The sequence below is a fragment of the Bifidobacterium sp. W8112 genome (assembly GCF_016101425.1).
Lineage (GTDB): Bacteria > Actinomycetota > Actinomycetes > Actinomycetales > Bifidobacteriaceae > Bombiscardovia > Bombiscardovia apousia.
The window spans coordinates 1-46,193 of sequence record NZ_JACFQN010000005.1 but is presented as its reverse complement, the minus strand read 5'-3'; the positions used below and the strand labels follow the sequence as shown (position 1 = coordinate 46,193).

At 58.3% G+C, this 46,193-nt stretch carries 30 protein-coding genes and 2 tRNA genes; 15 read left to right on the top strand and 17 right to left on the bottom strand.

Annotation, left to right across the window (positions count from 1 at the left end; translation table 11 throughout):
- Positions 1–1,139, top strand: a 1,139-nt coding sequence (locus tag H3T92_RS08120) for an RCC1 domain-containing protein (protein WP_415873711.1), incomplete at its 5' end; no start/stop codon positions are given.
- Between the two features lie 486 nt (positions 1,140–1,625).
- Here H3T92_RS08120 and H3T92_RS08115 read toward each other — a convergent pair.
- From H3T92_RS08115 to H3T92_RS08095, 5 genes are all read right to left on the bottom strand, one after another.
- On the bottom strand, positions 1,626–3,263 hold the full coding sequence (locus H3T92_RS08115) for a glycoside hydrolase family 36 protein (protein WP_198189884.1): 1,638 nt from the start codon (positions 3,261–3,263) through the stop codon (positions 1,626–1,628).
- 45 nt (positions 3,264–3,308) lie between these two features.
- Positions 3,309–5,429 (bottom strand): alpha-galactosidase, encoded by a 2,121-nt coding sequence (locus tag H3T92_RS08110; protein WP_198189882.1) that lies wholly within the window; start codon positions 5,427–5,429, stop codon positions 3,309–3,311.
- Positions 5,430–5,534: 105 nt separating this feature from the next.
- Positions 5,535–6,395 carry a carbohydrate ABC transporter permease gene (locus H3T92_RS08105; protein WP_198189880.1) on the bottom strand — a complete coding sequence of 287 codons (861 nt, stop codon included), beginning with the start codon at positions 6,393–6,395 and terminating at the stop codon, positions 5,535–5,537.
- A 1-nt stretch (position 6,396) separates the two neighbouring features.
- Positions 6,397–7,383 (bottom strand): carbohydrate ABC transporter permease, encoded by a 987-nt coding sequence (locus H3T92_RS08100; RefSeq protein WP_198189879.1) that lies wholly within the window; start codon positions 7,381–7,383, stop codon positions 6,397–6,399.
- Between the two features lie 25 nt (positions 7,384–7,408).
- Positions 7,409–8,671, bottom strand: coding sequence for an ABC transporter substrate-binding protein (locus H3T92_RS08095; protein ID WP_198189877.1), 1,263 nt, complete (start codon positions 8,669–8,671; stop codon positions 7,409–7,411).
- Between the two features lie 325 nt (positions 8,672–8,996).
- Here H3T92_RS08095 and H3T92_RS08090 point away from each other — a divergent pair, with 325 nt between their 5' ends.
- Complete coding sequence (locus H3T92_RS08090; RefSeq protein ID WP_024627525.1) at positions 8,997–10,010, top strand: LacI family DNA-binding transcriptional regulator; 1,014 nt, start codon at positions 8,997–8,999, stop codon at positions 10,008–10,010.
- A gap of 148 nt (positions 10,011–10,158) precedes the next feature.
- Here H3T92_RS08090 and H3T92_RS08085 read toward each other — a convergent pair whose 3' ends face one another.
- Both H3T92_RS08085 and H3T92_RS08080 read right to left on the bottom strand, forming a co-directional pair.
- Complete coding sequence (locus tag H3T92_RS08085) at positions 10,159–11,910, bottom strand: FAD-dependent oxidoreductase (RefSeq protein WP_198189875.1); 1,752 nt, start codon at positions 11,908–11,910, stop codon at positions 10,159–10,161.
- Between the two features lie 121 nt (positions 11,911–12,031).
- Positions 12,032–12,595 carry a redoxin domain-containing protein gene (locus H3T92_RS08080; protein ID WP_024627523.1) on the bottom strand — a complete coding sequence of 188 codons (564 nt, stop codon included), beginning with the start codon at positions 12,593–12,595 and terminating at the stop codon, positions 12,032–12,034.
- Between the two features lie 156 nt (positions 12,596–12,751).
- Here H3T92_RS08080 and H3T92_RS08075 point away from each other — a divergent pair, with 156 nt between their 5' ends.
- From H3T92_RS08075 to H3T92_RS08065, 3 genes are all read left to right on the top strand, one after another.
- Complete coding sequence (locus tag H3T92_RS08075) at positions 12,752–14,128, top strand: hemolysin family protein (RefSeq protein ID WP_198189873.1); 1,377 nt, start codon at positions 12,752–12,754, stop codon at positions 14,126–14,128.
- A gap of 214 nt (positions 14,129–14,342) precedes the next feature.
- On the top strand, positions 14,343–14,822 hold the full coding sequence (locus tag H3T92_RS08070) for a Dps family protein (RefSeq protein ID WP_015021094.1): 480 nt from the start codon (positions 14,343–14,345) through the stop codon (positions 14,820–14,822).
- 219 nt (positions 14,823–15,041) lie between these two features.
- Positions 15,042–16,463, top strand: a complete 1,422-nt coding sequence (locus H3T92_RS08065; protein WP_198189871.1) for a Na+/H+ antiporter NhaA — start codon at positions 15,042–15,044, stop codon at positions 16,461–16,463.
- 111 nt (positions 16,464–16,574) lie between these two features.
- On the opposite strand, the gene H3T92_RS08060 is transcribed toward H3T92_RS08065, so the two are convergent.
- A complete protein-coding gene (locus tag H3T92_RS08060) occupies positions 16,575–17,342 on the bottom strand; it encodes an SDR family oxidoreductase (RefSeq protein WP_101431757.1) in 768 nt (255 codons plus the stop codon).
- Positions 17,343–17,840: 498 nt separating this feature from the next.
- Positions 17,841–18,449: a M48 family metallopeptidase gene (locus tag H3T92_RS08055; protein ID WP_198189869.1), complete on the bottom strand. Its 609-nt coding sequence runs from the start codon at positions 18,447–18,449 to the stop codon at positions 17,841–17,843.
- A gap of 104 nt (positions 18,450–18,553) precedes the next feature.
- Here H3T92_RS08055 and H3T92_RS08050 point away from each other — a divergent pair.
- From H3T92_RS08050 to H3T92_RS08040, 3 genes are all read left to right on the top strand, one after another.
- Positions 18,554–18,627: transfer RNA gene (locus H3T92_RS08050), tRNA-Ile, on the top strand.
- 37 nt (positions 18,628–18,664) lie between these two features.
- A tRNA-Ala gene (locus tag H3T92_RS08045) sits at positions 18,665–18,737 on the top strand.
- 721 nt (positions 18,738–19,458) lie between these two features.
- The gene (locus tag H3T92_RS08040; protein ID WP_198189867.1) at positions 19,459–20,022 is read left to right on the top strand and encodes a hypothetical protein; all 564 of its coding nucleotides are present in this window, start codon (positions 19,459–19,461) and stop codon (positions 20,020–20,022) included.
- A 220-nt stretch (positions 20,023–20,242) separates the two neighbouring features.
- Here the strand turns inward: H3T92_RS08040 and H3T92_RS08035 are convergent, their stop codons facing one another.
- The 6 genes from H3T92_RS08035 to H3T92_RS08010 form a co-directional block, all read right to left on the bottom strand.
- On the bottom strand, positions 20,243–21,205 hold the full coding sequence (locus tag H3T92_RS08035) for a hypothetical protein (protein WP_198189865.1): 963 nt from the start codon (positions 21,203–21,205) through the stop codon (positions 20,243–20,245).
- Positions 21,206–22,606: 1,401 nt separating this feature from the next.
- The gene (locus H3T92_RS08030) at positions 22,607–23,722 is read right to left on the bottom strand and encodes a reverse transcriptase family protein (protein ID WP_198189863.1); all 1,116 of its coding nucleotides are present in this window, start codon (positions 23,720–23,722) and stop codon (positions 22,607–22,609) included.
- A gap of 227 nt (positions 23,723–23,949) precedes the next feature.
- The gene (locus H3T92_RS08025; protein ID WP_198189861.1) at positions 23,950–25,242 is read right to left on the bottom strand and encodes a phosphoribosyltransferase-like protein; all 1,293 of its coding nucleotides are present in this window, start codon (positions 25,240–25,242) and stop codon (positions 23,950–23,952) included.
- Between the two features lie 689 nt (positions 25,243–25,931).
- A complete protein-coding gene (locus tag H3T92_RS08020) occupies positions 25,932–26,147 on the bottom strand; it encodes a hypothetical protein (protein WP_198189859.1) in 216 nt (71 codons plus the stop codon).
- A 1,811-nt stretch (positions 26,148–27,958) separates the two neighbouring features.
- Complete coding sequence (locus tag H3T92_RS08015) at positions 27,959–29,710, bottom strand: amino acid ABC transporter ATP-binding/permease protein (RefSeq protein WP_198189857.1); 1,752 nt, start codon at positions 29,708–29,710, stop codon at positions 27,959–27,961.
- On the bottom strand, positions 29,694–31,574 hold the full coding sequence (locus H3T92_RS08010; protein ID WP_198189855.1) for an ABC transporter ATP-binding protein/permease: 1,881 nt from the start codon (positions 31,572–31,574) through the stop codon (positions 29,694–29,696). Before H3T92_RS08010 ends, H3T92_RS08015 begins: the two co-directional genes overlap by 17 nt.
- A gap of 219 nt (positions 31,575–31,793) precedes the next feature.
- Here H3T92_RS08010 and H3T92_RS08005 point away from each other — a divergent pair, with 219 nt between their 5' ends.
- The 7 genes from H3T92_RS08005 (at position 31,794) to H3T92_RS07975 (ending at position 42,750) form a co-directional block, all read left to right on the top strand.
- A complete protein-coding gene (locus H3T92_RS08005) occupies positions 31,794–32,402 on the top strand; it encodes an MptD family putative ECF transporter S component (protein WP_015021078.1) in 609 nt (202 codons plus the stop codon).
- Positions 32,399–33,097: an energy-coupling factor transporter transmembrane component T gene (locus H3T92_RS08000; RefSeq protein ID WP_045923762.1), complete on the top strand. Its 699-nt coding sequence runs from the start codon at positions 32,399–32,401 to the stop codon at positions 33,095–33,097. Before H3T92_RS08005 ends, H3T92_RS08000 begins: the two co-directional genes overlap by 4 nt.
- Positions 33,075–34,526: an ABC transporter ATP-binding protein gene (locus H3T92_RS07995; protein ID WP_198189853.1), complete on the top strand. Its 1,452-nt coding sequence runs from the start codon at positions 33,075–33,077 to the stop codon at positions 34,524–34,526. The genes H3T92_RS08000 and H3T92_RS07995 overlap by 23 nt, the downstream gene beginning before the upstream one ends.
- 164 nt (positions 34,527–34,690) lie before the next feature.
- On the top strand, positions 34,691–35,392 hold the full coding sequence (locus H3T92_RS07990; protein ID WP_198189886.1) for an ABC transporter ATP-binding protein: 702 nt from the start codon (positions 34,691–34,693) through the stop codon (positions 35,390–35,392).
- A gap of 2 nt (positions 35,393–35,394) precedes the next feature.
- Positions 35,395–38,853 carry an FtsX-like permease family protein gene (locus tag H3T92_RS07985; RefSeq protein ID WP_198189851.1) on the top strand — a complete coding sequence of 1,153 codons (3,459 nt, stop codon included), beginning with the start codon at positions 35,395–35,397 and terminating at the stop codon, positions 38,851–38,853.
- 95 nt (positions 38,854–38,948) lie between these two features.
- Positions 38,949–41,786 carry an ABC transporter ATP-binding protein/permease gene (locus H3T92_RS07980; RefSeq protein WP_198189849.1) on the top strand — a complete coding sequence of 946 codons (2,838 nt, stop codon included), beginning with the start codon at positions 38,949–38,951 and terminating at the stop codon, positions 41,784–41,786.
- A gap of 121 nt (positions 41,787–41,907) precedes the next feature.
- Positions 41,908–42,750 carry a formate/nitrite transporter family protein gene (locus H3T92_RS07975; protein WP_232342036.1) on the top strand — a complete coding sequence of 281 codons (843 nt, stop codon included), beginning with the start codon at positions 41,908–41,910 and terminating at the stop codon, positions 42,748–42,750.
- A gap of 706 nt (positions 42,751–43,456) precedes the next feature.
- On the opposite strand, the gene H3T92_RS07970 is transcribed toward H3T92_RS07975, so the two are convergent.
- Entirely contained in the window at positions 43,457–44,209 is a 753-nt protein-coding gene (locus H3T92_RS07970; RefSeq protein WP_144085829.1) for a tyrosine-protein phosphatase, read from the bottom strand.
- Positions 44,206–45,600, bottom strand: a complete 1,395-nt coding sequence (uhpT, locus tag H3T92_RS07965) for a hexose-6-phosphate:phosphate antiporter (protein ID WP_101431743.1) — start codon at positions 45,598–45,600, stop codon at positions 44,206–44,208. Before uhpT ends, H3T92_RS07970 begins: the two co-directional genes overlap by 4 nt.
- Positions 45,601–46,193: the final 593 nt, after the last annotated feature.

Here is a 46,193-nt window from a genome sequence, read left to right as displayed (position 1 = left end):
GGGGATTAAACGGCAATGGCCGGCTCGGCGACGGGACAACCACCACACGGTATGCGCCGGTCAGGGTGAAGACGCCCGACCGCAAGACCTACCCGGACCTGCCAGCGGACTTCACCTACCTGCGAGTCAGCGGCGGAGGATGGCATTCGCTGGCCCTGGGCAGCGACGGCAACGCGTACGCCTGGGGAAACAACGAGTATGGCCAGCTCGGCAACGGGACAGGCAGCAGCCGGAATGCGCCGGTCAGGGTGAAGACGCCCGACCGCAAGACCTACCCGGACCTGCCAGCGGACTTCACCTACCTGCAAGTCAGCGCAGGATACTGGCATTCGCTGGCCCTGGGCAGCGACGGCAACGCCTACGCCTGGGGATACAACAACTCTGGCCGGCTCGGCGACGGGACAACCACCACACGGTACACGCCGGTCAGGGTGAAGACGCCCGACCGCAAGACCTACCCGGACCTGCCAGCGGACTTCACCTACCTGCAGGTCAGCGCCGGAGACTCTCATTCCCTGGCCCTAGGCAGCGACGGCAACGCCTGGGCATGGGGATCAAACAGCAATGGCCGGCTCGGCAACAACAGCAGCGGCAACTATGCGAATTCGTCTGTTCCTGTGCGCGTGCGCGACCCCGCCAGCCCCGGGGACAAGAGCAAAGGACTGCAAGCCGAACAGGCCAGCGCCAGAGGCGATCATTCGCTGGCCGTGGGCAGCGACGGCAACGCCTACGCCTGGGGATGGAACGGCAATGGCCAGCTCGGCGACAACAGCACAGACACCAAGTCGGCTCCTGTGCCGGTGTCGTTCAGCCTGGCTCTGGTGATCACCGGCGTCAGGTTCGACCAGACCGCTGTATCAGGGCTGGCGCGCGGCGATGGCAATAGCGTCAGCGTGCTCACGCCCGCACACCAGCCGGGCACGGTCACCGTCAGCGTGGACTACACGCTGGGCGGCGCACCCCAAACGCCCGACACTTCTCTCCGATACACGTACCTGCCAGCTGGCGTGCTCCCCAAGGCCGGCGGGGAAGGCATCCTGCTCGCCCTGGCCACCGGCATGACCGGCATGGGCGGGGTCCTCGCCTCACGCCGCCACCGGCAGGAGACACGCCGACTGGTTCACGCTTCGCACGAGTAAGAGCGGCCGGGCGGCGTATCAATCCCCCCGCCCCCGGCCCATCAAGGGGGAGCAGGCAGGACAAGTGCCAGTCAAGGCTCAAACCCCAAGAGAGCCGACACGTTCCTCCCGCGCCCCCACCACACTTCCGCAGGCAGCAGCCGAGGACAGGCATCACGCCCCCTCCTCTGCCTGGCAGAGGAGGAAACACAGCCAGCCTGGCCGCTGTTTACTCATCCCGTCAATCATGAGTTCCGCCGACACTGGATCAGGCTGTCATAGTCATTGCGCGATGATAGGGTTGTATCAACTGTACAAAGACGCAGAAACGGATGACATGCACCGTCTGTTGGGGAGACAGTCGGCAGAGTTCTTGGGAGGCTCTGTAAATGGCATTATCGAATATTCCCCACTGTACTTCGCACGAGTAAGGCCGGGTTCCCATCACTGCAATCCGGCGAACTGGCGGCTGTGCCCATCCCAACCGAGCACGGCCGTCATCTACTTCTAAACGGCGGAAAGGTACCCGTCGTAGCGCTCGGGCCTGTCCGAAAACTCCAGGCCAGCCGGCTGATACCAGGAGTATCGGCGGGTGCCGCCGTCGTCAGTCCAGATCTCAGGGCAGTCGTTGACCAGCCAGTCCGAGGGAATGGCATGGGCGCCACCGGTCGAGGCCAGGGCCAGAGCCTGCCTGAGCTGATCCTCCTGGTCGGCGGTCAGGCTGCCAGGGCGGGCCGAGAAGAAGAGCGGGGTGCCGGTCCGCGCCAAGAGATCCATCCACTGGCGGTTGAGCTCCCAGTCGATTGAGTCTGATATGCCCACGCAGTCGGCGTCGGTGGCGTAGAAGCTTCCGTGCTGGGGCAGGCGGAAGGCCAGGGTGTTGACCCCGATCTGCCTGGTCCGCTCCCACTGCAGGCCGCTGGTGTCGTCGCCGGTCCGGTTGATCTGCATGAAGCCGACGCCCAGGTGACCGACCACATTGCACCCTTGGACCAGCATCCCGGTCTTGGTGGCCTGCTCGAAGATGGCCCGGTAGAGCTGCTTGACCACCTGGGCGCTGGTCAGGCTCCGGTCGTAGAAGTGCCAGCCGTCCGGGCTGGGCCAGGGGTTCATCTGGAATCCCCACCTGCCCAGCAGGTCGAAGGTGCTGAAATCATGCTTGACCAGCTGGTAGCCCCACTCCCCCAGCTGGGCGATGTCCTGGCGGATGTAGTCCAGGGCCTGCGGGTTCGAGGGGTCCAGGCATCCGTTGTGCGGGAGCCTGAACTGGTCGGCAATGGCCTCGTCCTCGTTGAGGAGCGGGCGATACCAGATGCCGGGTTTGATGCCCATGGCCTTGATCTGGTCGGCCAGGGCGCCCATGTCGCCGAACTTCTCGTTGCCACGCCGCCAGGGACCGCCGTTGTAGTCCTCAAGCCGGTGGTGGTCCTGCCAGCCGTCGTCCACGACCATGGTGGGGCGGTTGGCGTTGCCCTGGGTCAGGTCGGCCAGGTACTCGGCATCGGCAAGAATCCGGGAACGGCTGGAGTCCCCGTAGGCGTAGTACCAGTTGTTGCTCCCGTAGACCGGTTCAGGGGGCATGAGACCCTTGCGGCTGATCCGGGAGCAGAAGTCACTGGCCACAGCAAAGACCGGACCGCCAGCCCGCTCCTGGAGCGGATATTGCAGGCAGATGATGGTGGCTGCTTCAAGCTGTCGCCCGTCCAGCACCAGGCCACTGCCGCCGTTGCGCAGATCCAGGAAGAGGGTGATGCCGGCCGTATCGACCTGCCAGAAGCAGAAGGCGTTGGCACCGGTGGCCACCCCGTACCCCTGGGCCTGCTCCTGACCTGCCGCCAGGAAGTACCAGGGCATGAACCGGTTGGCACGCATGGTCTGGAAACCCATTCGCCCGTAGCCACGCTCCCAGGCATCGCCCAGATAGAGGTCGTCGGCGGGCATGGGCCTGGTCCAGCGCAGGGCCAGGGACCGGATGGGGGTGGAGCCGGCGGTCAGGCTGACCGTCAGAGCGGATTCGCCCTTGAGGCTGACCCTCGCATCGGGGGCCGCGTGGAAAGGCCTGCCTGCGGGCTCAGTCTCCCTGTCGGCATCGGTGGTCAGCGTGATCCAGTCCGGCTCTCCCAGGCTAAGGCTGGTTGGGTTCATGATGCAGTGCTCCTTCATCCCTGTGGTGTGACTGATGGCGGCGGGTCAGACCCGGACCAGGTCGATCAGACGGATGGTCTCGGGCTGGCAGCGGGGCATGCGGATGCCCACGTGCTCCAGATAGGTGCCGGTGACCTCGGCGGCGCCCAGCGGACCTATCGGATCCAAGTGCTCCAGCGAGGCCCTGGGTTTGGCGGGGCCGGTCCAGGCCAGCCGATACCGGGCCTTGGGGTCCAGTCCGGGAATACGTAGATAAACACCACGATTATGCAGGGATTCATCCAACTGGACGTGGGCCAGGATGGCACGGCTGCGGTCGGGGGCCACCACGCCATGGGCCAGGACCGAGGGGTCGGCCAGGTCCAGGCGAACCACACGGCCGGAGTGGAGGAAGCCCCGGTTGGCCTTGTACCAGGCGATCCATTCCTTGAGCCGCTCCAGGTCCTCCTCGCTGGCCTGACGGATGTCCCACTCGATGCCCATGGAACCAAAGACGGCCGTGGCGGCCCGGAAATCCAGGCTGTAGGTTCTGCCGGTCTGCTGGGAGGAAGGCTGGGAGATGTGGGCGCCGATGTACTCGGGGGCCACGGTCTGCTCGGTCCAGCGCTGAATCAGCTGCCTGCTCAGGGCATCGGTCATGTCAGAGTTCCAGAAGCGGCGGACCTTCTCGATCACGCCCAGGTCGATGCGGCCGCCGCCCGAGGCGCAGGACTCCCACTCCACCTTGGGGAAGCGAGCGCGGAGAGTGTCCAGCAGGCGATAGTAGGCCAGGGTCTGCTCGTGGATGGCCGGCGCTCCGCCGTGGGCCTGGGAACCGGCCTCAAGCAGATCGCGGTTGTGGTCCCACTTGACGTAGTCGATGTGGCAGGACTCCAGGACTCGGGTCATCGCCTCGAGCACGTGGTTGAAGGCCTGGGGGTTGGTCAGGTCCAGGACCAGCTGATTGCGCTGCAGCTCCGGGTTTCTGGAGGATGCCCTCATGACCCACTCAGGGTGGTCGCGGAAGGCATCCGAATCAGGGTTGATCATCTCCGGCTCGAACCAGAGGCCGAACTGCATCCCCAGTTTGTGGACATAATCGACTAAAGGCTCCAGGCCCTGGGGCCATACCGCAGGGTCCACCCACCAGTCGCCCAGACCAGCCGTGTCGTCCCGGCGCAGATGGAACCAGCCGTCATCCAGAACAAGGCGCTCCACCCCGATGCGTGCGGCCCGGTCGGCCAGGTCGCGCAGGGTGTCGAAGTCGTGGTTGAAGGTGATGGCCTCCCAGACGTTCAGGATGACCGGCTGCTCGCGCGGATGCTCGGGCAGGGTGCGCTCCCAGGCGTGCAGGCTGTTCATGATCGGATCCATGCCATGGTCGGAGGCCGTGACCACGATCCAGGGGGTGCTGTACTCCTGGCCCTGGTCCAGAACCACCTCGCCGGGCAGGAGGAGCTCGCCAGCGCTGACACCGGCCGGGGTGGCGCTGTTCCGGTCCACCCGGAGCACGGTGTTCCCGCTCCAGGCCGGCTGGACGCAGAGCACCCTGCCGTGATGGAAGTCGAAGCCGGGGGTGCCCACCATGACCACGGGCCCCTCGAAGCCGGTGCGACCCCAGCGGAACTCGCGCACCCAGGCCCCGTCGGCCAGGTCATGGCGCTGGGGGCTGCGCTCACGCTCGTGCCGGCCGGCGAAGTCCAGAATCTGGGTCTGCTGGTCGTCCAGGGGCAGGCGGACCTCCAGACCCTCCAGCAGGAAGGGATCGGCGCCCAGGTTGCGCAGGGTGTGGCGAATCCGCAGGGAACCGCCGGCCATGGCCTCCACCCTGGTCTCCAAGCCAAGCTGGGCATCCTCGTCACGGGCCTTGATGGTCAGCGAGTCGGCGGTCTGCTCGGGCTGGCCTTCCACCAGGAAACGGGGCGACCAGGAGCGCCCGGCCTGGATGCCCTCGGGGCCTTGGGCGATCCGATGCCCGGTCAGGCCCGGATGCAGGTAGGTGTTCTGTGCATGCTCCAGCAGCAGGGGCGAATGGGTCGAGGTCCAGGCGGGGGTCTGTTCCAAGCCATTCAGGTCGGGACCCGCATAGAGCCCCCTGATGTCAGGAATATCGGCACCCGGCGTAATGGACCCCAGGGCCATATAGGTGAATGGCTGATCAGAATGGACCGGCTGTGGAAAGAGCATGAAAAATCCTTTAGTAACTACGGCACAAATGTGCAAAAACAACAATGCTTGATGAACCAGTGAGCCGCCCAGCCCACTGCAGTCGGGCGGCTCCTGATTGATAGACTACTTGACTGCTCCGGCCACCATCCCTGCAATGAAGTACTTTTGCAGGAACATGTAGGCGACCACCATGGGGGCTGCCGCAATCAGGGATGCCGCTGCGGCGACGCCCAGATTGTTGGTATTGGCCGAGAAGAAGGAGGCCACACGAGGGGCGATGGTCTGGGCCGAAGGGTCGGTCAGGATGTAGCTGGACAGGGCGTAGTCGTTCCATACTGTCGAGCCGGTCATGATGATCACGGTCGCCGTCACCGGCTTGAGCATGGGCAGGACCAGGCGCATGAAGACCTGGAGCTTGTTGGCTCCGTCCAGCTCGCCGGCTTCGTCAATCGCCGGAGGTATGGCCTTGATGAAGGCCGTGTAGAGGAAGACCGACAGAGGCAGGTTGGTGGCCGTCAGCACCGCGATGATGCCCCAGTAGTTGTTCACCCCGCCGATCTTCACCAGGAAGGAATAGAGGGGGACCAGAATGCTCAGGGGCGGAATCATCATCATGGAGAGGATGAAGGCCGAGACCAGCTTGTTGAACCGGGTCAGACGACGAGCCAGGGGGTAGGCCGCTGCCGCTCCCAGGATGCAGACCAGGGCCGTCGTCCCGACGGTCACCACCACGCTGTTGAGCACGGATTTGAGGATGCCGCCCTCATTGACGGCTTCGGACCAGTTGGACCATGCCATGTCATGGGTGCGCATGCTCAGAGCCGAGCTCAGATCATCCGAGGGTTTGAGCGAGGTGGTGATCGCCAGGTAGAAGGGCAGGAGCTGGCAGAGGCAGACGATGACCAGGAAGAGGTAGATGGCCCAGCGCCCACGCTGGTATGACCGCTCAGCAGGGGTCATCGCATTCTTGTTCTTGCTAGCCATGTCAGGCCTCCCAATCCAGCTTGGCCAGCCCCTTGTTGACCAGCCAGGTCACGATGGCAATCAGGACGAAGAGGAAGACCCCGATGGCCGAGGCATACCCGGCCGCCTGGTTGTCGAAGTAGATCGTGCCGATATAGGTCGAGATGGAGTTGGTCGAATACCCGGGACCACCGCCTGTCAGCACCTTGACCATGTCGTAGAGCTTCAGTCCTCCGATCAGGTTCAGGACCACGCTGGTCGTGAAGGCGGGTGCCAGGAGCGGCAGGGTGATGTTCCAGAACTTCTTCCAGCCGGATGCCCCATCGACCTCGGCGGCCTCGACCACCTCCTGGTCCATGGTCTGCAGACCGGCCAGGTAGATGATCATGGAGACGCCGACGAACTGGATGGAATTCACCAGCACGATGATGCAGACCGAGAACCCCGCATTGTTGAACCAGGCCACCTTGTGCAGACCCAGCGCCGTCATGACGGCGTTCAGCGCGCCCTGCTGGTACTGGAAGACGAAGTAGTACATGATGCCCATGATGACCGGGGCCACCAGAGCGGGCAGGTAGATGATGGCCCTGATCAGGGTGCGCCCCTTGATCTTGGCGTTCAGCAACAGCGCCAGAGCCAAGCCCAGGATCTGCTGGAGCACTGTGCTGCCGATGCCGTAGATGAAGGTATTGATGACCACCTGCTTGAAGTTGGTGTCAGTCAGCATCTGCTTGTAGTTGGCCAGCCCCACGAAGGATTTGGCGTCGTTGTACCCGTCCCAGTTGGTCAGAGAAAGCCCGATCCCCGACAGGAGCGGATAGATGATGAAGATCACCAGGAGGATGACGGCAGGAAGATAGAAGAGATTGATCGAGGCACCCCTGAAGCGGCGACGACGCGGGGAGGGACCCCTGCCGTGGCCAACGGATGCTTCCCTGCCATCCCCATGTAACGGTGATCCGGATTGGGTGTCCTGCGAAGGAATCGCCCCTGAGCGACTATCTGTCATGACTCGACTCCTCTTGGTCTACTAATCAGGAAGACTTCTGGCCATACAGGCTGTTGAAAGAGGTCTTGACCTGATCCGCAGCGGCCTGTGCAGTCAGCTGACCGGTCAGCAGACCGTCGGTCGACTTGGCCAAGGTGTTGTACATGCCGTTGGGCAGGTACTTGCGGTCGAAGAAGGGGACCAGCTTGGTCTTCTTCTCGTTCACCCAGTAGTTGTAGGTCGGCTCGAACTGCCCCAGAGCGGACTTGACGCCGGTCAGGGCCGAATCGTTCATGCTCACGTCGACCAGCTTCTGCAGGTTTTCAGGCTCGGCCATGAAGTCGATGAACTTCAGCGCCGCGTCCTTGTTCTTGCTGGTCTTGGAGACGCCGAAGGTCAGGGTGTCCTCGCCGGTGGAGAAGTAGGGCTTGCCGACCTCGGCGGGAACCGGCATCATGCCCAGCTTGACATTGGGGTTGTAGGACTGGATCAGCTGGGAGCTGCCGTTGGCGCGGAAGGAGAAGCCGACCTTGTCCTGGGCCATCAGCCTGGAGATGTCATCCTGGGAGGCGGAGGTGTAATCCACATTGAACCAGCCGTCCTTGGCCCACTTGGCCACCCTGGTGGTGTACTTCTCGTAGACTGCGGTATCGAACTTGCCCTTGGAGAGATCCTTGAGCTGGCTTTCGTCATACATGCCCGGAAGCATATAGTCGGCAAGATCCCCGTTGGGGCCTGCGTCCTTGTTGGAGGAGATGAGCGGAGTGTATCCGGCGGCCTTCAGCTTCGTGCAGGCCTGCTCAAAGGCGTCCCAGGTGTCGATGGACTTGGGATCGATGCCGACCGCATCCAGGACCGTCTGGTTGTACATGATGCCCGACACCTGGATGTCGGCGGGCAGGGCGTAGAACTTGCCGTCCTTGGTCTTGAAGACATCGTTGCCTATCGGCTTGAGCCGCTTGGCCCAGGGTCTGTTCTGCAGCGGCTCCAGGAAGTTGCCGTACCGGTCGCGCGACCAGCCGTGGGTGTTCCAGATGTCCGGAGGGTTGTGGCCCGCCAGACGAACCTTGATGTCGTTCTCGTTGTTGTTGGTGCCCGGAACCATCTTGATGGTGATGTCCGGATTCTTGGCCTCGAACTTCTTGCCCAGGCCCTGAAGAGCCTTGAGCTGGGGGGTTCCCGTAGACTGCATGGTCATGAATTCCACGGTCTTCTTGCCCCCGGAGGAGGAAGAGCCGCAGGCAGCCAATGAGGTTATTGCCATAGCGCAGCAGATGCCGACCGCCGCCACCGTCTTGATCCTATTCATCAACCACTCCTTCGTAGGTTGCTTCGTTGCCGAACACGTTCCATGAGAACAGGAACTCATTCGTGTTTCTTAATATACACGAGTAGATTTATCTGTCAAATATCTGACGCCGATTGCCTGAACAGCTGCTTTTGAAGACAAGGGCTTTCGTAACGGTTGAAAATTTGGTGCCATTTCCCTTGATTTTCCGGCTATAGCCAGGCATGTGCGGACAGGTCAAAGGCGGAGTAGAACAGAGTTTGAAAACAATATCAATTCGAGTAGATTCTATATTCCGGGTAGCATGAATTGAGACTGGTGAATAGGCAGATGGGATCGAGCTCTGATGGCTGCAAACAATAAGAAACTCCGACAACGCAGAAGGGCCACACGCACGGATGTGGCCAAGCTGGCCAACGTCTCCACGGCGGTGGTCAGCTACGTCTTCAACAACGGGCCCAGGGCAGTGGCCCCGGACACATCCAAGCGGGTGCGCGAGGCGGCGAAGCTGCTGAACTACCACCCCAACCCCACGGCGCGTGCCCTGCGCACCGGGTATTCCAAGATGCTGGGCGTCATCGTGCCGGATTCGTCCAACCCCTTCAGCGCCGGTATCTACGACGAGCTGCAGACGGTGGCCATGCGGCGGGGGTACTCAGTCCTCTTCATGAACGTGCGCAGCGACCCCGAATTGGAGGAGCAGTCCATCAGGCAGCTGCTGGAGCGCAACGTCGATGCCATTTTCCTCTCATCCTCGCGCAGCTACACACAGCTGAGCATGGCTCATCTTGAGGAGAGCCGCTTCGTCTTCATGGACCAGCCCCACCGGGTGACCAATGCCAAGAGCGTGTCGACCGATTTCTTCCACTCTGGCCTGACCGCCACCCAACACCTGATCGAGCACCGGCACTGCAGCGTCGACATGCTCTTTGGCGGATCCCCTGACGACCGGGGCGACGCCCGCATCCAGGGCTGGTACGCGGCCCACCAGAACGCCAACCTGCCCGCCGGCAGGATTCGCCAGGCCTTCTTCACACGCGAGGGCGGCTATCGCGCCACCTTGGACCTGATTGACAGCGGCAGACCGCCCCAGGCCATTTTCGCTGGTTCCGACATGGAGGCCATGGGCGCTTTGCGAGCCCTGCATGAGCGCGGGCTGCGCATCCCCGAAGACGTGGCCATCGTCTCCTTCGACGGCACCGTCGACTCCCTCTACACCTGGCCTCAGCTGACCACCATGCAGCAGGACACCGAGAAGATCGCCGCCTGCGCCATGAATGCGGCCTTGGAGCCGGACCAGGTCCCCGACGTGCAGATCATCAAGGCGGATCTGGTCATCCGTCACTCCTGCGGCTGCTGATACGACAAACTATCTAAGCCATGGATAATATCCATGGCTTCTCATCAATGCAGACCAGCGGCATGTATCAAAAAAGGCGCTGGCATCATCGCCACAAAGGCAGTGACACCAGCGCCTTTTCAGACTCTATTCAGGGTCGGATCCAGGGTCAGGCTCCGATCAGATCCAGCATTTCAGGAACGGACTTCTTGCCGAACTCCACGGTCTCCTGGCCATCCTTGCGGATGACGATGCAGGGGACGCTCATGACCTGGTACTGGTCCTTCAGCTCGGGGAAGTGGGCCAGATCGTAGGCCTCGGCCCGCACCTTGCCGTTTTGGGCCGCCACCCGCTGGGCGGACAGCACCGTGGTCGGACACATGGTGCAGGTCAGGGAGACCAGCATCATCACATCCACCTGGTCCTTGATGGCGTCGATCCGGTCCGAGGTGGGCTGATCCACCTGCTGCCCGGGGCCCGCCGCATTGTAGAGGGCCAGGACGAAGGAGTTGAACTCGTGGCCGCTGGGCACGCCATGGAAGGCCAGCCCGGTCGGCTGGGAGACGCCCTGGTCGTCCACGCGGCAGATGCGCACGCTGGGCCGGGCATCGGGCAGGTCGCCGGCGGGATCATAGTCCTTGCCGTCATCGTCCGTGCGGGAGTCGACCCTGGAGGTCAGCTTGCCGTCGGAGAGCCCGACCAGCTCGTCCACGAAGGCCTCCAGCTCCTTAGAGACCTGGCTGCCGTCCAGATCCAGGGCCAGCTCCAGCTTTCCGGTCATCTTGCCGAAGACCATGTCCAGCTGCTTGCGGATGTCCGGCCCGAAGAAGCCGGAGGTCTTGGCCGGGGCCTGGTCGTGCTCCTGGGCCACAGGCGCGGGCGAGGTCCCCGAGGCCAGTGCGGAGTTCTCGGCCTGCCTCTCGGAGCGGGCATAGGGGGAATCGTCGGGTCGCGGCGGCACCAGGCCGGTCTTGTCCGACATGTTTGAGGCGTAGCGCTCCAGCTCCACGGCAGCCACAGCCCCATCGGAGGTGGCGGTGATGACCTGGCGCAGGTTCTTGACCCGCAGATCCCCGGCGGCGTAGATGCCGGGCACCGAGGTCTCCAGGTAGCCGTGGGTCAGCACATAGCCGTGGTCGTCCAGATCCACCACGCCCTTGAGCATGCCGGTCTGGGGCACGTAGCCGGCGAAGACGAAGACGCCGAAGGTGCCGCCGTCCTGGGGCTTCCAGGTGGTGGTCTGTCCGCTCTTGCGGTCCAAAATGGTGGCCTCGACCAGCCCGCCGGGGCCTGCGGAGACACCCTTGAGCTCGGTGGAGTAGTGAATTTCGATCTTGTCGTTGTTCCGGGCCTCGTCAGCCACGGCAGCGTCGCAGGTGAAGTCCTCCTCGCGCACCAGCAGGGTCACCTTGGTGGCGTACTTGGTCAGGAAGACCGACTCCTCGGCTGCCGCGAACCCGCCGCCGACCACCAGGACCTCGCGCCCGGTGAAGAACTCGCCATCGCAGGTGGCGCAGTAGGCCACACCGCGGCCCGCGTACTCCTGCTCGCCCTGGAAGCCGATCTTGCGGGGGCTGGCGCCGGTGGCGATCAGAATGCCGAAGGTGCGCAGGTCGCCCCGGGAGGTGTGAACCACCTTGATGTCGCCCTGGGCCTCGATGCCGGTGGCCTCGGCGCTCATGAACTCGGCTCCGAAGTTCTGGGCCTGCTGGCGCATGGTCTCGGTCAGCTTGCGGCCGTCGGTGCTGGCCACGCCCGGGTAGTTGACCACGTCGGCCGTGATGGTGATCTGGCCGCCGAAGTCGTCCTTCTCCAGGATCAGGGTGCGGTACCGCGCCCGTGCCAGGTAGAGTCCTGCGCTCAGGCCTGCAGGGCCGCCGCCGATGACGACCACGTCATAAAGATTCTTGTCTTCCGTCATGAATGCCTCTTCCGAAGGAATGCACGGATGTGCTGGTGTTGAATGCCGGTCGTGAATACAGAAAAGGGAACCCGCCCTGGTCGCTTCCGATCGGCGAGTTCCCGATGTTGGCAGCTGCGGATCAGAGCTGGCCGACCAGATCCAGGCTGGGCTCGATGGTGTCCTCGCCGGGCTCCCACTTGGCAGGGCAGACCTGATCGCCGTGCTCGTAGACGAACTGGGAGGCCTGGACGCGGCGCAGCAGCTCGTCGGCGTTGCGGCCCACGTTGGAGGAGATGACCTCGTAAGCCACGACCTTGCCCTCAGGGGTCAGAATGAAGTCGCCGCGCTCGGCCTTGCCCTCGGCCTCGTTGTAGGTCTGCAGGTCCTTGGCCAGGGTTGCGGTCGGATCGGCCAGCATGGGGTACTGAACCTTGGCGATCTTCTCGTTGGCCTCGTGCCAGGCCTTGTGGACAAACTCGGTATCGCAGGAGACGGAGTAGATCTCGCAGCCGATCTTCTTGAAGTCCTCGTACTTGCTGGCCAGATCCTCCAGCTCGGTGGGGCAGACGAAGCTGAAGTCCGCAGGGTAGAAGAAGAGCAGGGACCAGTGGCCCAGCAGATCCTTCTTGGAGACCGAGAAGGTCTTGTTGTCCTGGTAGGCCTGCGTGGTGAACTCAGTCAATTCGTGCTGAAGCTGTGACATGAAAAATCCTTTCGGGAGCGTTGGGAATGCCGGCTTGAAGCCGAACCTGCTTCCGTGTTTCATGCTAGTCAGGAAGCGCTGCATGGGGAAGACGGAGGTTCACCGCTGGGGTGTGACATAGGGCACATGGGGCGTCCATACCCTAGCATTGAAGGCATGGCATTATGGCTGAACATCCTGCTCATTCTCTTCTTCCTCCTGCTCGGTTCCGTCTTCTCGGGGACTGAGCTGGCGCTGGTCTCCCTGCGAGGCTCGCAGCTGGAGCAGATGGAGCAGCAGGACGCGCGCGGCGCCCGGGTGGCCCGCATCGCCCGCGACCCCAACACCTTTCTTTCCGCCGTACAGATCGGTGTGACGCTGACGGGCTTCCTCTCAGCCTCCTTCGGCGCATCATCCATCGCCCCCTACGTGGTGCCCGTCCTGACCGGGTGGGGCGTGCACGAGGGTCTGGCCGGCACCCTGACCACGGTGATTCTGACTCTGATCATCTCCTACTGCTCCATCGTCATCTCCGAGCTGGTGCCCAAGCGGATCGCCATGCAGCGCACCGAGGCCATCGCCCGGGCCGTCGTTCCGGCCATCGACGTCTTCACCACCCTGTGCAGGCCGCTGATCTGGCTGATCGGCAAGAACACCAACCTCATCGTGCGCATCCTGGGCTTCGACCCCCAGCAGACCGACACCGAGGTCAGCGACGACGAGCTGCGGATGCTGGTATCCTCCAACACCAACCTGAGCAAGGACGAGCGGATGATTCTGGGCGACGTCTTCGATGCCTCCGAGACCAGCGTGGCCGAGGTCATGCGCCCCCGGGCCGACGTGGTCTTCATCGCCGGGGACATGCCGCTGCAGGAGGCGGTCGAATTCGTGCACGACGAGCCCTACTCGCGCTACCCGGTGACCGGCCGCGACTTCGACGACGTGCTGGGCTTCGTCCACGTGCGCGACCTGATGGACGTGCGCAACCCCCATGCCAAGACCGTGGCCGACGTGACCAGGCCCGGCATCGCCCTGCCCGGCACCTCCAAGCTCCTGCCCAGCCTGGAGAAGCTGCGCAAGAAGGGCATCCACCTGGCCGTGGTCATCGACGAGTACGGGGGCACCGACGGCATCGTCACCCTGGAGGACATGACCGAGGAGCTGGTGGGCGACATCCGCGACGAGTACGACCTGCCCGAGGAGCAGAATCCGGCCCATCCCCAGGCGACCGCCTTCGTCAACGGGGTTGCCACGGTTGACGGCGGCATGACCATCGAGGACTTCGCGGACCTGACCGGGATCGAGCTGGAGGACGGCCCCTACGAGACCCTGGCCGGCTACTTCCTGGCCCAGACCGGGCGCATGGGGCAGGTGGGCGACGTGATCCACTCCGACGATGGGTATGACATGGTGGTGACCAAGGTGGACGGTCGGCGCATCGAGACCATCGAGGTCAGGCGCCGGCAGGAGGCCGAGGACCAGGCTAGCGATGATGACGACCGCGGAGACGGCCAATCCGACGCGGGCCGAGGCGATGCCGTGACCGCAGCCTAGCTATCCTCTGGCCTGTGCTCGGTTGGCAGTCAGCCGGTGACCAGCCACACGTCAGTCAAGGAAAAGTGACTGTCAGCGTAGCCGATGGTACGTGAATGATTTCACTGGTTGATTCCCGCAAAATCCAAGCGTTTCCTTGCGTTTTCCTCTAGTCTGGAGGTACATGGTCGGGCCGACCCGACCGCAGGCATAATTTCACATTTAAGGAGCGATTATGGCATTGAACTTTACCGTACCGGGACTCGACGAAGCGACCAGCGAAAAGGTCATCGCCATCCTGCAGAGCCGTCTGAGCCAGGAACAGGAGACTGCCCTGATCCTCAAGCACGCCCATTGGAACATGAAGGGCAAGGAATTCATCGGCATTCATGAGATGATGGACCCCGAGGTTGATTCGGTGCTGAACATGGCCGACGAGACCGCTGAGCGCATCGCCACCCTGGGCGGCTCCCCCGCCGGGCGCCCTGACGACATCATGAAGAACCGCGACTGGGATGGCATCACCATGACCGGCCGCCAGGATGCCCTGGACTACCTGAAGGCCCTGGACACCTACTACACCACCTTCATCAAGCGCGACCGCGAGGCCATCAAGGAGCTGGACGACCTGGACATCGTCAGCTCCAACATTCTGCAGGACCACGTGCAGGAGCTGGAGCACTTCCAGTGGTTCATGCGCAGCCATCTGTTCTGAGTTACTGAGTTCTGAGAACTCATCGCCGCCTCCGACAGGCGGTATGCCAGCGGCTCTGCATCGCGAAAGGTGCGGGGCCGCTGGCATTTTCTCTGATTGAGATAGACTGCTGGACTTCAGGATAGAATTGACATTTGGGAGACGGCCGGGCGCTGCCTCATGCCGGGAAGACTGGTCGGCCACGGAAGACCGAACCCTACCCGCCCGACCAGGAGCATCATGCCGCCCACGCCTACATTCCCAGCATTCTCTGTCAATCCACGTCGTCAGGATTACGACGATTCGAATTCGCAGCAGAATTCCAAGTCATCGAATGCTCAACCATCAAATCCACAGCGCGAGCAAGGCGGATCTGACAGGGACCGGCACAACCGACTCCACCCTTCAAACTTCTTCGCCGCCCTGTCGTCGCTGGCTGAAAACGATCGGATCACCGGGCTATTCATGATGGCCTGCGCCCTGGCCGGGCTGATCCTGGCCAATCTGCCAGAGACCGGGCCGGGGCTGAACGCTCTTGCCACTTGGATTCCTCTGGATCTGCCCGGTGGATTGAACCTGTCCCTGAAAGACTGGATACAGGACGGGATGCTGACCATATTCTTCCTGACCATGGGTCTTGATCTGCGTCAGGAGGCTGCCACGGGCACTCTACGCGACCACAGGCAGGTCTTGCTGCCCATGCTGGCCGCCCTGGGCGGTGTGGCCGTTCCGATCCTGATCTACTGCCTGTTCAACCTGGGCTCCCCCGCCGGTTTGCGTGGCTGGGCTGTCCCAACAGCCACCGATGTGGCCTTCTCCCTGGCAGCTCTGCAACTGCTTCTGCCCAAGGCCGGGCCCGCCCTGCAGGCCTTTTTGATGACCCTGGCCATCTTCGACGATCTGATCGGCGTCCTGCTGATCGCTCTGGGTTATTCCAGTTTGGGACAACCGAGCTGGCTGCTTGTCTGCCTGGCCGGCCTTGTGGTCTGGGCACTGCTGGTTCGAGCAGCGAGCCGTTCCTCCCGGCTCTGGCGACCCTTGGTGCCCCTCTGCTTGTTGGGTGCCCTTGCGGGCGGCCTACTGGCCTGGTACAGCCTATTCAAGGCCGGAATCCACCCTGTGCTGGCAGGAGTGGCAATGGGCCTCTTGACCCCTGTTGCCAGGTCGAACGAAGCAGGACCATCCGGGACCGAGACAGCAGGGATTGAGCCGAGCCACGTCCAGACATCATCGCCTGCCGAACAGTTGGATCGCTTGCTGACGCCCTTGAGCGCCCTGGTGGTCCTGCCCGTGTTCGCCTTCTTCTCGCTGTCCATCTCCCTGGATCAGCTGGGACCCGGACTGCTGACGGACCGGGTCTTTTGGGGCGCCGCGCTGGGACTGGCCCTGGGCAAGCCCTTGGGAATCATGACCATGGTGATCCTGGCAAGTCATCTGGGGCTGCGGCGGCCTGCCGGCTCTACGACCGGGAACATGATCGGCCTCTGCCAGCTCTGTGGAATCGGCTTCACCATGTCTTTCTTGATCGCCAACCTGGCCTTCGCCGGATCCCCGCACCTGGAGTCAGCTCTTTTGGGCGTGCTGGCAGGGTCGATCCTGTCTGTGCTCATCGTGGCCGTGGGCACAATCGCCGGTCGACTACGTTCCGCCAGGCGCACATAGGCTCAGCTGCCAAGATCCAACCTCCGCCAGACCCGGTTCCTGCCGGAATCAACCTGCCAAACTCTGTTCCTGCCAGAATCGGTTTTTGACAGAATCGGTCCCTTACCAGGCTCAGCTGCGACGGTAAAGCTTGGTGTATGAGCCCTCGGCACGAGGACGGACCACAATCTGGTCAATGTCCACAGTGTCAGGCTGCTCCAGGGCCCAAGTGACGCATCCAGCGATGTCATCGGCGGTCAGCGGGTCGGGTACCCCGGCGTAGACCGCATCAGCCCGGTCGCTATCCCCGCCGAACCGCTTCAGGGAGAACTCGTCGGTGTGGACCAGGCCCGGGGCGATGTCGACCACGCGCACTGGCTCGCCGATCAGTTCCAGCCGCAGAATGCGGGCCATGACCCGTTCTGCCGCCTTGGAGGCGCAGTATCCGCCGCCGCCCTCGTAGGGCTCGATGCCTGCCGTGGAGGAGATGACCAGAACCGTGCCCTCCGACTCTTTCAGGGCCGGGAGCAGCTTCTGGATGACCCGCAGGGTGCCGATGACGTTCAGCTCGTACATGCCGCGCCAATCGTCCAGGCTGGAGGTAGCCACCGGATCCTTGCCGAAGGCCGCACCGGCGCAATTGACCAGAGCCTTGACCGGCCCGCCCTTGAGCACGGCATCGACGGCCGCCTGCGTGGAGTCCTCGTCGGTCACATCACAGACCTCATAGGTGAAGTTCTCACCCAGCTGGTCAGCCAGAGCCTTGAGCTTGTCCTCGCGCCGGGCCAGGCCGACCACCTTCCAGCCCTTGTCCACCAAGGCCCGCACACTGGCCTGACCGATGCCGCTGGAGGCACCGGTCACCACGGCACGCTTGATCGTCTTCTTGGATTCCGTCATTTCATCCGCTCCTTCATGATCAATTGCCCCGGATCAGCTCCACACGCGCCTCCGGGCCTCAGGGAGCCTGCCCTAGCTGCTGCAGTGTCACCCCTCTTTCTCAACGCTAGCGCACCAGCAGGGGCGGCGGCAGTCTTCCATCGGTCTTCGATGACAAATGTGGTGGAGTAAACCAACCTTGAGCAGGGTCGGAACGAATCAAAGCAAGATCGGGTTGAGTTAGAACAGATCCGAGTTAGAACAGATCAAAGTCAGATCGGTCTGAATCAGGCCGCATAGTCAGGTTAGATCAGGATAGGCAGGACACATCAAAAACCATTCCAGCTTCGTATCAGAGGGTCTAGCGAGGGTTCGAATTCGGAAATTACCAGCACGGATGATGCCCCAGGTTCATACTTCACAAGCGCGCATTGCACAAGTTCAGAAATCACGCGGAGTTGATGGCTCCGGAAATCATGGCTCTGGGAGTCATAGCTTCAGATGTCTAAGCTTCTGGAGTCACAAAGCCAGATAGCGGTTGAGTCGATGACGGCGCTCGGTCCAGTCGGGCATATAGCGATCCATTCGCGCGCGGAAGCCGGGGCCGTGACCATGCTCATAGAGGTGGGTCAGCTCGTGAACCAGCACATACTCCAGCAGGTCAGGATCCAGCCAGGCCAAGTCGGTGTTGAGCCGGATGCTGGCAGTGGCGGGGGTGCAGGACCCCCAGCGGGTTTTCATCTTCCGCAGAGTGATGCGCTCAGGCCGGCGACCTACCACAGGGACCCACCGATCCAGCAGAGTCGGCAGCCTCTCCTGGAGAATTCTCTTGGCTTCGGCCTCGGACCGGTCCGGCGACAGCTGACCATCGGCTCCGGGTTGGGCGTAGACATCGCGCGAGCGGGCCAGACGTTCTCTAGTGGTTGCGATCCAGCGGCGCTTGCCGTCAACAAAGGCACGAATCTGGTCATCGCTCAGAGCCAGAGGCGCTGTGACTTCCAGATGGCCGTCAGGCGGCTTGACCCGCAGATAGACGTTGGCGATCCGCTTCCTGATGACCAGAACCATCTCACCGCCGACCTCCAGCTGCTCCGACCGGACTGGTTCCGCACGCCGTTTCCGCCTCATGACCCCCATTCTTCCGCCAAGACGCGACGCGACGCCGCCGAGATTGACTTGAGGGGACACTATGGTAAGCTATCCATTTGTGTGATTCTTCGGTCACACGGCATGGGCCTGTAGCTCAGCTGGTTAGAGCGCATCCCTGATAAGGATGAGGTCGGAGGTTCAAGTCCTCCCAGGCCCACGCATTCTTGCGCGGTTGAAGTTCTTTTCACATTCACGGGGCTATGGCGCAGCTGGTAGCGCATCTGCTTTGCAAGCAGAGGGTCGCCGGTTCGAATCCGGCTAGCTCCACAGGTAGGGTTTTCCAGGTTTTCGCTAGGAGACCTTTTTTCATATGGTTTTCCTTGATAAAAAGGGAACTATCCGACGGCTGCCAGGTAGTGAACGATGATGCCACTGCGCGAGAGCTGCACTGGCGGATGAAGTCCCTGCAGTTGGGCGCCTCCTCACTGCCATCCATCCGTTGTTGTTCTCGTAGTCCCCGGGCCGCATCTACAGGTGGTGAAGCCCAGTTGTCGGTGATGCAGATCGGTAAGGGTACCGGGGCTAGGCGGCATATCAGCGGCCTGCGCTACTGCGGTTCTAGGCGGTGTACCAGGTGTTCGCAGTCGATAGCGGCCGAGAGGGTGGACCAGCTGTCGAGGGGGCTGGACTGGTTCATGCATATGGACTCGGGAACGGCATCGGCCATCAGGTTCTGTTCGCCACATTCACAATCGGGCATTCCTTTGCTGACAAGCCGGATAAGGTGATGAACGCGTTGGGTCATGCCCGGAGCGCTCTGACAGCCGGTGGGTCCTGGAGCGGGATCCCGGAACCAGGGCGACCGGAGGAGATTCGGAGCCTGCGGCATGATCAGCACCGTCGAGGTCACCTGGAATTGCGACAGTGGCTACCATTTCCACCTGCACTGCCTGCTGCTTCAGCACCCCCTAGGGTATTCCGTCTGTATGGGCGATGGAAGAAGAGTCTGAAAGCCGACGATTTCGACTGCTCGCTTCAGGGGTTCTCGATGCTGCCGTTGACCAGTACCATCGCGATGTCCGACAGAATATCCAGGTATGTCAACAAGGCGGATGCCAGGCATGCGGCAGCAGAGATGCTCAACGACCAGGGCAAGCTTGGACGCGGTGAGTCGGTAGGGTTCTTCGAACTGCTGGCGTACCTGTGCCTTGATGAGAGGCTGGCCAGGTGCTGGTTCCCGCTCAGGAAGGGGGAAGATACCTCATGGGATGCTTCGGGGCTTCATGTGGTCAACAAGGCAACCAGCGAAACTACTTGGAGTAGTGCCATGGGGGGCGACCAGCAGTATTGGCGTGTGTTGCATTCCATCGAGAAGGTCATGAAAGGCCGTCGGGTGCTGAACTACAGTCATCGTTGCAGGAGGGAAGACTCGGTTCTGGATAGCCTGTGGAACAGGTTCCTCGACCATGCGCATGCCGCTGGGTCCAGCGATGAAGACATCACCCGGGATGATATGGGGAAAGGCAAGCTCGTCCAAGTTATCAGTGCCAAGACATGGCAATCGGAATTCGTCAATGATCCATCCAGGATAATCAGCCTCTTGAAACCATGATTTACACAGACCAGGCGTCAGATTAGTAGCATCATTATTCAATTGTAGAGACTAGAACCCAACCAGCAGCTATAGCCGCTTGGCAACCAATCATTTAATATGGGGAGGGAGGAACAGAAGTAGCTCATATCAAAACCTATCACCAAACTCTAATTCAGTTATAGAGTGGGTTCTAATCCCGATAAACAGGAGAAGAACCCGGATATTCTTCTAAAGAATATCAGAACTCTTGCTCACCAATGAATTGGTTGCCTTCCCAATGACCTGTAGCATTAGAACCATCTGTAGTTCCAACCCAAGTAGGGTGGCCGCCACCGCCAGTAGAAGGTGCAGGGGCAGAGCCACCACCGGAAGGAGCGCGGTAACCACTTCCACCAGAGGGAGAACTATAACCACCCCCGGAAGGTGCTCGATAGCCAGAACCGCCACTGTATGAAGAACCACCGCTTGTAGCAGCGCTCGCAGCTTGGGCTTGTGCAGCAGCAGCGGCATCAGCAGCATCCTGAGCGGCTTTAGCATTAACAGCATTGTTTACAGCCTGAGTTTTAGTATCAAGGGCGGTCTTGGCATCAGCGAAGGTCTTAAGAACCGATTTCCTGTCCTCAAGGGTCTTCTTGGCCGAGTCAAGGGTCTTGGTTAGTTCATCACGGGAGTGGTTCCCATCGGGCACCTTGCCGTTGGAATCAGCGAGGGTTTTGTCTGCATTACCGATAGCGTCGGAGAGCAGCTTGTGGGCCTTAGAAGTGTTCACGGCAAGCACCTTGGCCTTGATGGTCCTGACTTCTGCCTTCATTCTCGAGATCTGTGAGGTCAGGTTTTCGGTCGCCTTCTTCAGCTCCCCGGTGGATACATCCCCCGTTAGAGCGGTTTTAACACTGGTCTTCCTGCTCGATGCGGGTTTGGCGGTTTTCACGTCCCTGGACATGGCCAGGACCGTCTTAGCGTCGCTGACCTCTTCCTCTTTGATGGCAGAAGCGGACTTCACTTCGTCGGAGTCCAGGTATGAGCGGTATCGGCCCTCCTGGCTTGCATAGTCCCTCACCACCGCCCTGTATGACGTGAGGGCTTGATCGTGTTCCCGAACCGCGTGGTTATGCCACCACAATCCCCCGCCGCAGATGACGGCTACCACCAGCACCAGGACCACCACTATGACCGCAGGCCTGCGTCTCGAGGTGTCCACGCTCCCGTTTTCCTTCACAGTCGCCCTTCTCTCTCCACCGACGGCCATCCCCTGTTAACGGCCCGTCCTTGCCGTTGCAAACTTAGTGTGCCATGTACTGGATGCCGCGGCATTTTTATTATGTCATGCACACGTGCCCATGCGGACATGACATTCCTTTTGCTTGCTTTTTACTGTATCTGAAACTGAAATATATCAATGGCAGAAACTTCGAGTAGAAGTCGCTCATGTTGAGTCTTTAAGTCCCAGGTTTGTTCACTAATAGGTTACGACTTGATCTTCATTGACGAGAACCGTTGCAATTACAAGTAAAATTGTGAATGTACGGAGCCCGGCTAGCTCCACAGATTAATATTTACTGGCGCCTAAAACTGGGTTTTGTCCGTAACTACTTGATAAGGAAATTCAAATAAGAACATTCGCTTTGTTGCATTACGAGTGCAAGCAAGTCACGTATAAAGGTTATGAGAAAACAACACAAGCAGATGAAGCACTTGCCAGGAAAGAGCATCTGTGCTGGTGACATTCGCTGTTGTTCATTTCCTCCTCACTAACAAACTCATTATGTTAGTTACCTTAGATGAAAATCATCAAGAACATAAGGGCCAAATTTTACATCATTGGTCTATACCATTACATTCGCTGACACCTTATCAAGTGTTCATAATTAGATAGCGATCAATAACCATTGTTGATCGGCACAACCTAGAAAGAGCTATATAATGAATAATACAAAAGTTTAATATTTCTCAACTGAGACATTTATTCAAAATAGCGCAGCACTATATTGAAGTCAATTTTCACATAGAAAATATCTGTTTATTTCCCTTATTATTATTGTCATTGCAACAAACCATTATTGATTTTAACACCATAGTCTTGAAATCGGCTTCAAGTGAGTTCGTTTTCATAAGGCCGGTTTGAAACTGCACGGACGTTAGAAAACGTGCAATTCCAATTCCAATTCCAATTCCAAGCATATTACAAAGAATCGGTGCATTGTTGGAAGTAAATGTGAAAACTATTCCGTATGTCTCGATAGAAATCCAAAGGATTTACTCTTCTTAACATATAAATGTTACAGGAGGTGCAACCGACCTCACATATGTTAAACTTGTCGCTTTTTATATTGAACTTTGCTTTTTATGACGATATACAATAAAAGCTAAGCGAGTAACAATGCATCTAATTACAACTGCAAATCATGATATGCGGAATCTTTGTTATCAGACTGCCTGTAAAAACTAATATAGTTTCCAATTATTTTACTACCTGCCGACATCGATATTTCTTCATTTATACTCTTTGATTCCCAGAACAATACGGACACACATATTCGACACGCTGTATCATTTTGAAGGCCCAGATCCTATATTAATTCTCTGATGTATGACGAATCGTTTACAGATTATACCTACTCAAAGCTTCTCCCCACTGCTTTTTATATCTATCGCCCAGCTGAGAATCGATACCGTAAACAAATGCTATGCAACCATCAACATGATTTATAAAACTGAATATAGAATGATAATGCCGGTGTTGTACATGCTGCACCAAACCGAATTTTTTTACCCCGTGGATATCTGATTCAATTTGTTTGCGGAATCCACGCATCGGTTTGACACCTTGATCGGTAACCGTTAAGCCAAGTACTATTTTACGCGCACCTGGTGTTATTATATGCGTTTTCTTCTTTTGAAGAGAAAAACCTTCTTTATGAATGAAATTGTTAACACAAGAAATTATTTGCTGTGCTTTTTTCCGATTAAATGAATCACAAGTAGACAAGAAAATATCATCTGAATATCTTGAATAAGTGAACCTGTTTCTTATTGCCAAACGATTAATTTCTTCGTCAAGACCGTAACATACGATATTAGCCAATTTGCCACTTGTCGGGGCACCCTGCGGCAAGCAGCCACTTGCTCCATAAAGATAAGTGTGAATCACTGGATATTTATTTGCAACTTTCTTTATTGAATTAAAGCCTTGACTGCGTGTACATATCCGTGTCATCTCAAAGCTGACAAGCGAGGGATAACCGAGTTCTCTAAATACTTTATAAATGCGATTTTCCTTAATTGAATCAAAGAAATTTCTCAAATCCAGCTTAATCATCCATCTCATCCCAACATGAATCTTCGCGCATTTCAAAATACTTTTTCCATTTTCATAAGCGAAACTAAGTGGGTGTGTTTTCGCATCGCTTAGAACATAATCAAGAATCCAACGCTGAGTATCTTGCAGATGTTTTTCAGGGGCAGAGATAAGGCGAGTCCCCCCACTTCGCTTTTGTTGTTCTATCGTTTTATAAGGGTCAATTTTCCTACCTACAATTCTTCGGAGATAAGAATAATCGACATTAACTAACTTTGCGAAATGCTTTAATGACAGAATCGGTAATATGCCACAATCAAGCATACTCTGATACTGCCTAATGGAGGCTTCAATGGTGTCCTTATCTAGCCCTCTATGCTGGGCCTCCATTTGATACAGATGAGGAGAGAAAGAGATCACTTACTGTTTGACCTATGGTAGAGCGTAGCGAATGTGGAGGGTTCTCGAGAGCAGCCAGTCGCACTTCGTAGGCTGCTTGAACCCTCCACCTTCAGGCGTTCGTGAGATCGTACGCAGAAACTAATAAATGCGTTTCTGGGCTTTTGAACTTCTTTCCCGAGCAGTTTTAAATCGCCGCTCCCGGGCCAGCATATGCTAACCATCGCTAAGATCACTCTTACCTCCCCTCACCTCAGTTTCTGAGGATAATAGGATTCAATTGTTTTTTCAAATGCCTCTTGGGGATAACCATTGAATCTTTTATCCCTGTTTTTTGTTCGCAGACATTCTCTGTACTCCAATTGTCCCAGATTTGTTAGTTTATCTTTGTCGTCTATCAACCCCATGCATCTTAAAGTCTTAAATGACGATTCTATATCGGCTATAGGTAGACTCATCCTTGCTGATAACTCTTTTATGCCCAATCCTGCCCGAATAAATGCCAAAAGGAGGATCAACCGATTTACTTTCGGCCGTGTAGCTCTCGTGCTTGAATTGAGAATGCGGGAATAGTCTTTGAATCCTTCACCCAGCACCTCTCTTGGACTGGGTATTGCGGAACTTGCGGAACCACTCTGCATTTCTTTCCAGAGTGATTCGGGAAAGGTGCGGTGGTCAAAAAAGGGAATCCATTTTTTACCATTTTTTTTATTTCCGCATGGCCGTAAAATCCATGGCAAATTGTTTGGTACGTTCGGTTCAATAACAAATAAACTTTCGCTTCCCCGATAGCCTAGTGCTTCTGACATATGTTTTTTGGGCGTTGTATTCTTACAGAACTGCCTAATGACATCTTGTTCGAGTGAATCCCAGCCGCAAGTATCAAAAGTTCGTATGACTTCTACTCCATATAAAGAGTCAATAGGCGAATTTCGTGACATTGCTTTTTCGTATGCATTTATTGAATAAGCAAAAGCCACTCCAACGATACGAATATTATGCAAGGAACGCCAACTGCGAATCGTCGGATTACGGGTCCAGCATTTTGCATATTCGAGTAGCTGTTGGCCCGATGAAGAAATGTCAGTAAGAAGTGCTATAGTTTTACATTTTTTTTGCCGTAAATCATTAATTGACGAAATCGAAGATTGAGCTATCCAACGGTTACGCTGCGATCTATCGCTTTCTCTTGTAATGTCACGAATTAAGTTTGCAATCTCAGCCTCACTCCCAGGAGCTGAGCTCAGAGAATCATTAGGATAGCAATTTCTGAACATTTCAAAAGGCTCGTTTTTGCTCTGAATTGAAGGATGCGCAGCTTTTATATCCTCGAGAGATAATGCACCCACTAACAATACGGGTGACTCTATCTGTTGTTCTTTTAGGAGCCTTTTTAGACAACCCTCAAGCCCGAATCTAAACGTTCCAGTATCTATGATTCTTAGTTTATTAAGTAATTTCTTTGCTAATATTTGTTCAGACTTGTCAAAATTCGATATCCATTTTCTACCTGTCTCAGTTTCACTTAACAATTTCCCCATAGTCAAATCCTAAAACTTGCTACTTCAGATATCCAACCTACTTGTTTACCAGCTTACCACCCAGACAGCCCGCGGATCTCTCTACCCAATAGCGTTTGAAATATCAAAATAGTTCATTAGATCTCACGATGACAGCTAAAAAATAATGGATGAACACGAGTGCGACTTCAAACCCAAAAATTAAGGGCATTGCCGTCCTAAGCAAAACTCAAGACATGGGAGGCAAAGATTACTTCAAAAATACAATTTATATGATTTTCTTTTCCTCTTTCTGTTTTCCGGTCAATTATCACTGGCTTTAGAAAAGCCGCAGCTCTACAGTATTTCCTGTACTTTGTAGGCGCAAAATTAGAACTGACTCACACAACTCGTAACACGAAATTAAAGCTACCGATTTCATTCCTAAATAAGTCAGTAGCGATATTTGCGAATGAAGAACTATTGAATATTTCAATTCAACGGAAACTAATTGGATCGGCTTCCATCATCCCCTGTTTGCTCCATTCTTGCAACAGCAGTTTCGCAATTAAGGAGATTACTTTTATGGCAAAAGCCGTTTGAGAGTCTACACCAGCCGGAAAGGCGCAACTAGTTTAAGTGCAAATTCCAAGCTGCCCCAGTTCCTAACACATATTTAACTCCTGCTGAGTATATATCGTTTACTAATTTTCCTCCTTCATAGTCTGTATTTATGTTTTTTGCGCCAAATTCGTGTGCCAGCCAATGTGAATTAGCAGATTTAATTTCATTCTTTTATCTGCAGGTATTCCCATTATTATAAGAACAAATTCAGTCATAACTTCCAATAATTCCTTAGCAGCACCAATCACTAATGACCAAGAAGGAAAACTCAGGCGATACTTATAATTATACTGATGAGACTCCAGAAATTTTGAGTTCAACATAGACTGTTTTCCATGATGTCGGGTGTTCCAATAAAGCCACGCCAGATGGCATACGGAACCTATTGATCAGCAAGTACTCTCCTCGGCTCAATTCAACTTGAAACAAAAAATATTCTAAACAGTCTTGATGAGAACCCAGGCAACAACTACATATTCTCGGCGGCGCCGGAACAAGGAAGACCTTCTGCTCTTTAAAAATGCGACCGAGCTTGACATATGAGCGGACTGTGACCAATATAGACGATCCCGCTAACCGAAGAATCGTTCTTATCCTTCAAGGAATTTTGGGGATAAAGGAAAGGATATCGAAAATCGATATCACATGGCCGAAGTTGGAATATACAGCATAGGCTCCTCTATGGCAGAAGCTGTCAGAGCGTTGTCAGATCCCACTGAGGATATTTGCTACAGCACGAACCTTGCAGATGAAGGACACGGACTTCCTAGCTTCAAAGAAGGCGAGTTTGGGGAAAACTGATAATGGTTTCTGTACCCTATGATGCAAAAAATATAAGATTAAAGATCGCACTAGCAATACCATTGATTTCTCCTTTTCCGAATGCTTCAAAGGTGAGTTACCAGGTGGGTTGAAATATAGCGGTGAACCAGCTAACGACGATATTGATTTCTTCCATTACCTCAAAGGACAGGGCAAATCACAAATGTCGTAATCTGCTACAACCCTGACCAATGTGTCTATAGCGGTGCTATAGGGTAGGAATCAGATTTCCAATTTACTGGCAAAGAATGCAGATATCATGACATACAATTCAATTCTCACCGCCTGAAGCACCCATACAGAATTAGCCCCGAGAATCAGGATTCGAATTCCGGCACGTATTCCTTCAAGGGAATTCAATACTTTTTACAGCTCGATACCAACAGCGACTTCAACCATGTGAAGTGTTCAGACAAGAAACAAAAAGCGCAAAAGGTGAAAGCACTGATGCTTATTTCGGCATTGTCGACTCGATACTGGAACTATTTGAGTATGTTGACGAGAAAAGAGGCGGCATCCCGGATTGCATAATCGAGTAGTAGCAGACTACGCAGTTGATTGAGGCAGAAAAATCTTGACCAAAAGGTCTGGTTCGATACCGAGGAATCTGGCCGTGCGATAAACAGGTGGACAACGACACACAGAATGATTTTGTATACGACGAATCCTCTGAAGAGGAACATAAACACCAGGTGGGATCCATATTTGCCGCGCAGGGATAGGATCGCGACTATACAGGGGTAATAGTTGCACAAGATATTGGCTCTGACGAACAGCATGTACATGGCGTACCCGAAAACTAACTATGAGCATTCATCAGGTAGCATCTCTAAATCCGAAAAGGATCAGTACGGCGTTGAACATTACAATCAAGCTTTCGATCAACAAATACGCGGAATCTACTACGTCTTACTGACTCGGGGCATTCATGGCGTTAGGGTCTTTTTCCAAAACAAGGCTCTTGAGAAACATTTCAAGGATGTTATTGGTATTCATTAAACTGTTAACAATATCTACGAGCTTTGGTGTCGCGTCCCAGAGCAGCAGAGCTCGTAGATATCGCTGATACGCCTATAGCCAGAGCAGAGGACAGTACGACCTGGGTTTCAATGAATCAATATTGTCCTTATTACAAAATCAGTCACTGTATCGAATGACTTACCTTCCCAAACCTTGACCCACGAGGAAGCCCGCGGCCAGAATCATCTGCCCTTTGATTAACTGCTATGGTCGCCAATCTGCAGCGGCAACCATAAAGCATGTCTAAAAATCTGCACCAGCATTTATTGATTCTTTCACTCATACCGGGGGATCATGCAGAGATTAGTCTGCCGTCTTGCAGCGTCAGCAGACGATCAACCCTAGCTAGGATCGAAGGACGATGGGAGACGATCAGGCATGTACGGTCGCCCTTCCGCTCGATCAGCCTGGTCAGAACCCGGCCCTCTAAGAGGGCATCCATATTGCTAGTGGGCTCATCCAGGAGCATGAAGGGCACCGAGCTCAAAAAAACGCGAGCCAGGGCCACTCGCTGCCGCTGCCCCTCGGACAGGTCGGAGCCGTTGTCAGCAAGCAGATGATCCAAGCCGTCGGGCAGCTGGTCAATCAGATCATCCAAGCAGGCATCATGAGCTGCCTGTTCAATATCCTCCCTACTGGCATCGGGCCGGGCCAAGGCGATATTGTCTGCCAGCGTGAGACTGAATATATAGGTGTCCTGGCTCACCAGAGTCTGCTGGGCACGCAGGTCTGCAGTGCGAATCGTCTCGATAGGCAGGCCGGAAACCGTCAGATCCCCACCACTGCGCTCCTGGAACCTCATCAGCAGGTCGATCAAGGTGGACTTGCCAGCTCCGTTGGCACCCTGAATGCCGATCAGCTCGCCAGGCTTGATGGAAAGATCCAGACCGTCCAAAACCGAGATTCGACCATCATGTTCACCCGAGTCAGTCCTGCCCGTGTCAGTCTTGCCTGCGTAGGAGAAGGAAACTGCCTTGGCCTCTTCTCCGGTGAATTCCGTCAGGGGATTCCCATGACCAGATTCCACCTCGCGCACAGGTGGCTCCTTGTCCAAAAGCGAGAAGACCCGCCGAGCAGCAGCCAGTGTAGGCTGCAGGCCAGCACCTAGCCGGGCCACAGGTATCAAGGGAGCGAAGGAAGAGAGGAAACCGACCAGTCCGATTATTCCCCGTGCAGGATCCACCAACCCTGTCGAACCTAGATAGCAGGCCATCAGAGTGAAGACTCCAGCGCAGATCAGAGTGACTACGTTGGTGACCATATCGTTGGCAATGGTCCGCCCAGAGGTACGTCCCCTGGCATTCAGCATCTGGTCCGTGGCGGCTCCCACCCGACGGCGAGTGTTCTCTAGAGCGCCCAACCCCGTCAGCTCTGTGCGGCCCTGCAGGGTCTCCAGAAGCAGGGAATGCAGGCTGGCCTGGGCCGTCCGCTCCTGCATGGCCACCTTGAAGGTGGGCCTGGCGCTCAGGATGGGGATGAGCAGGCCGACGATCAGGTAGGAGACCAGGGCGGCAAGTCCCATCCAGGGTGAGAGCCAGGTGAGCAGGGCCAAATTGGCCAGAGAGGTCACCAGGGCGATGGCGATGGGCGAAAGCGTATGGGCGTAGAAAATCTCCAGCAGCTCGATGTCGTTGGTGATCACTGTCACCATGTCTCCGCGCGCCTGGTCCCGCAGGCCGGCCGGGGCCAGGGACCGCATCTTGTCGAAGACCGTCGTGCGGATGTCGCGGAGCATGCTGAAAGCCATCTCGTGGTTGTAGTACTGCTCCCCATAGGCCATAACACCTCGGCTGAGAGCAGTCAGAACCGCCACCAGAGCCCAGACGACCCACTGGCCATTCAGCGGCGGCCAGTCCGTGACCAGACCGATCAGGGCCGCAGCGGCTGCCATCATGCTCCAGACAGCAAAAAGGTGACCTAGGCTACCGCAGAGGATGGCCTTGCCCTCCGTACCAGCCAGAGGCTTCATCAGCCGGGCCATGCGGCGCATCATCGTCAGGTTGCTCGTCGTCTGCTGCTGCATGTCTTCACTCCCCGTCCTCATACTGAGCCTGCTCCTTCCACTGGGCCGCGAATCCGCCCCCGGCATCCATCAGATCTCGGAAACCGCCGCTCTCCGCCAGACGGCCCCCCTGCAAGAAGAGAATGGAATCGGCATTGCGGACCCCGGCCAGGCGGTGGGTGATGGTCAGGACCAGGGACTCCTTGCCCAGCGCGTCCATCAGGGCTGCCAGTGTAGCGTCATGCTCGCGGTCCACGGCGCTGGTGGCCTCATCGAAGATATAGACGGGGGAACGCCGCAGGAGCCCCCGGGCAATGGACAGGCGCTGCCGCTGCCCTCCGGATAGGTTGCCTCCCTCGGGGTCGATAGGAGCGTCCAGCCCGCCCTTGCTTTGGACAAGACCGGTCAGACCGACCTGGTCCAGCGCATCCTGCAGCTCCCAATCCGAGTAATCCAGTCCGGCCGGGTCCAGATTCGACCTGATGGTCCCGGTGAAGAGGTGATCGGTTCCCCGAACCACAGTCTGCAGGCCGACCAGATCCTCGCGCGACAGGTCGCTGATTTGGTGCCCGCCAATGGTCAGCTCTCCGGCATACCCCTGAAGGCGCCCGGATAGCAGGCCCGCCAAGGTGCTCTTGCCGGAGCCCGAAGCACCGACCAAGCCCACATGTCCCTTGGCAGGCAGATCGAAGTTCAGATCGGTCAGGGCCTGGAAGCCGTCAGGATAGGTGTAGGTCAAATCGCGAGCGCTGATGCCTAGCGAATCATCGCCAGACATATCCGCCTGATCCGCCTGCTTCGAAGCGGATTCCAAGTCAGACTCCCGAATTGCTTCCTCAGATGTTTCGAGACTCGCTTCCGGAGCCGTCTCCGAACCCGTACTCTTGCGTGACTCAGGAGTCGTCCCTGGAGCCGCCGACTTCTCGTCGCCCCCCTGCCGCGCTTGGAGAATATCGTCGATGGCCTTGCCCTGCTTGATGGCGACCATGCCGGAATGCATCATGTAGACCAGCTGGCGCTCAGGTGCAAAGAGCCGGACCCCAGCCAGGGCGACAACCAGACAGGACAGCACTCGAGAGGGCCCGCCCTGCCCGATCAGGACCGTGGCTGCCACCGCCAGAATGAGGCTGGTGTAGATGACCACGTCGGCCTTGATCAGCGAGCGCAGCTGCCCGCCAAGAACCCCCATGGTTATCCTGCGGAATCCCTCGGACTCCTCGGCCAGGTCATCAGCATGCCGCTGGTCTGCCCCGAAGATCTTCAAGGTGTTGAGCCCCCTCAGGGCATGCTCGAAGTGGACGCCGACCTTGTCATACTTGCGCAACTGGCCCAGCTGCACCTTGATGTTCTCGCCCATGGTGGGCTTGGATGCCAGGGGCAGAGCCACCATGCCGATCACGACGATTGCCGCAGCCGGGGGACTGACGGGCAGAAGGACGATCAGAGTCACGACCAGCATCAAGGCGGTCTGGACCAAGGCCGGAATGTAGGCCGTAAAATATGAGACGACCGACTTGACCCCCTCGGTCGAAAGCCTGGCCAGGGTCTGCGCCGGAACGCCCAGGTCGTCCTTCTGCGCATTGGGGTCGAACACAGACAGGTACAGGGCCTGGGAGAGCGCCTTGCCCATCCCATCGGCCAGCCGGGCACTGACGGACTTGGCGACCGCCTGGGTCAGGAGCCGAACCAGAATAAGCCCATCTATCAAGGCCGCCAGAGGTCCGGGCCGACCGGGCACCCAGGCAAGGGCATGGGGAACAGGCAGGCCAAGGGAACGGCCCACGGCCGCGATGGCCACCGGCAGGAGGAGCACCTCCGCCAACGCGCCGATCGTCTGCAGGAGGGCCAGCAGGAGGCTGGCGCCCATCCTGGCTCCCGGTAGATGAAGTAGTCGCTTGCTGATCATGCCTGTCCTCCGTGCCGCCTTTCTGATACGCCTCTCTCAGTGGACACTAACAAAATCCTCGCGCGCCAGGCAATACCCTGATTGTGAAGCACCGGCAAGAGACATAAAAAAATATCATTTACTTTCCCTCCCGGCCCTCCTAAACTTGACGGCACAACCTGAAATCGGCGGATATGGCCTAGGGCCGAGCGACCGCCACCCAGATGGGAGCGATCCTTTATGAAAGCACTGAAGACAAAAGACCTGGTCAACGTCGGCATTTTCACGGCCCTCTACTTCGTCAGCATGGCGGTGGGCAACTTCATCACCGTCTTCCTGGCGGGCCTGGTCATGCCCGGCCTGTCCTCCCTCTTCATCCCCGCTGTGGTGGGGCTGGTCTCCGGCCCGGTCTACATGCTGATGATCCGCCGGGTGCCCAGGTTCGGGGCCATCACCATCGTCGGCGTCATCATGGGCCTCTTCCTGCTGGTCTTCGGCCACTTCGCCCTCTCCTTCATCCCCTACGCCTTCTGCGGCCTGCTGGCTGATCTGGTTCAGTCCTCGCTCAGGGAGAGCCGTCCCAACCTGGCCCGCTACCTGAGCTACGTCATCCTCACCTTCGGCTGCACCGGCCCCGTCCTGCCTCTTTGGTTCATGAAGGATGCCTATGTGGCCAGCCTGGTGCGCCGCGGCAAGAGCCAGGAGTACATCGACGGCGTCTTCGCACCCATCACCGGAGCCACCTTCCTGGTCTGCATTCTGGCCACTCTGGTCGGCGCCCTGCTTGGGGCATGGATAGGCGCCCGGATCGTCGACCGGCATTTCAACCGGATACCCGCCAAGCAATGAGGCCCATCTCCATCTACACCAGATTCCTGCTGGTCATTTTCGCCAACGCCCTGATCTTCGTCACCCTCCCCACTCCGCTGGTCCTGGCCATCAACATCTACTTCTGCAGCTTCCAGGTCATCGTGGGCAGAGTGAGGAAGGGCCAGGCCTGGCTTCTGGTCTGTCTGGTCTTCGCCCTGGGCGCCTCCCTGGCCATGGTCTTTCCCGAGAATCTGCCGGGGCATTACCTGCTCTTCCTCTTCGTCGGCGTGGGCAGGATCCTCCCCTTGGTGCTGGTGGCGGCTTTCATGATGGGCACCACCAAGGTTTCGGAGCTGGTCTACCTGCTGCGCAAGATCCACGCCCCCCAGTGGCTGGTCATCCCCGTCAGCGTCCTCTTCCGCTTCTTCCCGACCGTCAGACACGATTATGCCCAGATCAGGCGGGCCATGAAATTCAGGGGGATCGCGGTCACCACCGGCGACATGGTCCGGCATCCGATGCGGACCATGGAGTACATCTACGTTCCCCTGCTCAACAACGCCACCAACGTGGCCTCTGACCTGACCTCGGCCGCGCTGACCAGGGGGATCGGCGACCCCGGGCCCAAGACCTCCATCCAACGGATCGCCTTCACCGGACTGGATGCGCTCATGTGCGCCCTGGGCCTGGTTCTTATGGGATGTGGAGCCTATGTTGCAATGTTCCAGGCTTAGCTTCACCTACGAGGGCGCCAGCCAGCCATCCCTCAAAGAGGTCTCCTGCCAAATGGATCAGGGCCGGCTGACTGTGGTCACCGGGCCGAGCGGTTGCGGCAAGACCACCCTGTCCAGGGTCATCAACGGCCTGATTCCCGAACTCTACGAGGGCAAGCTGGAGGGAGAGTGCCTGATCGGGGGCGAGCCCACCACGGCCCGGCCCATCTACCGGCTTTCGGAGCAGGTAGGGTCGGTCTTCCAGAATCCCAAGACCCAGTTCTTCACCACCGACGTCCGCAGCGAGCTGGCCTTCCCCCTGGAGAACACCGGGGTCCAGCCGGAGGCCATCCGGGAGCGCATAGACCAGGTGGCCGATCTCTTCGGCATCGCCCCGCTTATGGACCGGGACATTTTCTCACTGTCCGGTGGCGAGAAGCAGATGATCGCCATCGCCTCCTCCTGCATAATGGACCCGCAAATCCTGGTCCTGGACGAGCCTTCAGGCAACTTGGACGTGGAAGCGGTGGCCAGTCTGGCGCAGATTTTGGGCCGCTTGAAGGACCGGGGCCTGACCATGGTCCTGATCGAGCACCGCCTCTACTACCTGGACGGCCTGGCCGACGACTTCCTGGTCATGAATGACGGCAGGCTGACAGAGCACCTGACCCCGGCCGCCATGAGGGGACTGGATGGTCCGAGTCGCCAGGCCATGGGGCTGCGGGCCCTGGACCTGGATGCGACCGAGAATGCGAGCACACCTGCCAGGGTCATCGATGACAGGACCCCCGACTTGCTCCGGGTCAGAAATCTGACCTATGCCTACCATCACGACCAGCCTCCTGCCTTGGATGTGGACGACCTGACCCTGTCCAGCGATGACATCACCGGCATCATCGGCCGCAACGGTGCCGGCAAGAGCACCTTCGCCTCGGTCCTGACCGGACTGCTCAAGCCTGGCGACAGGTCGGAGATCAGCCTGAATGGGACGAAACAGACCGCCAGGGAGCGCGTCGAGGACTCCTACATGGTCTTTCAGGATGTCAACTACCAGCTCTTCAGCGAGACCGTGGAGGGCGAGATGCTCCTTGGAGCCAGGCGGACCGACCTCTTTGAGGAGGTGGCACGAAAGCTGGACCTGGAGCGGCTCCTGGGCCGACACCCCAACACCCTCTCCGGCGGGGAAAAGCAACGGGTGGCCATCGCGGCAGCCATACTGTCGGGCAAGCGCCTGGTGGTGCTGGACGAACCCACCAGCGGCCTGGACCTGCTCCACATGAACCAGGTGACCGGGATGATCCGCTACATGCGCTCCCTGGGGGTCATGGTGATCGTCATCTCGCACGATCAGGAGTTCCTGGCCCAGACCTGCCAGCGGTTCATCACCTTCCGCCAGGGCAGACCGGTCAGGGACAGCCGCAAACTGGGCAACCTCCTGCAAGCCCTCTGAACCTCCGAACCCTTGCAAGGTCGGCGAACATGACGCCTCCCGGCAGGCGGTTCTCCTGTGCTCCGGACCCCGCGAACGTATACAGTAGTGGGGAAAAGAGCATCAGGAGGGCGTCCCCTACGTCGGACGACCCCGCCGCACAGCCAGGGTTACGAGAGGGCATGATGGGCTATATCGACGTCATCGGAGAGACGAAACGGTATGTGACCGGCGAGACGACCATCGTGGCCAACAATGAGGTCACCTTCTCCATCGAGGAGGGCGAGCTGGTGGTCATCCTCGGCGCCTCGGGGGCGGGCAAGTCGACCGTGCTGAACATTCTGGGCGGCATGGACACCTGCAACGAGGGCCAGGTGATCGTGGACGGGAAGGACATCGCCGGCTATGACGCCCGGCAGCTGACCACCTACCGCCGCTACGACGTGGGCTTCGTCTTCCAGTTCTACAATCTGGTGGCCAACCTGACCGCCAGGGAGAACGTGGAGCTGGCCTCGGAGATCGTGGACGATGCCGCCGATCCGGTCCAGACCCTGGTCGACGTGGGCCTGGGTGACCGGATCGACAACTTCCCCGCCCAGCTTTCCGGCGGCGAGCAGCAGCGGGTGGCCATCGCCCGGGCCGTGGCCAAGAATCCCAAGATCCTGCTCTGCGACGAACCCACCGGAGCCCTGGACTACCGGACCGGCAAGCAGGTACTGCGCATCCTCCAGGATCAGTGCCGCAAGAAGGGCGCCACCGTGGTCATCGTCACCCACAACGCGGCCATCGCCCCCATCGCCGACAGGGTCATCCGCATGCACGACGCGCGGGTTCAGGCCGTGCAGACCAATGACAGCCCCGAAGACATCGAAAACGTGGAGTGGTGAGGATGCAGCCCGTCAGGAAGGTGCTCTGGCACGACATCCGGGTCTCCCTGCGCAAGTCCCTGGGGCGGTTCATCTCCATCGTCTGCCTGGTGGCGCTGGGTTCCTTCGCCCTGGTCGGGCTGAGCGTGACCGGGCCGGACATGCGGCAGGCCGGCAACGCCTACCTGTCCGACCACCATCTGGCCGACCTGATGGTCATCAGCAGCTACGGGCTGGACCAGGAGGATCGGGATGCCATCGACACCGCCCCCGGCAGCTCCGGCATCGAATACGGGTATCTGAAAGACGTGGTGCTCAAGGGCACCGACAAGAGCCTGCGTATCTACTCCGCCCCCGACAGGATCTCCACCTATGAGCTGGTCGATGGATCCATGCCCACCAGACCTGACCAGATAGCGGTCGACACGGCCCTGGCCGGGAGCCACCCCATCGGCAGCAGCATCCAGGTGGATGAGAAGGCCGACCAGCTGGGCAGGAAGGTCTTGAGGCACCACAAGCTGCGCGTGGTGGGCACGGTCAGGTCGACCGAGATCCTGAGCAAGGTCAACATGGGCCCCTCCACAGCCGGATCCGGATCCCTGGACTCCTACGCAGTGACCACGCCCAAGGCCTTCGACTCGGACGAGTACATGATCGCCCGCCTGACCTTCAAGGACCTGGACCGGATCAGGGACCACTATTCCGACCGGTACATCCAGGCCCTGCAGACCCACAAGGACGATCTGAACAGGATCCTGTCCGGACGCCCCACAGCGAGACTGAACGCCATCAAGGCCCCCCTGAAGCAGAAGCTGGACCAGGGACAGGACCAGGTGGACCGGTCCAGAGCGGAACTCGAAGGGAACCGGCAGCAGCTGGAACAGGCCAGGAAGGATCTGGACCAGGGTGCCCAGAGCATCCAGTCCGCCAAGAACCAACTGGCCGCCAAGACGGTGCAGGCCCAGGCAGCCATCGACCAGGGGCAACAGGAGGTGGATCTGAGCTCGGCTGAGCTGGCCCGAAAGCAGAAGCAGTACCAATCCTCCGCCAACCAGGTGGCCCAGGGCAGGCAGCAGGCCGATCAGGGTCAGCAGGCCATCGACCAGGGACAGGCCAAGCTTGATGGTTCCCGCCAGCAGCTGGAAGGCGGCAAGGCCCAGGCCGACCAGGCTGTAGCCCAGGCCCAGGCAGCGCAGAAGCAATGCAGGCAGGGCATTGCACAGGTCACCGGCCTCATTCAGACCATCAACGCCCAGCTGGCCGCCCCCGGGCTGACCCCCCAGCAGCAGGAGGAGCTCAACCGCCGAAAGACCGGGCTCCAGGCCCAACTGGCCGAGCTCAACCGGCAGTCGCCGCAGATCGATGCCCTGGCAGCCAAGGCCAAGGCGGGCCACGATGCCTTCATGACCAACCAGTATGCCCCCGGCATGGCCCAGGTGGCAGCCAACCAGCAGACCCTGGACGCAAAGCGCCGGGAGCTGACCCAGGCAAGAGCCAAGGTGGAGGAAGGCGAGCGCCAACTGGCCCAGGGCAAGGCCCAACTTGATCAGGGCTCAGCACAGCTGGCCCAGGGCAGAGCCAAGCTAGCCCAGGCCCGGCAGCAGCTGGCCAACAGCCGTGCCTCGGCCCAGGGGCAGATCGATCAGGCCCAAGCCACCCTGGATCAGAAAACCGCAGAATACCGGACCAAACTGGACAAGTTCAAGAGGGAGAGCCCGGACGCCCAGAAGAGAATCGACGTCGCCCAGAAGAAGCTGAACAAGGCGGCCGACCAGCTGAGCCGACTGGAAAAGCCGGTCTACGCCCTGGACTCTCGTCGTGAGGCACCCGGTTCGGAGGGCTACAAGGTCTACGCCTCCGTCTCCTTCATCGTGGACTCGCTGGCCAAGGTCTTCCCCTACTTCATGTATCTGGTGGCCGCCCTGGTCACCTTCACGACCATGACGCGCTTTGTGGACGAGGAGCGGATCAACGCCGGAACGCTCAAGGCCCTGGGCTACAGGGACCGGGATGTCATGGCCAAGTTCCTGGTCTACGGCGGAGCGGCTTCGGCCCTGGGCGCCCTCCTGGGCATCATCGCCGGCCACACCCTGCTGCCCTGGATCGTCTACCAGGCCTATGTCCACGCCTTCGACATGCCGCCCATCCACTACGGCTTCCACCTGCCCATCACCCTTCTGGCCTGCCTGCTGGCCTTCCTGAGCGCCGTGGTCCCCGCCTTCCTGAGCGCTTGGCGGGAGCTGCGCGAGAAGCCGTCGGCCCTCCTCCTGCCCAAGCCGCCCAGCGCCGGATCGAAGATCTTCCTGGAGCGCATACCCCTGATCTGGAACCGGCTCAGCTTCACCCACAAGGTCACCGCCCGGAACATCTTCCGCTACAAGCAACGGATGCTGATGACCATCTTCGGGGTCTGCGGGTCGGTGGCCCTTCTGATGGCCGGGTTCGGCGTGCAGGGATCCATTTCCGCCATCAACGAGCACCAGTTCGGCCAGGTGATCCGCTACGACCTGATCGCCGCCGAGAACAGCCAGGCCACATCCGACCAGCGCCAATCCATCAAAAAACGGCTGGAAAAGCCCGATGTGAGCCGTTCCCTGAACGTGCGCTACGAGGAGATGAGCAAGACAGCCGGCCACAACGCCGACAAGCAGTCCATCACCATGATCGCGCCGGCCAGCGCCGAACATCTGGACGACTTCATCCGCATGGACACCCGGTCCGGGCACAAGCCCCTGAGTCTCAAGGGCGACGGCGTGATCCTCTCCGAGCGGATCGCCCAGCTGACAGGGACCAAGGTCGGCGACAGGATAACCCTGCAGGATTCAGGCGGCAGGGACAGGACCATGCGGGTGGACGGCATCTGCGAGATGTACCTGGGACACTTCGTCTTCATGAGCCCATCGGTCTACAGGACCGTCTTCCACCAGGACTTCTCACCCAACGCCCACCTGGTCACCTTCAAGGACCCCAGCGCGGAGAACACCAGAAGGCAGGCCGCCTCCTTCATGCGGATCGACGGGATCCAGGGGGTGGTGCAGAACACGACCCTGATGAGCCAGATCGACACCGTGGTCAGATCCCTGAACATGATCATGCAGGTGCTGATCATCGTGGCCACCCTGCTGGCCCTGGTCATCCTCTACAACCTGACCAACCTGAACGTGGAGGAGCGGATCCGCGAGCTGAGCACCATCAAGGTGCTGGGCTTCTACGACCGCGAGGTGACCATGTACATCTACCGGGAAACCATCCTTCTTTCAGCTATCGGCGTCCTGGCCGGGTACGGATTCGGAGCCTGGCTGCACCACTACATCATCACCACCGTCCCGCCGGACAACGTCCTCTTTGACCCATCCATCAGCTGGGTGGCCTTCGTCGTGCCCCTGGTCATGATCACGGTCATCACGGCCGGCCTGGGCTGGATGGTCAACAACAAGCTCAAGCATGTGGACATGCTGGAGGCCCTCAAGTCGGTGGACTAGACCATATCGGCATTTACCCATGCTGATGGCGTAAGCTGGCACTCCAAGAGTCCATAAGTCCATGCCATTGAGAATCCAGAAAGCGGAGGACGACGGTGCTGCAGATCGAACACATCTCCAAACAGTACAAAACGGGGGACTTCGTCCAGCAGGCCTTGAATGATGTCAGCGTCAACCTGCGCGACAACGAGTTCGTGGCCATCCTGGGCCCCTCCGGCTCCGGCAAGACCACCCTGCTCAACATCATCGGCGGGCTGGACCGCTATGACCAGGGCGACCTGATCATCAACGGCACCTCCACAAAGAAATACAAGGACAGGGACTGGGACTCCTATCGCAACCACACCGTGGGATTCGTCTTCCAGAGCTACAACCTGATCCCCCACCAGAGCATCCTGTCCAACGTGGAGCTGGCCCTGACCATCTCGGGCGTGCATCGGCAGGAGCGGCGCGAACGGGCCAGGCAGGCCCTGGAGCAGGTGGGACTGGGCCAGCACGTGAACAAGCGGCCCAACCAGCTCTCGGGCGGGCAGATGCAGCGGGTGGCCATCGCCAGGGCCCTGGTCAACAACCCTCGCATCCTCCTGGCCGACGAGCCCACCGGAGCCCTGGACTCCGAGACCTCCATCCAGATCATGGACCTGCTCAAGGAGGTGGCCCAGGACCGGCTGGTGGTCATGGTCACCCACAACCCCGAGCTGGCCCACCAGTACGCCACCAGGATCGTGGAGCTGCACGACGGCTCGGTCATCAGCGACTCCGACCCCCTGCCCGACGACCAGGTGCCCATCCGCCGGGCCCGCCACCGCACCTTCGGCAAGGCCTCCATGGGGCTGCTGACCTCCCTGTCGCTGAGCTTCAACAATCTTCGGACCAAGAAGGCCCGGACTGCCCTGACATCCTTCGCTGGGTCCATAGGCATCATCGGCATCGCCCTGATCCTGTCGGTGTCCACCGGGGTCAACCGCTACATCGACAGAATACAGCGGGAGACCATGACCTCCTACCCCATCACCATTCAGGAGCAGTCCTTCGACCTGAACAAAATAGTGGACTCTGCCCAGGAAACCCAGAAAGAGGCCAAGGCCCACAAGGATCTCAAGGCCATTCAACCGGACGACTCCAGCGTCAAGGGGGCCTCCAGCCTGACCAGCAGCATCACCCAGAACAACCTGACAGACTTCAAAAAATACTTGGACAATCCCAAGAGTGAAATCCACCAGTACGTAGGGTCCGTGGGCATCCAATACTCCTACGCCACCAAGTTCTCGGTCTTCGGGCACGATCCGGACGGCAAGCTGGTCTCTGCGGATAAGGTGACCATGGGCGGGCAGGACGATGCCAGCTCCACCGCCAGCCAGATGGCCACAGCCAACACCGACAGCGACATGGGCGATATCCAGTCCATGCAGATGTCCTACCTGACCGGCAAGACCGAGAAGAACAAGGCCCCGGAGATTTTCGGCGAGATCATGCCGGGGGCCGATGCCAAGACCACCATCAGCAAGGTGGTGACCGACAACTACCAGGTGGTGAACGGCACCTGGCCCAAGGCCAAGGATCAGGTGGTCCTGGTGCTGGACAAGAACAACCAGATGCCCGTCACCAGCCTCTACAAGCTGGGCATCCTCCCCTCCAGCCAGTACACCGACATGATGAACAAGCTCAACAGCGGCCAGGAGGTCAAGGTAGACACCAAGCCCATCGAATACGCCAAGGCCATGGACCAGAAACTCTCCCTGGTGCCCGCTGCTGACCAGTATGCCAAGGGGACCGACGGCCACTACCACTACATCGGCGACAACACCGACCAGATGACCAAGGCCGCCGACCAGGGCCTGCAGCTGCACATCGTCGGCATCGTCCGCCCCAACCAGGGGGCCAAGGCCACGCCACTCAAGGTCGGCGTCGGGTATACCCGCCAGCTGACCGACTACCTGATTGACCAGGCCAAGACCAGCCCCATCGTCACCGACCAGGAGGCTGACCAGGGCCACAGCGTCCTCAACGGGATGGCCTTCGCCCCTGCCGACGATGCCGCCAAGGCCAACGACGCCAAGGCCTACATCGCATCCCTGGGCGTCAGCCAGAAGGCCAGCATGGCCCAGGAGATCATGAAGGGCTCGGCAGCCATGGCCGGCCAGGACGGCCAAGGTCTGGGTCAGGGCCGGGCCGGAGCCGCTGCGAGAGCCCAAGGTTCTGCGGGGATCCCCACGGGGGCCTCTGCCGAACAGCAGACGGCCCAGGCCTTCGACCAGTACATCGCCACCGCCCCGCAGGACGCCCTGGTCGCCATCTACAACCAGTATGTCTCCACCGGCACCTACGCCGACAACCTGAGCGACTTCGGCCTGATCTCCCGGGACGCCCCCTCCCGCATCAGCATCTACACGGACAGCTTCGAGAACAAGAATTCCGTGGGCGACTCCATCAAGCACTACAACGACAAGGCTGCGGAGAAGAACCGGATCGTCTATACCGACTACGTGGGCCTGATGATGAATTCAGTCACCACCATCATCAACGTCATCACCTACGTGCTGATAGCCTTCGTCGGGGTCTCGCTGGTGGTCTCCTCCATCATGATCGGCATCATCACCTACATATCGGTTCTGGAGCGAACCAAGGAGATCGGCATCCTGCGCGCCATGGGCGCCTCCAAGCGCAACGTCTCCAACGTCTTCAACGCCGAGACCGGCCTCATCGGACTTCTGGCGGGCCTGCTGGGAGTGGGCATCACCCTGCTGCTGATCATTCCGGCCAACAGCATCATGCACCACTTCATGGGGACCACTGAGGTCAACGCCGCCCTGCCCGCCTCGGGCGGGATAGCCCTGGTCATTCTGAGCGTGGTCCTGACCCTGATCGGCGGCCTGATCCCCTCGCGGAAGGCGGCCAAGCAGGATCCCGCCACCGCCCTGCGCACCGAGTGAGGCTGAGCGGCACTGGGTGGCACTGGCAAAGAAGTGAATTCCCGCACAGTCGGGCCTTGGGGGCGGTCCCTCTTTACTCGGGAATGCCATAATGAACCCCGTGAATGAGCAATCCAATCAGATGACAGATCAACAGAAACGGCAGCCCCTCTTCCCCGGGCGGGCCTTCATCAGCACCGTCCTGGACGTGGTCGAGAGCAAGAAGACCATGAGCGGCGCACTGACCGGCAAGTACATGCAACGAGCCACCATGGCCGGCCTCTTTGTGGGTATCTTCTTCACGGCCTACTTCGTCATCATGGGCCAGGCCGGCCAGAACCCCGCAGACCACGGGCTGATCCTGGCGGGCCGGGTCCTGGCGGCGACCACCTTCGGCTGGGCCCTGGTCCTGATCTACTACACCAACTCCGAACTGCTGACCTCCAACATGATGGTGGTCACCATAGGCGCCTATCACAAGCGCCTGGGCTGGCTGGCCTCCCTGCGGATCCTGGTCCTCTGCCTTCTGGGCAATCTGGCCGGAGCCCTGATCGTGGCCGTCATCCTGCGCTTCTCATCCATCGTCAGCGGCCCGACCCTGGACCAGATGCTGGCGGCCGCGGCGACCAAGACCGGCTATGTCTCCGGCGGTCCCATGGGCTTCGCTGACCTGTTCGTGCGCGGCATCCTGTGCAACTTCTGCATCAACATCGCCATGCTTATGGTCTACAACGGCAAGCTTTCCAACGACTTCACCAAGTGCATCATCATGGTCGTGGCCGTCTTCGTCTTCGCCTTCTGCGGGTTCGAGCACTCGATAGCGGATTCGGCCCTCTTCCTCATCCTGGGTGTCTTCGGGCGGGTCAACGCCTGGAAGGCGATCCTGGTAGTCCTGGTGGCCATGCTGGGCAACTACATAGGCGGCGGCATCCTGATCGGCCTGAACTTCGCCACCATGAACGACGAGCGCCGGTTCAAGGCCTGACTAACCTTCCCGCCTGCTGCCGTCCGCCGCTCATCAGAAACCGCATACGTGCTTACGAGCCTGCGCAAAGACACCTACTCATGAAGAATCTCGAATGTCTATATACAGGCAGAAAGCGAAGGTTCATGATGAGCGAGACTGAGACGGCAGCGAGCAAGTCCCTGGTGTAGGAGTTCTACGACCAGGTCTTCAGCCGGGGAGATACCAGTAATATCGACATGTTCATGCGAAACGACTACATCCAGCACAACCTGGAAGACGTACAGTCCCGTAACGGCAACGGCATCTTCTGACCCCAGCGACATAAGAAAGGGCGTAAACAGACCGGGCAGGGAGACAACTGCCGCCGCTCCAGGACATGGATATCTCTTTTAAGTTGTGTCCAAAATCCTCCTAGATCATCCAGACACCTGCAGCGTTGATATGGTCAGCCAAGACTGATCCAGCTGCTTCCATACTGTTTTGCTGACCATATAATCGCAGTCTACGCGGCAATCCGTCTGTGTGAAAGAAACCCGCGCCCGCATTCATGGCCGTCTTCACAATGGCCCGGGCCTCCCGGTCGTCTGGTGATCAACATTGACCGACCAGAGCCACACGGGAGGCCCGAAATCACCACCGTCCCAGACTTATGTATGCACGATGCCCTCCTTACAATTGGCACTCAAGCCCGATTGCCTGTCCGCACCTATTTGGTCTTGTCCGGTTACTCAAGCAGGTTGCGACGCAGGGCCTCCACCTGGTCTGGCCCGAACCCTAGGGCCTGATGTGCATAGGCGAAGACATCACCATAGGCATCAATCATGAGCTGGCGGGCGTAGATCAGATATTCCTTCTTGACATAAAGCGCGACCGCCAGTGCATCCAACGAATCCTGGTCGAAGCCCTTGGCGCGGAATTGGTCCAGCAGCTGATTGTTGGCCGCGACCCTTTCTTGGTTGGTCTTCAGATAGTCCGCGAATATCTGGTCGTCGTCCACCTCCAGCAGCCAGAGCACCAGGGCCGCGGCGAACCCGGTCCTGTCCTTGCCGGCAAAGCAGTGGAAGAGAGTAGCCCCCTGTGTGTTGCCCACGACGATGCGCAGGAAGCGCCCAAAACCTTTCTGAGCGCCTGGATTCAGGACCATATCGTGGTAGGTGCCCAGCATATGGTCATTGACCCGATCGACCGAACCTATTGAGGCGAAGTCGTCCAAGCTGGTATTACGGGCACCGATCATACCCAGCAGATCGATGTTGGTAAAAGTGATGCCTTCGATTGAGTCGTCAGGACTCTCCTGTATCTCGAAGGGCCTACGGAAGTCCACGACCTCCGTCACCCGGTAACGGTTAACCAAATCCCTCTTGGTCTCCTCGTCCAGGCCGACCAGCTGCCCGGACCGGATGAACTTGTGCTGGCGGACCCGGCGGCCGTGGATGGTCCGCATGCCACCCAGATCCCGGAAATTGGTGATGTTCATCGACGACCTCCTCTAATACGTTTCTCTTCCATCAAGGCCACTAGACCCAAAAGCACAACTGCACAGACAATGGCGATATACAGCACAATAAAAGTGTCGTTCCAACCATGCAGCACATGCCCGAGCACGGTCAGCCCATCGGACGAGGAATCTGCGATTTTAGCCAGCAGGACCTTGGCGGTGGAATCACCGAACAGATATGCGAATGCACCGACCATGCCGCCGGACAGCACATTTGCTCGCTTTGGAATTTGATTGAGCATGGAGATATTGATCAGCATCTGGGGTCCGAAAATGAACATACCCAAAAAGAACAGCGAAATATAAATGACCACAGGGGTGCGGCCCAGCTGGTAGCCTGCCATTCCGAGCGGCAGGCAGATGGCGCAAAGCGTGGATACAAGGGCGGGCCTGCCACCCAGGAAGTCAGACACCACGCCCCAGAGAAGGCATCCAATCAAAGCACCCATCTCGAAATAGAAGATGGTCCGTGCACCGACCTGATTGCTGAAATGCAGCTGCTCAGTCACGCGCAAAGGCGCCCAGTTGTCGATGCCGATGCGGATCAGATAGACGAAAACGTTGCTGACGCAAAGCACCCAAACCCAAGGGTTGGAAAGCAGGTACCGGCGGAAAATCTGCCAAGTGGTATCGTCATGCGACTCTTCGTCTTCCTGCTTGACAGGCTCATCGAAGATCTTCTCTGACGGTTCCCACCCGAGATCCTCGGGACGGTTCTTGCCGACAAGGAAGCACATAATTGCCACCAGAAGCGCCACTACACCCGGGATGATAAACATCCCGGCTACCTTTCCGCCAAAGAAAGTTTGGGCACACCAGATGGCGAATACTCCAGCCAAGCCACCGCCTATATTGTGAGAAGCGTTCCAGACACCCAAATATCGGCCATATGTCGTCTTCGTCGTCCAGTTAGAAATCACTGTGGCGCAACTAGGGCCTCCGGCGCACTGAAAGACCCCATTCAAGGCCCATAGAACGATCAACCACCCCATAGGTACATGACTCAGGGTGAACAGGAAACCGATGCAGATGACCACAATAGACGAGCAGAAAAGCATAATAGATGCAATCTTCTTGTTGTCTTTGCCCGTGACCAGATAACCCACAACGATTTTTCCGATCCCATAGACAACAGAGAAAACAAAACCAATTACGCCCAACTGCTGGGTCGTAATGCCCAGCTGCTGTTTCATCAAAGGTTGCGCCGCTTTAAAATTATTACGAACAAGGTACATAGTAATGTACAGAATGATGACCATCAGATACGGTTTCATGAACTCACGGAACCAGAGATGTCGTTGTTCGGCTACCGGTATGGTAGCTTTCGGCACATGTTTGTCCAAATGGATATCGAATATCCTGTCAGCCATCTAATACCTCCCTGTATATGGTGGACAATAGCTGACATTTTACTTATTTGCTTCAACGTTTTATGTATTGACACACAAGGGTTCTTAGACGGTATCAGGGTATATTAAAAATACAGTTCGTTGATAATTTTCATTAAATGCACCAAGCACTTCATCTGTAATAAATACATCAATGATTAGTGTGCAGCGTGGCAACTGCTGAGCTAATCCCGATCAGCGGCGTAAGCCTCCGTTAACGGCTTCTACAGTAACGGATGAGTCAGAATGTCATTAGAGTGCCCGACATAAGTTTCACTATTGTTGTCTAATCTGTTATGAGAATATGAGTCCATATCCGTAGTACTGGCCTACATGTGTTTCTTGGCTGTACCACACCATAAAGCGTGCTGATATTGCTGCAGTAGAGGTCTTAGATGTAGAGGTACAGTTTGCTGATAGAGACCGTTTTGTCGGGAGTATGAGCAGACATAAAGTAAAGGCCTCTGGTGACTTGTGTCATCAGAGGCCTTTCAATGTGTTGTGGCGGCGGTGTGCTACTCTCCCACACTCTTCCGGGTGCAGTACCATTGCCGTGCTGGGTCTTAGCTTCCGGG

Excerpts from the sequence above, each read along its gene's own strand:
- H3T92_RS08105 (WP_198189880.1), bottom strand. The coding sequence starts at position 6,395 with ATGGCTAGCAAGAACAAGAATGCGATGACCCCTGCTGAGCGGTCATAC.
- H3T92_RS07975 (WP_232342036.1), top strand. The coding sequence starts at position 41,908 with ATGACAGATCAACAGAAACGGCAGCCCCTCTTCCCCGGGCGGGCCTTC.
- H3T92_RS08000 (WP_045923762.1), top strand. The coding sequence starts at position 32,399 with ATGAGGCCCATCTCCATCTACACCAGATTCCTGCTGGTCATTTTCGCC.
- uhpT (WP_101431743.1), bottom strand. The coding sequence starts at position 45,600 with ATGGCTGACAGGATATTCGATATCCATTTGGACAAACATGTGCCGAAA.
- H3T92_RS08110 (WP_198189882.1), bottom strand. The coding sequence starts at position 5,429 with ATGCTCTTTCCACAGCCGGTCCATTCTGATCAGCCATTCACCTATATG.
- H3T92_RS08040 (WP_198189867.1), top strand. The coding sequence starts at position 19,459 with ATGCTGCCGTTGACCAGTACCATCGCGATGTCCGACAGAATATCCAGG.
- H3T92_RS08020 (WP_198189859.1), bottom strand. The coding sequence starts at position 26,147 with ATGTTGAACTCAAAATTTCTGGAGTCTCATCAGTATAATTATAAGTAT.
- H3T92_RS08095 (WP_198189877.1), bottom strand. The coding sequence starts at position 8,671 with ATGAATAGGATCAAGACGGTGGCGGCGGTCGGCATCTGCTGCGCTATG.
- H3T92_RS08060 (WP_101431757.1), bottom strand. The coding sequence starts at position 17,342 with ATGACGGAATCCAAGAAGACGATCAAGCGTGCCGTGGTGACCGGTGCC.
- H3T92_RS08080 (WP_024627523.1), bottom strand. The coding sequence starts at position 12,595 with ATGTCACAGCTTCAGCACGAATTGACTGAGTTCACCACGCAGGCCTAC.
- H3T92_RS08075 (WP_198189873.1), top strand. The coding sequence starts at position 12,752 with ATGGCATTATGGCTGAACATCCTGCTCATTCTCTTCTTCCTCCTGCTC.
- H3T92_RS08015 (WP_198189857.1), bottom strand. The coding sequence starts at position 29,710 with ATGAGGACGGGGAGTGAAGACATGCAGCAGCAGACGACGAGCAACCTG.
- H3T92_RS08055 (WP_198189869.1), bottom strand. The coding sequence starts at position 18,449 with ATGAGGCGGAAACGGCGTGCGGAACCAGTCCGGTCGGAGCAGCTGGAG.
- H3T92_RS08115 (WP_198189884.1), bottom strand. The coding sequence starts at position 3,263 with ATGAACCCAACCAGCCTTAGCCTGGGAGAGCCGGACTGGATCACGCTG.
- H3T92_RS07995 (WP_198189853.1), top strand. The coding sequence starts at position 33,075 with ATGTTGCAATGTTCCAGGCTTAGCTTCACCTACGAGGGCGCCAGCCAG.
- H3T92_RS08100 (WP_198189879.1), bottom strand. The coding sequence starts at position 7,383 with ATGACAGATAGTCGCTCAGGGGCGATTCCTTCGCAGGACACCCAATCC.
- H3T92_RS08085 (WP_198189875.1), bottom strand. The coding sequence starts at position 11,910 with ATGACGGAAGACAAGAATCTTTATGACGTGGTCGTCATCGGCGGCGGC.
- H3T92_RS08090 (WP_024627525.1), top strand. The coding sequence starts at position 8,997 with ATGGCTGCAAACAATAAGAAACTCCGACAACGCAGAAGGGCCACACGC.
- H3T92_RS07985 (WP_198189851.1), top strand. The coding sequence starts at position 35,395 with ATGCAGCCCGTCAGGAAGGTGCTCTGGCACGACATCCGGGTCTCCCTG.
- H3T92_RS07970 (WP_144085829.1), bottom strand. The coding sequence starts at position 44,209 with ATGAACATCACCAATTTCCGGGATCTGGGTGGCATGCGGACCATCCAC.
- H3T92_RS07990 (WP_198189886.1), top strand. The coding sequence starts at position 34,691 with ATGGGCTATATCGACGTCATCGGAGAGACGAAACGGTATGTGACCGGC.
- H3T92_RS08025 (WP_198189861.1), bottom strand. The coding sequence starts at position 25,242 with ATGGGGAAATTGTTAAGTGAAACTGAGACAGGTAGAAAATGGATATCG.
- H3T92_RS08070 (WP_015021094.1), top strand. The coding sequence starts at position 14,343 with ATGGCATTGAACTTTACCGTACCGGGACTCGACGAAGCGACCAGCGAA.
- H3T92_RS08065 (WP_198189871.1), top strand. The coding sequence starts at position 15,042 with ATGCCGCCCACGCCTACATTCCCAGCATTCTCTGTCAATCCACGTCGT.
- H3T92_RS08005 (WP_015021078.1), top strand. The coding sequence starts at position 31,794 with ATGAAAGCACTGAAGACAAAAGACCTGGTCAACGTCGGCATTTTCACG.
- H3T92_RS08010 (WP_198189855.1), bottom strand. The coding sequence starts at position 31,574 with ATGATCAGCAAGCGACTACTTCATCTACCGGGAGCCAGGATGGGCGCC.